The sequence below is a fragment of the Jonquetella sp. BV3C21 genome, from assembly GCF_000468895.1.
GTDB lineage: Bacteria > Synergistota > Synergistia > Synergistales > Dethiosulfovibrionaceae > Jonquetella > Jonquetella anthropi.
This window is the reverse complement of the sequence record NZ_AWWC01000001.1, coordinates 1-56,663: the sequence shown is the minus strand read 5'-3', so window position 1 is coordinate 56,663 and position 56,663 is coordinate 1. Positions and strand designations below refer to the sequence as shown.

The 56,663-nt window shown below is 59.4% G+C and carries 56 protein-coding genes, 2 tRNA genes and 1 other annotated feature (1 of these 59 running past the window's edge); of the genes, 6 read left to right on the top strand and 52 right to left on the bottom strand.

All coding sequences use genetic code 11. The features are described from left to right. The 8 genes in view from hflX to HMPREF1249_RS00255 are tightly spaced (at most 28 nt apart) and all read right to left on the bottom strand, a layout consistent with a single transcriptional unit that may run on beyond the window. On the bottom strand, positions 1–226 hold the 5' end (the start) of the coding sequence (hflX, locus tag HMPREF1249_RS00290; protein ID WP_039872966.1) for a GTPase HflX. It extends 896 nt beyond the left edge of the window; the window shows 226 of its 1,122 coding nt (coding positions 1–226); it begins with the start codon at positions 224–226; its stop codon lies beyond the left edge, outside the window. A 5-nt stretch (positions 227–231) separates the two neighbouring features. Beyond that, on the bottom strand, positions 232–867 hold the full coding sequence (locus HMPREF1249_RS00285; protein WP_008521438.1) for a lysophospholipid acyltransferase family protein: 636 nt from the start codon (positions 865–867) through the stop codon (positions 232–234). Continuing rightward, on the bottom strand, positions 857–1,525 hold the full coding sequence (cmk, locus tag HMPREF1249_RS00280) for a (d)CMP kinase (RefSeq protein ID WP_008523020.1): 669 nt from the start codon (positions 1,523–1,525) through the stop codon (positions 857–859). The genes HMPREF1249_RS00285 and cmk overlap by 11 nt, the downstream gene beginning before the upstream one ends. Positions 1,526–1,552: 27 nt before the next feature. Next, positions 1,553–2,278, bottom strand: a complete 726-nt coding sequence (locus HMPREF1249_RS00275; protein ID WP_008521440.1) for a pseudouridine synthase — start codon at positions 2,276–2,278, stop codon at positions 1,553–1,555. Next, the gene (scpB, locus tag HMPREF1249_RS00270; protein ID WP_008521441.1) at positions 2,259–2,861 is read right to left on the bottom strand and encodes an SMC-Scp complex subunit ScpB; all 603 of its coding nucleotides are present in this window, start codon (positions 2,859–2,861) and stop codon (positions 2,259–2,261) included. Before scpB ends, HMPREF1249_RS00275 begins: the two co-directional genes overlap by 20 nt. Next, positions 2,830–3,573 carry a segregation and condensation protein A gene (locus tag HMPREF1249_RS00265; RefSeq protein WP_008521442.1) on the bottom strand — a complete coding sequence of 248 codons (744 nt, stop codon included), beginning with the start codon at positions 3,571–3,573 and terminating at the stop codon, positions 2,830–2,832. The genes scpB and HMPREF1249_RS00265 overlap by 32 nt, the downstream gene beginning before the upstream one ends. Further along, the gene (gene trpS, locus HMPREF1249_RS00260) at positions 3,570–4,574 is read right to left on the bottom strand and encodes a tryptophan--tRNA ligase (RefSeq protein WP_021775614.1); all 1,005 of its coding nucleotides are present in this window, start codon (positions 4,572–4,574) and stop codon (positions 3,570–3,572) included. Before trpS ends, HMPREF1249_RS00265 begins: the two co-directional genes overlap by 4 nt. Positions 4,575–4,602: 28 nt before the next feature. Further along, entirely contained in the window at positions 4,603–5,403 is an 801-nt protein-coding gene (locus tag HMPREF1249_RS00255) for a Nif3-like dinuclear metal center hexameric protein (protein ID WP_008523022.1), read from the bottom strand. A gap of 325 nt (positions 5,404–5,728) precedes the next feature. Between HMPREF1249_RS00255 and HMPREF1249_RS00250 the strand changes: the two genes are divergently transcribed. Next, positions 5,729–6,499, top strand: a complete 771-nt coding sequence (locus tag HMPREF1249_RS00250) for an amino acid ABC transporter ATP-binding protein (protein ID WP_021775622.1) — start codon at positions 5,729–5,731, stop codon at positions 6,497–6,499. Further along, entirely contained in the window at positions 6,489–7,142 is a 654-nt protein-coding gene (locus tag HMPREF1249_RS00245) for an amino acid ABC transporter permease (RefSeq protein ID WP_008521446.1), read from the top strand. The genes HMPREF1249_RS00250 and HMPREF1249_RS00245 overlap by 11 nt, the downstream gene beginning before the upstream one ends. A 43-nt stretch (positions 7,143–7,185) precedes the next feature. Here the strand turns inward: HMPREF1249_RS00245 and dnaJ are convergent, their stop codons facing one another. From dnaJ to hrcA, 5 genes are read right to left on the bottom strand one after another with little or no spacing between them, the layout of a single operon-like run. Continuing rightward, positions 7,186–8,361 carry a molecular chaperone DnaJ gene (gene dnaJ / locus HMPREF1249_RS00240; protein WP_021775619.1) on the bottom strand — a complete coding sequence of 392 codons (1,176 nt, stop codon included), beginning with the start codon at positions 8,359–8,361 and terminating at the stop codon, positions 7,186–7,188. Between the two features lie 15 nt (positions 8,362–8,376). Beyond that, complete coding sequence (dnaK, locus tag HMPREF1249_RS00235) at positions 8,377–10,215, bottom strand: molecular chaperone DnaK (protein ID WP_008523025.1); 1,839 nt, start codon at positions 10,213–10,215, stop codon at positions 8,377–8,379. Positions 10,216–10,275: 60 nt separating this feature from the next. After that, positions 10,276–10,746 carry a nucleotide exchange factor GrpE gene (locus tag HMPREF1249_RS00230; protein WP_231366862.1) on the bottom strand — a complete coding sequence of 157 codons (471 nt, stop codon included), beginning with the start codon at positions 10,744–10,746 and terminating at the stop codon, positions 10,276–10,278. 5 nt (positions 10,747–10,751) lie between these two features. Then, positions 10,752–10,889, bottom strand: coding sequence for a hypothetical protein (locus HMPREF1249_RS08050; protein ID WP_021775615.1), 138 nt, complete (start codon positions 10,887–10,889; stop codon positions 10,752–10,754). A 5-nt stretch (positions 10,890–10,894) separates the two neighbouring features. Next, positions 10,895–11,917, bottom strand: a complete 1,023-nt coding sequence (gene hrcA, locus HMPREF1249_RS00225; protein WP_008521450.1) for a heat-inducible transcriptional repressor HrcA — start codon at positions 11,915–11,917, stop codon at positions 10,895–10,897. Between the two features lie 205 nt (positions 11,918–12,122). Between hrcA and HMPREF1249_RS00220 the strand changes: the two genes are divergently transcribed. Then, complete coding sequence (locus tag HMPREF1249_RS00220; protein WP_021775626.1) at positions 12,123–12,767, top strand: histidine phosphatase family protein; 645 nt, start codon at positions 12,123–12,125, stop codon at positions 12,765–12,767. A gap of 73 nt (positions 12,768–12,840) precedes the next feature. Here HMPREF1249_RS00220 and HMPREF1249_RS00215 read toward each other — a convergent pair whose 3' ends face one another. The 18 genes from HMPREF1249_RS00215 to HMPREF1249_RS00125 form a co-directional block, all read right to left on the bottom strand. Further along, positions 12,841–14,586: a carbon starvation CstA family protein gene (locus tag HMPREF1249_RS00215; RefSeq protein WP_039872960.1), complete on the bottom strand. Its 1,746-nt coding sequence runs from the start codon at positions 14,584–14,586 to the stop codon at positions 12,841–12,843. 163 nt (positions 14,587–14,749) lie between these two features. Beyond that, on the bottom strand, positions 14,750–15,250 hold the full coding sequence (locus tag HMPREF1249_RS00210) for a hypothetical protein (protein WP_021775623.1): 501 nt from the start codon (positions 15,248–15,250) through the stop codon (positions 14,750–14,752). A 1,263-nt stretch (positions 15,251–16,513) separates the two neighbouring features. Further along, positions 16,514–18,133, bottom strand: coding sequence for an amidohydrolase (locus tag HMPREF1249_RS00200; RefSeq protein ID WP_008523034.1), 1,620 nt, complete (start codon positions 18,131–18,133; stop codon positions 16,514–16,516). 32 nt (positions 18,134–18,165) lie between these two features. Beyond that, on the bottom strand, positions 18,166–19,482 hold the full coding sequence (locus HMPREF1249_RS00195) for a Na+/H+ antiporter NhaC family protein (RefSeq protein WP_021775621.1): 1,317 nt from the start codon (positions 19,480–19,482) through the stop codon (positions 18,166–18,168). 1,269 nt (positions 19,483–20,751) lie between these two features. Beyond that, positions 20,752–20,826 (bottom strand) — tRNA-Val (locus HMPREF1249_RS00190). Between the two features lie 60 nt (positions 20,827–20,886). Next, positions 20,887–22,179: an adenylosuccinate synthase gene (locus HMPREF1249_RS00185; protein WP_021775620.1), complete on the bottom strand. Its 1,293-nt coding sequence runs from the start codon at positions 22,177–22,179 to the stop codon at positions 20,887–20,889. A 5-nt stretch (positions 22,180–22,184) separates the two neighbouring features. Beyond that, positions 22,185–23,111 (bottom strand): divergent polysaccharide deacetylase family protein, encoded by a 927-nt coding sequence (locus HMPREF1249_RS00180; protein ID WP_021775628.1) that lies wholly within the window; start codon positions 23,109–23,111, stop codon positions 22,185–22,187. Then, positions 23,108–24,427 carry a S41 family peptidase gene (locus tag HMPREF1249_RS00175; RefSeq protein ID WP_231366859.1) on the bottom strand — a complete coding sequence of 440 codons (1,320 nt, stop codon included), beginning with the start codon at positions 24,425–24,427 and terminating at the stop codon, positions 23,108–23,110. Before HMPREF1249_RS00175 ends, HMPREF1249_RS00180 begins: the two co-directional genes overlap by 4 nt. A gap of 140 nt (positions 24,428–24,567) precedes the next feature. After that, complete coding sequence (locus tag HMPREF1249_RS00170) at positions 24,568–25,746, bottom strand: murein hydrolase activator EnvC family protein (protein ID WP_008521463.1); 1,179 nt, start codon at positions 25,744–25,746, stop codon at positions 24,568–24,570. A gap of 2 nt (positions 25,747–25,748) precedes the next feature. Next, positions 25,749–26,633 carry a cell division protein FtsX gene (locus tag HMPREF1249_RS00165; RefSeq protein ID WP_021775625.1) on the bottom strand — a complete coding sequence of 295 codons (885 nt, stop codon included), beginning with the start codon at positions 26,631–26,633 and terminating at the stop codon, positions 25,749–25,751. After that, positions 26,620–27,315: a cell division ATP-binding protein FtsE gene (locus HMPREF1249_RS00160; RefSeq protein ID WP_008521465.1), complete on the bottom strand. Its 696-nt coding sequence runs from the start codon at positions 27,313–27,315 to the stop codon at positions 26,620–26,622. The genes HMPREF1249_RS00165 and HMPREF1249_RS00160 overlap by 14 nt, the downstream gene beginning before the upstream one ends. Before the next feature lies 1 nt (position 27,316). Beyond that, positions 27,317–28,261: a transketolase family protein gene (locus HMPREF1249_RS00155; RefSeq protein WP_021775629.1), complete on the bottom strand. Its 945-nt coding sequence runs from the start codon at positions 28,259–28,261 to the stop codon at positions 27,317–27,319. After that, positions 28,249–29,046, bottom strand: coding sequence for a transketolase (locus HMPREF1249_RS00150; RefSeq protein ID WP_021775631.1), 798 nt, complete (start codon positions 29,044–29,046; stop codon positions 28,249–28,251). The genes HMPREF1249_RS00155 and HMPREF1249_RS00150 overlap by 13 nt, the downstream gene beginning before the upstream one ends. Next, positions 29,043–30,041, bottom strand: a complete 999-nt coding sequence (locus HMPREF1249_RS00145; protein WP_021775611.1) for a polysaccharide pyruvyl transferase family protein — start codon at positions 30,039–30,041, stop codon at positions 29,043–29,045. The genes HMPREF1249_RS00150 and HMPREF1249_RS00145 overlap by 4 nt, the downstream gene beginning before the upstream one ends. Then, positions 30,038–31,954 (bottom strand): DUF5693 family protein, encoded by a 1,917-nt coding sequence (locus HMPREF1249_RS00140; RefSeq protein WP_021775616.1) that lies wholly within the window; start codon positions 31,952–31,954, stop codon positions 30,038–30,040. Before HMPREF1249_RS00140 ends, HMPREF1249_RS00145 begins: the two co-directional genes overlap by 4 nt. Position 31,955: 1 nt before the next feature. After that, positions 31,956–32,546, bottom strand: coding sequence for a Maf family protein (locus HMPREF1249_RS00135; protein WP_008521470.1), 591 nt, complete (start codon positions 32,544–32,546; stop codon positions 31,956–31,958). Positions 32,547–32,549: 3 nt separating this feature from the next. Continuing rightward, positions 32,550–33,338, bottom strand: coding sequence for an undecaprenyl-diphosphate phosphatase (locus tag HMPREF1249_RS00130; RefSeq protein ID WP_021775630.1), 789 nt, complete (start codon positions 33,336–33,338; stop codon positions 32,550–32,552). A 31-nt stretch (positions 33,339–33,369) separates the two neighbouring features. After that, positions 33,370–35,112: a ribonuclease J gene (locus tag HMPREF1249_RS00125; RefSeq protein ID WP_008523046.1), complete on the bottom strand. Its 1,743-nt coding sequence runs from the start codon at positions 35,110–35,112 to the stop codon at positions 33,370–33,372. Positions 35,113–35,226: 114 nt separating this feature from the next. Here HMPREF1249_RS00125 and greA point away from each other — a divergent pair, with 114 nt between their 5' ends. Next, entirely contained in the window at positions 35,227–35,721 is a 495-nt protein-coding gene (gene greA, locus HMPREF1249_RS00120) for a transcription elongation factor GreA (protein WP_008523048.1), read from the top strand. A gap of 87 nt (positions 35,722–35,808) precedes the next feature. Here the strand turns inward: greA and HMPREF1249_RS00115 are convergent, their stop codons facing one another. The 11 genes from HMPREF1249_RS00115 to tmk all read right to left on the bottom strand — a co-directional run bounded on the left by HMPREF1249_RS00115 (position 35,809) and on the right by tmk (position 47,473). After that, positions 35,809–37,653, bottom strand: coding sequence for an LPS-assembly protein LptD (locus HMPREF1249_RS00115; protein WP_008523049.1), 1,845 nt, complete (start codon positions 37,651–37,653; stop codon positions 35,809–35,811). Further along, the gene (locus HMPREF1249_RS00110) at positions 37,650–38,381 is read right to left on the bottom strand and encodes a hypothetical protein (RefSeq protein ID WP_008523050.1); all 732 of its coding nucleotides are present in this window, start codon (positions 38,379–38,381) and stop codon (positions 37,650–37,652) included. Before HMPREF1249_RS00110 ends, HMPREF1249_RS00115 begins: the two co-directional genes overlap by 4 nt. 66 nt (positions 38,382–38,447) lie before the next feature. Then, positions 38,448–38,879: a hypothetical protein gene (locus HMPREF1249_RS00105; protein WP_008521476.1), complete on the bottom strand. Its 432-nt coding sequence runs from the start codon at positions 38,877–38,879 to the stop codon at positions 38,448–38,450. Continuing rightward, on the bottom strand, positions 38,876–39,940 hold the full coding sequence (locus HMPREF1249_RS00100) for a hypothetical protein (RefSeq protein ID WP_008523051.1): 1,065 nt from the start codon (positions 39,938–39,940) through the stop codon (positions 38,876–38,878). Before HMPREF1249_RS00100 ends, HMPREF1249_RS00105 begins: the two co-directional genes overlap by 4 nt. A 9-nt stretch (positions 39,941–39,949) precedes the next feature. Then, positions 39,950–41,428, bottom strand: coding sequence for a LysM peptidoglycan-binding domain-containing M23 family metallopeptidase (locus tag HMPREF1249_RS00095; RefSeq protein WP_008523052.1), 1,479 nt, complete (start codon positions 41,426–41,428; stop codon positions 39,950–39,952). A gap of 144 nt (positions 41,429–41,572) precedes the next feature. Continuing rightward, positions 41,573–42,595, bottom strand: a complete 1,023-nt coding sequence (glpX, locus tag HMPREF1249_RS00090) for a class II fructose-bisphosphatase (RefSeq protein ID WP_008521479.1) — start codon at positions 42,593–42,595, stop codon at positions 41,573–41,575. A 13-nt stretch (positions 42,596–42,608) separates the two neighbouring features. Then, positions 42,609–43,937, bottom strand: coding sequence for an adenylosuccinate lyase (purB, locus tag HMPREF1249_RS00085; RefSeq protein ID WP_008523053.1), 1,329 nt, complete (start codon positions 43,935–43,937; stop codon positions 42,609–42,611). Positions 43,938–43,953: 16 nt separating this feature from the next. Then, entirely contained in the window at positions 43,954–44,883 is a 930-nt protein-coding gene (gene ftsY / locus HMPREF1249_RS00080) for a signal recognition particle-docking protein FtsY (RefSeq protein ID WP_008521481.1), read from the bottom strand. A 4-nt stretch (positions 44,884–44,887) separates the two neighbouring features. Beyond that, the gene (locus HMPREF1249_RS08180) at positions 44,888–46,138 is read right to left on the bottom strand and encodes a PSP1 domain-containing protein (RefSeq protein ID WP_269207996.1); all 1,251 of its coding nucleotides are present in this window, start codon (positions 46,136–46,138) and stop codon (positions 44,888–44,890) included. Beyond that, on the bottom strand, positions 46,074–46,871 hold the full coding sequence (locus HMPREF1249_RS00070; protein WP_008521483.1) for a DNA polymerase III subunit delta': 798 nt from the start codon (positions 46,869–46,871) through the stop codon (positions 46,074–46,076). The genes HMPREF1249_RS08180 and HMPREF1249_RS00070 overlap by 65 nt, the downstream gene beginning before the upstream one ends. After that, positions 46,871–47,473 (bottom strand): dTMP kinase, encoded by a 603-nt coding sequence (gene tmk / locus HMPREF1249_RS00065; RefSeq protein ID WP_008521484.1) that lies wholly within the window; start codon positions 47,471–47,473, stop codon positions 46,871–46,873. The genes HMPREF1249_RS00070 and tmk overlap by 1 nt, the downstream gene beginning before the upstream one ends. A gap of 102 nt (positions 47,474–47,575) precedes the next feature. On the opposite strand from tmk, the gene HMPREF1249_RS00060 reads away from it, so the two are divergent. After that, entirely contained in the window at positions 47,576–48,958 is a 1,383-nt protein-coding gene (locus tag HMPREF1249_RS00060; protein ID WP_008521485.1) for an aminopeptidase 1, read from the top strand. Between the two features lie 40 nt (positions 48,959–48,998). Here HMPREF1249_RS00060 and HMPREF1249_RS00055 read toward each other — a convergent pair whose 3' ends face one another. Further along, positions 48,999–50,663 carry a SpoIVB peptidase S55 domain-containing protein gene (locus tag HMPREF1249_RS00055; RefSeq protein ID WP_008521486.1) on the bottom strand — a complete coding sequence of 555 codons (1,665 nt, stop codon included), beginning with the start codon at positions 50,661–50,663 and terminating at the stop codon, positions 48,999–49,001. A gap of 20 nt (positions 50,664–50,683) precedes the next feature. Next, positions 50,684–51,779, bottom strand: a protein-coding gene (gene prfB / locus HMPREF1249_RS00050; protein ID WP_008523055.1) for a peptide chain release factor 2 whose coding sequence is annotated in 2 segments (ribosomal slippage) — positions 50,684–51,706 and positions 51,708–51,779 — 1,095 coding nt in all. Because the reading frame shifts where the segments join, the coding sequence is not laid out codon by codon here. A 119-nt stretch (positions 51,780–51,898) separates the two neighbouring features. Here prfB and selD point away from each other — a divergent pair. Beyond that, complete coding sequence (selD, locus tag HMPREF1249_RS00045) at positions 51,899–52,936, top strand: selenide, water dikinase SelD (protein ID WP_021775618.1); 1,038 nt, start codon at positions 51,899–51,901, stop codon at positions 52,934–52,936. A gap of 73 nt (positions 52,937–53,009) precedes the next feature. On the opposite strand, the gene rplL is transcribed toward selD, so the two are convergent. The 8 genes from rplL to rpmG all read right to left on the bottom strand — a co-directional run bounded on the left by rplL (position 53,010) and on the right by rpmG (position 56,574). Next, the gene (gene rplL, locus HMPREF1249_RS00040; RefSeq protein ID WP_008521489.1) at positions 53,010–53,387 is read right to left on the bottom strand and encodes a 50S ribosomal protein L7/L12; all 378 of its coding nucleotides are present in this window, start codon (positions 53,385–53,387) and stop codon (positions 53,010–53,012) included. Between the two features lie 81 nt (positions 53,388–53,468). Beyond that, the gene (gene rplJ, locus HMPREF1249_RS00035) at positions 53,469–54,002 is read right to left on the bottom strand and encodes a 50S ribosomal protein L10 (RefSeq protein ID WP_008521490.1); all 534 of its coding nucleotides are present in this window, start codon (positions 54,000–54,002) and stop codon (positions 53,469–53,471) included. A 10-nt stretch (positions 54,003–54,012) separates the two neighbouring features. Next, positions 54,013–54,175 (bottom strand) — a sequence feature (ribosomal protein L10 leader region). A 49-nt stretch (positions 54,176–54,224) separates the two neighbouring features. Then, complete coding sequence (rplA, locus tag HMPREF1249_RS00030; RefSeq protein WP_008523061.1) at positions 54,225–54,914, bottom strand: 50S ribosomal protein L1; 690 nt, start codon at positions 54,912–54,914, stop codon at positions 54,225–54,227. A 55-nt stretch (positions 54,915–54,969) separates the two neighbouring features. Continuing rightward, positions 54,970–55,395 (bottom strand): 50S ribosomal protein L11, encoded by a 426-nt coding sequence (gene rplK, locus HMPREF1249_RS00025; RefSeq protein ID WP_008521492.1) that lies wholly within the window; start codon positions 55,393–55,395, stop codon positions 54,970–54,972. A gap of 77 nt (positions 55,396–55,472) precedes the next feature. Then, positions 55,473–56,030 carry a transcription termination/antitermination protein NusG gene (gene nusG / locus HMPREF1249_RS00020; protein ID WP_008521493.1) on the bottom strand — a complete coding sequence of 186 codons (558 nt, stop codon included), beginning with the start codon at positions 56,028–56,030 and terminating at the stop codon, positions 55,473–55,475. Positions 56,031–56,101: 71 nt separating this feature from the next. Beyond that, a complete protein-coding gene (gene secE / locus HMPREF1249_RS00015) occupies positions 56,102–56,281 on the bottom strand; it encodes a preprotein translocase subunit SecE (RefSeq protein WP_008521494.1) in 180 nt (59 codons plus the stop codon). Positions 56,282–56,326: 45 nt separating this feature from the next. Beyond that, positions 56,327–56,403, bottom strand: a tRNA-Trp gene (locus HMPREF1249_RS00010). A gap of 21 nt (positions 56,404–56,424) precedes the next feature. Continuing rightward, positions 56,425–56,574, bottom strand: coding sequence for a 50S ribosomal protein L33 (rpmG, locus tag HMPREF1249_RS00005; protein WP_008521495.1), 150 nt, complete (start codon positions 56,572–56,574; stop codon positions 56,425–56,427). Between the last annotated feature and the right edge of the window lie 89 nt (positions 56,575–56,663).

The following is a 56,663-nucleotide window of genomic DNA, read 5'->3' as shown; positions in this document are numbered from 1 at the left end:
CGGCGATAGCGCCTCTCAGCTCTGCGGCGCGACCTGACCCCAAGCAGGTGGCCGGGTCGGGCTGAAGCCGCTTCTGCACGACCGTCTGAACCGCCTCGACGCCGAGGTTTGCGAGCAGCAATCGAAGTTCTTCCAACTCTAGCGTCAGCTGGTCGCTTCCCGGAAGTTCGAGGCCAAAGACGAGGGCGCGTCGCCTCTGAGGGGAGTCTTTAAATTCCGGCGGCAGGTCGGCTAACCAATAGCCAGTTCCTGAAGCCGCTCGAGTTCCTTCTGCAGGGCGAGCCGTACCCGCTCACGCTCCTCTCGTCCCTTGCCGCCGGGCCAGATCATATGGCCTACGTACACTGTGATCGGGTGGCGTCCGATCGTCTCGGCGCCCACCGGCATGGCCTCGAACGTGCCGGCCACGTAAAGCGGGACGATCGGCACGCCCCGGCTGACCGACACGAGCGCCGCGCCGCCTTCGATCTCCATCAGCCGGCCGTCCAGCGACCGGGCGCCTTCGGGGAAGATCATCAGTTCCTCGCCCTCGTCCAGCAGACCCATGAAGTGCCGCAGCGCCTTGCTGGACGCGGCGTCGGTCTGTCGGCTCAGCGGCAGGGCGCCAAGCTTATCGAGAAGCCACGTGAAGGCCGGGTGAATCTGAAACAGCTCTTCTTTAGCCAGCGGCCTCAATCGCCGGGGAAACGCCAGAGCCACCACGACCGGGTCGAGATTGCTCGTGTGGTTGGCCGCGACGATGACCGGATAGTTGGAGGGAAGGTTTTCCTTTCCGACCACCCGAAAGCGGTTGTGAAGTTTCAGGTACGTCCAGCAAAGCCGCCGAACGACTCGATAAAGCACCCTTCGGCCGAAGCTACCCGGCATATTCGTCTCCTAAAAGCCGCCGCAGCACGGCTTCGACGACCTGCTCGACGGTCATATTCGAGCTGTCAAGCTCCCACGCTTCAGGGGCCGGGCGCAGGGGCGAAAGCTCCCGGTGCTCGTCCTGGTCGTCCCGACGGGCCAATGAGGCTTTCATCTCCTCAAGAGAAGGGGCGTCTCCCCGCTCCTTGAGCTCTTTCCATCGGCGGTTGGCCCTCTCGTCGCAGGAAGCGGTGAGGAATATCTTCAGCGGCGCCAGCGGGAACACGACCGTTCCCATGTCCCGGCCGTCGGCGACTAACGGGCCGGCCAGAGCCTGTTCGCGCTGAAGGGCCAAGAGCCTCTCGCGGACCGACGGTAGAGCCGAGTACGACGACGCCAGATCGGAAACCCGAGGCGTGCGGATTTTGTCCGTCACGTCCGCGTCGTTCACCTCAACGCGCCCGTTTTCAAGACGGACCGTCACGTCGTTCAGGGCCTTGCGCAGGGCCGGCGACTCGCAGGGCGGAACGCCCCGGCCGTCCAGCCACAGGGCGACAGCCCGGTAGATGGCCCCGGTGTCCAAGTACCGAATGCCAAGCCGTCGGGCCAGCTCTCGGGCCACTGTGCTTTTGCCGGCTCCCGCCGGACCGTCGATGGCAATCACGCCGATTCGCTTCATCTCTTTTCGCTCCTTGACCAAGAGGCCTTAGACCCGGCCGCCCTGGCGTATCATTTTCCAAAGATCTTTGAGCGTTACCTCAACAAATTCCCCGCTTTTGAGGGTTCGCAGCTCCATGCGGCCTATCGCCCGGCGGAACAGCACCTCAACGGTCATGCCGCAGCCTTCGGCCATCAGGCGGATTTCCCGCTTCACCCCTTCGCCAAGGACAAACGTCGCCCACTGGCCTTCCGGTCGGCGGTCGGGCAAAAGGTCCACCGACAGAGGAACGAGACGGCGCCCCTCAAAAACCGTCCCACCCCGGAGGTTTTCCAAGTCGGCGGCGGTCAGAACCCGGTTCATTCGTACCTCGTAGGTCTTCGTCACGCCGTTTGACGGGTGAATCAGGTCGTTGGCGAAGTCCCCGTCGTTGGTGAGAATGAGGATTCCCTCGCTCTGCAGGTCCAGCCGGCCGACAGGAAAGAGCCGCAACCGGTCGTAGCTTCGGGGAAGCAGGTCAAGCACCACCGGGTAATCGGGGTTTGTGACGGCGCAGATGTAGCCGCGAGGTTTTCTGATGACAATGTACGTCTTGGCCTCAACGTGAACTTCCACGTCGTCCACCGCCACGGCGTCCCCGTCCTCTACCTGATGGCCTAGGTCGGAGACCAAATACCCGTTCACCGTCACCCGGCCGGCGGTGATGAGCTGTTCCACCTTGCGCCGGGAGCCGACGCCGCAGGAAGCGAGATATTTATTCAGCCGAACCGTCATGCTCCTGCTCCTCCTCGCCGCTGGCGGTTATTCCCCGCTTGATCGCTTCAATTTCTGCCACGGTGGGCAGGTCGGACACGGCGGACAGGCCGAAGACCTTTAAAAATTGGTCAGACGTCCGATACAAGAGCGGTGAACCCGGGGCCTTGCGCCGTCCGGCAATCCGCACGAGCCCATGACCTAGCAGGGTTTCAAGCGCCCGATCGCTTCGAACGCCCCGAATTTCCTCCACGTCGCCGCGGGTCACCGGCTGACCGTACGCCACGACGGCCAGCGTCTCAAGGGCCGCCTTGGACAGCCGAATCTGGCTGGACGCGTCGCCGGTCCTGTAGCGATCGATCACGTCGCCCAGATCGGGCGGCGCGGCCATGTACCACCGGCCTGCCAGCTCAACCACTTCGACGCCTCGGCCCTGCGTGTCGGCCAGCGTCTCAAGGGCCGCCTTGACGGCCGACGGCGGCCGGTCAGCCGCGGCGGCCAGCTCGGAGACGGTACAGCCTTTGTCGCCGGCGACGAAAAGGACCGCTTCAACCCGCCTCAGCGTTTCCGGCTCAGGCGGCGCGGAGGGAGATTTGTACGTCACCGAACGTCACCTCCTGCGCCAGAGTGATCATGTTCCGCCGGGACAGTTCCAAAAGAGCCAATAAGGTCACCACCAGCGGCCCCCGCCCCGGATCGTCCGACAGCAGGGCCCGCAGGGACGTGGGCCCGACGACAGCAAGCCGCTCCATGACGCCGTCCATTCTCTGCTGAACCTGCTGTTCGTCGGGGATAGCCAGCGGGACGCCGCCGATTTCGTCTTCCCAGTGCTCGGGTTCCCAAGCGGCCTCGGCCGCCGCCCGACGCCGCTCGTAGAGGGAAAGCCAAGTGAGGGAAAGCCCCATCAGGTCGCCCAAGTCGAACGACGCGGGAAGCGGCGAAGCGTCTTTAAACGCGCGGCCGGCCGCCTTTTCGTACAGCTCTGCCAGCAGGCCGGCGGCCTTGCGGTACGGCCTGTACCCTTGGAGAAACTCCTCCAAGTTCATCTCCCCGTCGTCGTCCGGCTCGTCGCTTGCCGGCTCTTCCGGTCGAGGAAGCAGTTCTTTCGTCTTCTGGAGCACCAAGCGGGCCGCGCCGGCGATGAAACTGGCCAGCTCGTCCAAGTCCACCTTTCCGCACTCGGCAAGCCAGGCGCCGTACAGCGAGACCACCTGTGAAACCTTCACGTCGGCGGCCCGGATTTCCTGACTTTCAACCATATGGCACAGCAGGTCGAGCGGGCCGGAAAAGCCTTCGATTTCCAGCCGAAAGGTCACTTCCGGTACGGGTGAATGAAGCCGATCGCCTCGCGGGCTTCGGCCATCGTGCACTCAGCCACGGCGCTGGCCCGCGCGGCGCCGTCAGCCAGAATATCTTCCATCAGCCCCGGCTGGCTGGAGAAGCGGTCGCGCCGATCCCAAATCGGCGTCATCATCTCGTTCAGCCGATCCGACAGAACGCGCTTGCACTGAATGCAGCCGATCGCGCCAGCCCGGCAGTCAGCCGCCAGCTGGCATTTGCTCGCCTCGTCGCCATTGAAGACCTTGTGCAGGTCCCAGACCGGGCACTTGTTCGGATCGCCCGGGTCGGTCTTGCGGATTCGCGCCGGGTCGGTGACCATGGTGCGAATTTTCTCCCACAGCGCGTCGGCCCGATCGGAGATCATCAGGCTGTTGCCGTACGACTTGCTCATCTTCCGCCCGTCCGTGCCCGGAACCTTCGGCGTCGCCGTCAGCATGATCTGCGGCTCCGGGAACACGGGCCGGTAAAAGTTGTTAAACCGGTTCGCGATCGCCCGCGCCAGCTCCAGATGAGCCGTCTGGTCCTCGCCGACCGGCACGTCGGTCGCCTTGTAGATGAGAATGTCAGCGGCCATCAGCACCGGATATCCTAAAAAGCCATACGTGCCTAAGTCTTTATTCGACAGGTTGAGAATTTGTTCCTTGTAGGTCGGGCAGCGTTCCAGCCAACCCAGCGGCGTCAGCATGCCCAGCGCCAACGCCAGCTCCACGTGCTGGTGCACGTGCGACTGGAGAAAAATCGGCGACTTTTCAGGGTCAAGCCCCACAGCCAGCCAGTCGAGCAGGACTTCCTCGCAGTTGACCTTCAGGCTCGTCATGTCCGCGTAGTTGGACGTCATGGCGTGCCAGTCGACGATCCCGAAGAAGCACTCCACGTTCGGGTCGCGCTGCAATTTCAGCCAGTTGGTCAGCGCCCCCGCCATATGTCCAAGGTGCAGTTTGCCCGTCGGTCTCATTCCGCTGAAAATCCGTTTCATTTCATTTCCCTCTTTCTTCTCGTCGTGCTCAGTCTTTATGTCTTCCCGAGCCCCTCGCCGCCCACTGGTAGTGGGACGGCGTCTCGGGCAGGACGCGCACGTCAAAACCGAGCCCTTCAACTCGGCGAGCTAAATCGCTCATTGACGGCGCTTCCATTTCTCCGTGGTCACAAAGCATGAGGGCCAAACCAGAGGCCAGAGCCTCGACGATCTGATGGTGCTTCATCTCGCTCGTGGCGTACAGGTCAGCGCCTCCTTCAAGGGCGTCCTGCCACAGATCCCCGCCTGAACCGCCGCACAGCGCGACCCGCCGAACCTCTTTCGTTGGGTCGCCTGCCAGCCGGTATCCAGACAAGTCCCACGCGCCTGCCAACGCAGCGGCAGACGCGCAAGCCGGGCAGGACTCAGGCCATTCGCCCATGCCGCCCATGCCGAACCCACCCGGCATAGGCCTCAGCCCTCGAGCCGACAGAAGGCCGGCTCGGGCCAGCAGTCCCTCGTTTACCCCGCCTCGCGCCGAGTCCCACGGCGTGTGCCAGCCGACGACGGCGACGCCGAGGCGGAACGCCTCGCCGGCCGTCTGAGCGACGAATCGGCTCGTGTCCAAGTCCGCGAGGGGTAAAAAGCAGAGCGGATGATGAGCCACGAGGACGTCACAGCCCTCGCGGCTTGCCACTTGAACGCTCTCGACCGTCGCGTCGAGACAAAATCCGACGCGGCTACAGCGCCACGACGCGCCGCCCAACTGAAGGCCGGAGTGATCCCACGGCTCGCTCAGCGCCAGCGGAGCGATGCTGTCCAGCGCTTGAAGCAGGTCAGAAATTTTCACGGCGTTCACCTCCAGTCGGCCCGGCGCAGTCCGGAGACGACAAAAACGCCTGCCGCGACGACGCCGCGAGTCAGGGCTCGTCTGGCAGGCCTCCTATGTTGCCTATTATAGACAATTTCAGCTTGTCTGCCAACTAAGAGCCGCCCTTTCTCCGCTCTTCTTTATCAGCCCAACTGAAGATAGGCCCAACCAATTTGCTATTGGCCAAACGCGGCCAGCCGAGTGACCTAAAGTAAAACTTTAGTTTACTTTATGTTTTTTTATCTACCCTCTTTCAATTTCATGTTCCGTACCGTATAATGGCAGCTCGGTGGAGGTGAGGCCTTTGGCTCATGCAATAGTCGTCCAGGATCTGCACAAGTCTTTCGGCTCGTTGAACGTGCTGAGGGGCGTTTCCCTGTCGGTTGAAGAGGGGCAGGTCGTCACGGTGATCGGCCCGTCAGGATCGGGCAAAAGCACGTTGGCCCGATGCATTGCCCGGCTTGAGAAAGTTGACAGCGGTTCTATTGAGGTGTGCGGCAAGCGCCTGAACGAGTCGATGACCAACGCCCAGCAGTCCGAGCTGATGGGCATGATTTTTCAGCAGTTCAACCTGTTTCCTCACCTGACGGTGATGGAGAACTTGGTGCTGACCCAGTGCAAGGTGCGCCGCAAGAGCGCGCGGGACGCCAGAGAACTGGCCCTTCGTCTGCTGAGCAAGGTCGGCCTAGCCGACAAGGCGGACTGGCGGCCAGGCCAGCTGTCCGGCGGCCAACAGCAGCGCGTGGCGATCGCCCGGGCGCTGTGCATGGAACCTAAAGTAATGCTGTTTGACGAGCCGACGAGCGCTCTCGACCCCGAGCTGGTCGGCGACGTGCTGGACGTGATCGCGTCCCTTGCGGACTCGGGAATGACCATGCTGGTCATCACCCACGAGATGGCGTTCGCCCGGGAGGTCTCCGACCGGGTGGTCTTCATGGCGGACGGTCTGGTGGTCGAAGAAGGGGCGCCTGAACAGATCATGGCACACCCGACCAAGGAGCGGACTCGGCTGTTCTTGCAGCGAATGCTGTCCCATCACGGCGAAGTCACGGAGGGAACCCATCATGACGCTTGATTTCTCTGTCCTTCTGCCCTACTGGCACCTTTTCCTGAACGGCGCGCTGGTGACCGTGAAGGCGTCCCTGTTCGGCGTGCTGATCGGCACGGCCGGCGGCCTGTTCGTCGGGGCGTTCCGCGTTCTGCCATTCGCCCCACTTCGCTGGCTCGCTTGGCTGTACATCTCGGTCCTGCGGGGCACGCCGCTGATGGTTCAGCTCTTTTTAATCTACTTCGGCCTGCCTGAGCTGGGCGTCAACTTGGACGCCTTTTTGGCCGGCGTCTTGGGTATCGGCATCAACTCGTCGGCTTACGTGGGCGAGATCGTCCGGGGCGGCATCGAGTCGATTCCCCGAGGCCAGTGGGAAGCCGCCAAGGTTTTGGGACTGTCGTACTGGCAGAGCCTGTGGACCATCATCATGCCCCAAGCGGTCCGCAGCATGCTGCCGGCAATCGGCAACGAGTTCGTCGCGCTGATCAAGGAGTCGTCGCTGCTGTCGGTCCTGGCCATCAGCGACCTGACCCAAGCGGGACAGCAGGTGCGCAGCGTCACCTACGCGTCGTTTGAGAGCTTCATCGTCGTCGGGCTGGTCTACCTGTTCCTGACGAGCGCCGCCACCGGAGCGCTCTCGCTGCTGGAAAAGAAGTGGCACACCAACTAACGAAAAGCGCGTCCCCTCGCCGTGAGGGGACGCGCTTTTTTCGTCACTTCTTTTTGCTTCGGCGCTTTTTGGTCCCGCCGAAAATTTTTCCTAACAGGCTTTCGCCGTCACCCTTGTCCTTCGCCGACGGTTCTGCCTTCTCTTCCTGCTCCGAGGGTCCGTCAGGGGAAATTGCCTGCCGAAACGCCTTCAGCGCCTCCTGAGCTTGAGCCGACAGCTCCCTGCCGGCAGGGACTTCCAGTTCCACGTGAACGTACAGGTCGCCGCGGCCGAACGAGCGAAGACGGGGCATGCCCAGCCCCTTGAGGCGGACGACGCTCCCCGGCCCAGTGCCGGCTGGAATTTTCACGTCCGCCAAACCGTCGATCAGAGTTTCCACTTTCAGCGTCGTGCCGAACACCGCGTCCGGGTAGGAAACCCGCGCGGCGCAGTGAAGCTCGTCACCGTCCCGGGTAAACCGCGGGTCGTCAGCCACGTCCATCAGGATAAAGAGGTCTCCGGGCGGCGCGCCGCGTTCTCCCAGCTCGCCGGCACCGGCGACGCGAAGCCGTACGCCCCGGTCGACGCCGGGCTGAATCTTGATCTCCTGCTCTCTGGTCTTGCGGACTTTGCCGGTTCCGCCGCAGGAGCGGCACTTGTGGGCGATCAGCTTTCCCGTGCCGCCGCACCGCGGGCAGGTGAAGACCGACCAGCTCTGACCGAACAGGGTGTTGACCCGCGACCTGACTTGCCCTGTCCCGCCGCATTCCGGACACGGCTGGGGTGCCGTGCCCGCCTCCGCTCCCGTGCCGTCGCAGTCGCTGCAGGGCTCGAATCGTGGGATACGAACCGTTCGGGTCGTTCCCTTGGCCGCCTCTTCGAGGGTGATTCGCAGGGACATCTGAAGGTTCGCGCCCTGTCGGGGGCCGCTCTGCTGGGCTTCGCCAAACCCGCCAAACAGGTCAAACAGGTCGCCAAACAGGCCGCCGCCGGATCCGAAGCCGCCCGCGCCGGGCTCGGGAGTACCCCACTGGTCGTAGTTGGACCGCTTTTCCGGGTTGTTAAGGACCGAGTACGCCTCGTTGATTTCCTTGAATCGCCGTTCAGCGTCCGCGTCACCCGGGTTGGCGTCAGGATGACAGGAGCGGACCTTCTCCCGGAAGGCCCGCTTGATGTCCACCTGTGTTGCCGTCCTTTCAACGCCGAGGACGGCGTAATAGTCTATCTGAACCGCCGCCATAGCCGACCGGCGCGATTAGTCGCTGAACTCCGCGTCGACTGTGGTGTCTCCGTTTTTGCCGCCCTGATTGGAACCAGCCTGACCGCCCGCGGCACCGCCGGCGCCGGGCTGGCCGTTTGTGCCGTTCTGCTGGTACAGCCGGACGGACAGTTTCTGAACTTCCGCGTTCAGCGCCTCGCTGGCCTTCTTGATGGCGTCCAAGTCCTCGCCGCCGAGAACGCCCTTGAGGGCCTGGATCTTCGCGTCGACGGTGCCCCGCTCTTCTGCCGTGACCTTGTCGCCCAAGTCCTTGAGCAGCTTTTCGCTCTGGTAAACCTGGCTGTCCGCCAAGTTCCGAGCCTCGATGAGGTCCCGGCGCTTAGAGTCCTCGGCCTCGTGGGCTTCCGCTTCGGACTTCATCTTCTCGATGTCGGCCTTGGAGAGGTTGGACGATTGAATGGTGATCTTCTGGGCCTTGCCGGTGCCCTTGTCGGTGGCGCTCACGTTCAGAATGCCGTTGGCGTCGATGTCAAACGTCACTTCGATCTGAGGGATGCCCCGCGGCGCGGGCGGCAGGTCGGTCAGGCTGAACGTGCCGAGCAGCACGTTGTCGGCCGCCATGGACCGCTCGCCCTGAAGGACCTTGATTTCAACCGACGGCTGATTGTCCGCCGCGGTGGTGAAAATCTGGCTCTTGGACACCGGGATCGCCGTGTTGCGCTCGACGATGCGGGTGCAGACGCCGCCCAGCGTCTCGATTCCCAGTGACAGCGGCGCCACGTCGACGAGGACGATATTCTTGTCCGTCTGGCCGCCCAGAATAGCGCCCTGAATGGCCGCGCCGGCAGCGACGCACTCGTCCGGGTTGATGCTCTTGGTAGGCTCTTTCTGGAGCAGCTCTTTGATCTCCCGCTGAACGGCGGGCATACGGGTCGAACCGCCGACCAAGAGGACTTTTCCGATGTCGGCCGGGGACAGTTTGGCGTCCGCGAGGGCCTTTTTCACCGGCTCAACAACCCGGGCCAGCAGGTCGCTGGTGAGCTCCTCAAACTTAGCGCGGGTCAGCTTCATCTCCAAGTGTTTGGGGCCGTTGGCGTCAGCCGAGATGAACGGCAGGGAAATCGTGGTTTCCGGCAGGGACGACAGCTCGATCTTGGCCTTTTCCGCCGCCTCGCGGAGCCGCTGCATGGCCATCCGATCGGCCGACAGGTCAACGCCCTGGTCTTTTTTGAACTCGGCGGCCATCCAGTTGACGATTCTCATATCCCAGTCATCGCCGCCCAGCTTGTTGTCGCCGTGGGTAGCCAAAACCTCAAACACCCCGTCGCCCACGTCCAGCACCGACACGTCGAAGGTGCCGCCGCCAAGGTCAAACACCAGAATCTTGTGCTCGCCCGACTTGTTCTCGCCGTAAGCCAGAGCGGCAGCGGTCGGCTCGTTGATGATCCGCAGGACTTCAAGGCCGGCAATCGCGCCGGCGTCCTTAGTGGCCTGACGCTGGGCGTCGGTGAAGTACGCCGGAACGGTGATGACCGCCTGTTTTACTTCCGTTCCCAAGTACTCCTCGGCGTCGTGTTTCAGCTTTTGGAGAATCATCGCGGAAATCTCCTGCGGCGTGTACTTGCGGCCATCGACCGTCACGGTGTAGTCCGTGCCCATATGCCGCTTGATCGACATGATCGTCTTATCCGCGTTGACAATCGCCTGCCGCTTGGCCAGCTGACCGACGAGACGCTCTCCGTCCTTTGCAAAGGCCACAACCGACGGAGTAGTCCGAGCCCCTTCGGGGTTGGGGATAATCGTGACGTTCTCGCCTTCCATCACCGCAACGCAGCTGTTCGTCGTTCCCAAATCGATACCAACAACTTTAGCCATATCAATCACCTCTTGGATAAATATCGCGGCTGCCCGTTTCGGCGCCGCCGTCGAGTCGTTTTATTCCTGCGCGCCGGCTTCAGGAGCCGGCTCTGGAGTCTCTTTGAGCCGACCAACCCGCACCTGCGCGGGCCGAATTGCCGTGCCGTTCATGCTGTACCCCTTGCGGAACACGTCGATGACCTGTCCGTCCTGAGCCGGGTCATCGGTCTCCACCAGAGCGACCGCGTGATGAAGGAGCGGGGAAAACTCCTGTCCAGTCGGGTCGATAACCGTCACGCCCAAAGTTTCCAAGGCGCTCAGAAACTGATCCCGAACCATTCTCACGCCTTGGCAGATCCCTTGGCCGTCGCCGCCGGCCTCAAGCGCCCGCTCCAAGTTGTCCAGAACCGGCAAGAGGGCCGTGACAGCCCGCTCAGAACCTTGAGCCTTCAGACGCTTGAATTCCTTTTCGGCCCAGTTGCGATAGTTAATCCCGTCGGCCTGAGCCCGAGCCGCCAGCTCGCGGAACTGATCCCGCTCCGCCTGCAGACGCGTCAGCTCCTCAGAAAAATCAGGAGCCTTCGGCTCCCCCCAGCTTGAGCGGACGCTTCCTGCGCGTCCGTCCCGCCGGCGCCTTCCTGAGAGGCCTCTTCCTGCGGCGTTCCGCCGGCCTGCTTCTTCTCTTCGTCCATCCCTTTTACCTCCCGTCGTCGCCCGCCGGGTTCAGAGCCGACAAAACGGCGTCAAGAATCGCGATCGAGCGCTGATAGTTCATGCGAAGCGGGCCAATCAGCCCGAGAACGGCCTGCCGCCCCCGAGACGATGACGACGCCATGACGACCGAACAGTCCTTCATCGCGTCGGCCCGGTTTTCCGGCCCAATCGTCACCCGTATGCCCTCAGGAGCCGCGTAATCGGTGATCAGGCTTTCTACCGCGTCACCTTCTTCAAGAAGGCGTAGCAAGCCTTGAGGCTGTTCGAGCCGGCCGTCCTCCGCCGCCTGCAGCACCTGAACGGCGCCGCCGGCCGACACGGTCAGCCGCTCTCGGTCCATGATCTCCTCCAGCCGGTCCAGCGTGTCGTCCATCGCCGTCCGCTCGGGAACTGACCAGTGAGTCAAAAACTCGCCCAACGTCCGACGGGCCTCACGCCACGTCCGGCCGCGAAGCTGATGGTTTAGCGCTCCAGCCAGATCGTCCAGAGCCTCGTCGGTCAGCTCTGCCGGCATCGGCAGGCGAGCATGCCGTACCCGACCGCCGTCAAAAACGAGAATCACCAGCGTGGAAACGCTGGAAACCCGGACGAAATCAACCTTATGCACCCGCAGATCGTCCAAAACGCGAACCGCCGCCACGCTCAGGCACCGGGTCAGACGGCTCAGAAACCGCGACACCTCGCCGAGCCGCTCGTCCAGCCCCTTGAGCTGCAGGTCAAGTCCTGAAACCAGCTCGCCCATATCGCTCATTTGCGGAGCCGGCCGATGCAGGATCGCGTCCACGTACAGCCGGTACGCCCTCGACGTGGGCAGCCGTCCGGCCGAAGAGTGAGGCTTGCTGAAGTACCCAAGCTCCTCCAAGTCGGACATCTCGTTGCGAACCGTCGCCGGACTGTGGTCTGTCAGGTACTTTTTAGAAAGAGTCCTTGACCCTACCGGCTCGCCGGTCTGAATGTACTCGTAGACTAACGCCAGAATGATCTCCAGCTGACGCTCGGTGAGCAAGCCATCACCTCCTTATTAGCACTTGAGTATTATGAGTGCTAACGCTCGAAACACGCTAAGAATAGCAAGGTTCGACCATATTGTCAATACTGGTCAAATTCGTTTGACCGATCCGGCGGTCAGGAAAAAAGCTGGTTTCACGCCGCGTTTCGACAGATCGGGTACAATGGGACGGACACGATTTGACGCAGAAAGGACGACTCTTATGACTGATCAGACGAGAACCCTTATCTTCCTAATTCGGCACGGACAAAGCGACGGCAACCGAGAAGGCCGGTTCCGCGGACGGCACGACTTCCCGCTCGACGAGACAGGACTCCGGCAGGCGGAGGAGGCGGCGGCCGCCCTCAAAAACGCCCCCATTCAAGCGGTCTACTCCAGCCCGCTGGTCCGGGCCGTGAGCACGGCCGAGCCGATCGCCCGCGCCCTTGGGCTTGGCGTCGAGCTCGTCCCCGGACTGACAAATATCTCCCTCGGCAGCTGGGAGGGCGTCAAAAAAGACGAAATCGCCCGACGGTTCCCCGAACTGTGGCATTTATGGCTCACCGATCCGGAGTCACTGGCCGAGCCGGGAATGGAGACGCTTCAGCAGGCGGGGCGCCGGGCAAAAAAGGCCCTAGATGAACTGGTTCGGCGGCACGCCGGGGGAGCGTTTGCGGTCGTCTCTCACCGGTCGGTTATCAAGCCCATGCTGGCCGAATGCCTTGGCATCGGCCAGCCGTCCTTCTGGCGGCTGGCGGTGGACGCCGCGTCCATATCCCTCTTGGCCCATGAGCCGGACAGAGGCTACATGCTACTGTTCCTCAACCGAACGAATCACCTGACCAAAACGGAAATCGACTGGAACTGATGGAAAGAGGGCATACAAAAAGGCCTGGTGCATATGCACCAGGCCTTTTTGCGTGCAGGAAAGGGATGATATCTTATTTTTTCTCGGCCGGCATGTAATTGGCATTCTTGAAGCTGGTGATCAGTAGAGCCAGAGCGAGAATAACCAGAATGGTCGGCATGATGCCCAACAGGTAGTTGGGCTTGGCCGCGTCGATCAGGTTCGACTTGATCATCAGAACCAGCGCGCAGAACGTGGTGACGAACATGAACCAGAACGGGATCGTCAGGAACTTGTTGTCCTTCTTCAAGCCCTTGCGGACCCAAACAGAGATGCCCAGCAGCGACAGGGCGGCGACCAGCTGGTTGGCAGAACCGAACACGGGCCAAATAGCCTTCCACGCCGGGATAACGTTGCCCTTGACGTCGTGAGCCTGGACAACCACCAGAAGCAGAGCGGCAACCACGGCGAAGATCGTCGCCGCGTACTTGTTGATCTTCATGTTGGAGATTTCCTGAATCTCGTACCGGGTCAGACGGGTCGCGGTGTCAAGCGAGGTAAGCAGGAAGCTGTTGATGGCGATTGCGCCCAACCGCACACCCAGCTCGTAGTTGCAGCCGATCAGCTCAGCAAAGCGGCCGAACCCCTGAGAGAAAATGATGACCGGGTTCAGACCGACGGCCTTCTCCTTGCCGACGACCATCAGCGTGCCCAGAGCGATGACGGCGACAAGACCTTCGATTAACATGGCACCGTAGCCGACCAGCACGGAATCCTTTTCCTTAGCCAGCTGCTTCGCCGTCGTGCCGGAGCCGACCAGCGAGTGGAAGCCGGAAATAGCGCCGCAGGCCACGGTGATGAACAGCATCGGCCACATGCCCACGTTGGACAGGCCCATGAGAGGCTTCGACGCGTCGTAGCTCATAATCGTGTTGCTGTTCAGGTGCGACCCGAAGAGCATGCCGATGGCGCCGACGATAACCGCGAAATACAGGAAGTAAGACGCCAAGTAATCGCGAGGCTGAAGCAGAAGCCACACAGGCAGAATGGAAGCCAACAGGATGTAAATGGACAGCACCCAGTACCAAACCAGCGTGGACTTGGCCGCGTTGGCCTTGATAGCAGCCGTCAGAGCGTCCCCTTCAAGTCCAGTGGTGGGAAGATAGGAGACAAACGAGCTGAACGGATGCTTGAACGCCTCGGTCAGAGCCGGCGTGTTCTCGGGAGAGACGTGCACGCAGGCGTAGCCGATGATGGCCAGCATGACCACCGTGGTCACCCAGAGCGGAAGCTTGGTCCGGTACATCAAAAGCCCGGCGACGACCGCCAGACCGATGTACAAGCAGGAGACGAAGGCCACTGCCGCGTCGTTGACGAACGTGCCGACCGACAGGGCAAGAAACACGGCGACGACGAGGATCAGCGTCAGAATGGTGAAGCAAAGGAACAGGATCTTGCCGGTCCGCCCCATCCAGTGCTCAATAACCTCACCGATCGATTTGCCGTCGTGGCGCAGCGACGCGACCAGAGAGCCCATATCGTGCGGGCCGCCCAAGAACGTCGAACCAACCATGCACCAAATCAGCGTGGGGAACCAGCCCCAGACCATGGCAGCAGCGATAGGCCCAGTGATCGGGCCGGCGCCTGCGATGGACGAGAAGTGGTGTCCCAGAAGGACTGCCGGGTGCGCCGGACAGTAGTCAATCCCGTCATACAGCCTAACCGCCGGAGTTTCACAATCGTTTGAAAGGCCGTACGTCTCGGACATGAAGCGCCCGTAGAACTTAAAGCCAACGAGGAACACAGCGGCTGCACAGATGAACATCAACGCGAACGTCAATTCTCCCACCTCCAAGTAAGTCTTCAGACTTTCGTCTTCTGCCCTCCGCCCCTGCACAGACCGCCATCTCGGAGGGATTACGTATATTTTACCGCGTTATTGCCGTTCAGGGAAGTCCTCATCAAAGGAAAATTGAACTAACTTATCACGCATATTTCCAAATTCAGACGGAATCCCGCTCGTGAACCTCCTGACTCCTTGCCGCCACCTCTGCGGCAACGCTCTCGATATCCGGCTGAAGTCCGGCCGGAGTTCCGTCGGCGATGCCCACAGCTTGGTCGACCAGATAGGCCAAGTCCACGACGCCCTTCGCCGGAGAACCGCTCCCCAGAGCATACCCGTACGCCTCAACAAACCCGCCGAACCCCAGCCAGATGGACCGCTTCCTTTCAAAGTTCTGGCCCCCCGACGAGACGAACAGGTATCGGTGAGTCATGACTTCCGACTGGTGCTTCGTTCCCCGAAAGAGACGCTTCACGTCGCCGTCCTCGTACCGCCAGACGATGAAGTCGTTCACGTAGTACCGTCCGACTTCGCCCAAGATCCCCGCCTTGATAAACGTCACCTTCCGATATAATCCCTCGGCCGTGCCACTCTGCCACGGCTCAAACCGCCAATGGTCCCACAGCACCTTCGCTGCCCCGAGACGGCTTTGGTCAACCATGCCTGCGCCTCCTTTTCCCCGCTTCATCCTCAGCCGTTGAGAGCCGACACCGCCCCAACGACAAATCGGATCCCAGCAACTCGCCTTCGTCTCTTGTATTATACGAGTTACTCAAGCGTCAAGGAAAGGCCGTCTGATACCTCGGCAATCGGCTGGTTCGTCCATGAGTCTCCCGAGCGTTGTGGAAAAGCCAGTCCTTCCCGCCGCTCCGTTTGTCCAGTCCGTTTGTTCTGGCTGTGCAACCGCCGAAGCTGTTGAACCATAAAACAGCTGCCCTTGCCGCCGCGAGCCCCGCCGTCCAGCGGGCACAACCGCTGTTAAATTTGCTGAAGCGAATAAAAACTGCATATTTATCCTGACCTGCCAATTCGTGGTACTTTCGATGAAAAGGATAGCTTCCAGCTGTAGGATTCGTATGTCTTTTACAGGTTGCGCCGCAACAGCCTGCAAAAGCGCAGCGCAGCAAGACAGCTTCATCACGCGCCCTCCTTTGTGAACGCCGCTTCCGCCCAACCGGAAGCGGCGCTTCTTTTTTAATGATCTAATGATACAAGCTCTGTTAAGCTGATGCCGTAGACATGTCAAATCTCTACTCTTCTTTGAGGCTATATTCACCGAAATTTGATACCTCTTATCTCCGGGAAAACGTGGTGCCATTTGTTGTTATCAATTAAACAATTTCTGATCTTGCATTTTTTTGAAACTTGCTGTGACTGGGGGCAAATGGGAAGACATACTACCGACTGCAAGCATATTCGCTCAAAAACATCAGTATCTTCATAATTATTTCTTTTTCCGAATGAGCGTTCTCACTCTTCATCGCGGAAGGACATCTCAAGTTATTTGTTATTTGCTGTACACGGAAGAAACGCTTTAATCTCTGAATTGTTTATAAAAATATCCACTCGAAAATAATTCTGCAACGCCTCCGTTAAGATGATAAAGCCATGGCTTTGTCTTATTAATCCCGTTTTTAATTACTGAGTATAAAAGCGACCTTTTAGAAATCGACGAAGTAAGTTTTATATTATGAACTCGCGGTTTGGCTCATCAGCTGTGCTTGATGAAATCGTCAGGGGAAGAAGCGAAAAATGCCTCAGCAATGAATTGGAAAATTTTTCTCTCAATCAAGTCGGATCAATTATTCGTGTTATCCTCAAAGCCATGTATCGGCAACAAAAAACGAGAGATTCAGCACAAACGCTAAACCTCTCGTAGCTTAGGACCATATCCAGTGAGGACTATAATCTTTACGGATATATTCTAAGACTCAAAAACTATCCGACCGTTAGAGACTGTGAGACAAGGTTTCGTTTCAAGTATCTGCCATGGATCGTCAAGGGAGAATAGGTTTTTATCTAGGACGACGATATCAGCGTATTTGCCGCACTCTAATGTCCCCAACTTGTCTTCCATAAAAGCGCCATAGGCTGAACCATAGGTATAGGCTTTGAGCGTCTCACTCAGCCCTATTTTTTCGCTGGGATTCCAGCCTCCACTAGGCTTACCATCATTATAAAGCCGTGTGGTAGCGCGGAATACAGCTAGCATTGGGTTGAGTTCGTAAATTGGGAAATCCGTCCCAAACTGAACATGTGCGCCGGTTTCCATTATTGAACGTATAGGCCAAGTACCTGCGGCTCGGTCTTTACCAAGCCTGTCAAAATACGGGTTATCATCAAAGCTGTCGCACAATGAAATGTGGTTCGGCTGCATAGAGGCCACAACTCCGAGCTGCACAAATCTCGGAATATCCTCTTTCTTAATGATCTCAATGTGTTCTATCGTGTGCCTAGAGTCGCGTTTCCCATTTTCAATTTGTGCTTTTTCGTAACAGTCCAAGGCACGTCTGACAGAACCGTCGCCGCAGGCGTGCATTCGAACGCGGAATCCCTCCTTGTCGGCAGCGACAACCCTTTTTTCAAGCTCTTCTTTAGTAATACGGCTTGAGCCAATACTGTCCGGTTTGTCTGAATAAGGATCAACCATTAAAGCTGTCCAGCCCGTGGCTGTGCCGTCTACTATGTGTTTCAGCCCTGAGAACGAAAAAACATCCGAATGATACATCTCGCGCAGTTTCCGAGGACGCTTTAAGTCACCCGTCAGCCCCACAGCCACAAAGAAACGCGTCGTTAATTTTCCTTCGCGCTCAAACTCCCGAAGTATTTCCAGGTTGCCAATGTCAATATCAGATCCCTGGTAGCACTGGATATTGCTTATGGCTGTGACTCCAAGTTTTTTTGCTTTGTCTAAAAATTCTTGGAGGATTTCGCCCTGCACGCACATGGGCATATCAAAAGCTAAAGCAGCCACTACGAGCATAGACTCTTCAGAAATATACCCCGTCAGCTCGCCGTTTTTGTCCCGCTCTAAAAGCTCCGGCTTAAGCTCCTTGTGGTTTGCTATGCCGCTCTCTTTGATGGCAGCAGAGTTTATCCATGCTGAATGGCCCTCGAGGTTGATTAGATATACTGGCTTATCGGGGAGCTTCGCATCAAGTGAATGCTTGCTTGGGTTGTTCTGCGTTCCCCATGTAAGATTTGACCAGTCAGTACCCACAATCCAGTGCAGCTCAGGATGGGCATCAGCAAAGAGTTTCACTGTGTCAACGGCCTCAGCTTCACTCCTGCATTTGGAGAGGTCAACTGCTCGGGCAAAGATTCCACCAAGGAACGCATGCACATGCCCATCAAAAAAACCGGGCATGATCAACTGCTCTGGATACTCCTTCACAACTGTGGCAGCCCCCATATACTCACGGGCTTCTTCGGGCGAACACACGCTAATAATTTTGTTGCCTCTTATACAAACAGCTTTCCGAACAGGATAATCTTCAAGACCGGTAAAAACATGGTCGCCGGTGATAATCAAGTCAGCTTCCATAATACTGGCCCCTTTCAGAACGCTCGCCTGATTTAAAGGACAAAACCGCCAACTGCGTACAGCACGCACGCGACGCCGGCGCCGATAAGTGCGTAAGGAAGCGTCGTCATACCGTGATCTGCAGTAGTGATGTTAAGCGCTCCACTGTTCATGATCAGCGCATCGGAAAACAGACAAGTCTGAGAGCCAAATGCTGCTGCTGAGAACACGGCACCGACAGTTAAGAATACGTTAACGCCCATACCCTGCGCAAGAGGAATAACTATTGGCAACATAACAGCCGCCATGCTCCAGAAGCAGCTGGTAACGTAAGCATAAATCATGCAGACGATGAAGGTAACCACGGGAAGTAATCCGCCCTTCATGATAGGACTGACGACGCTGATAATATAGTTTGCAAGCCCCAACGTGTCGTTTGCATCTTTCAGAGTAAAAGCGACGATGAGCAGCGTATCAATAAACACCATATTCTTCATGCCCTGCATGAGGGTTTTGAAGAACTCGTCGTACGTCATGGTCTTCGTTGCCATAAAGACCACGAGACAGACAACGATCGCTGCCAGAATTCCGTAAAGCATCTCGTTTTCGCATAGAAGAGTGACAAGAACGAGCGTGATGACAGGCAGCAGGAAGTTGAGCAACATCGGCTTGTCTTGCTCTTCTTCAGTCTCCTCGTTGACCAAGACAGGAGATATTTTCTTCATGGCGCCAATAGCAGGAATGATGCCGATGGCAAAGAACAGGGAGACTAGCATTCCTAACCAGCAGTAGAACAGATATGGAATGATAGCCAGATACGCGTTATAGCCTGTTCCGTTAACAGTTAAACCGGAAGTTTCCAGAAGACCCGCAAAGAAAACGACCCATGAGGATATAGGAACTACACAGCAAAGGTTCGCTGCGTTGGCGTTAACAATATAGGCCAACTCCGTTCTCTTAATACCATGGGAGTCGGCAACCCCCATCATAGTCGGCCCGACGGTCAGGTTGTGAAGATAATCGTCGAGGAAGAATACACAACCCAAAAGCCACGTGATGACCAAAGACCTTTTGCGAGTATTTGTATATTTCAGCGCCACTTTTGTAAAGCCACGCAAGCCTCCTGATTTTTCCAGCAAGGCAATCAGGGCACCAAATAAGGTCACCACGAGGATAAGCCATATCATATGGGATGAACCCATAACTTTATATAGGGTTGCTACCCAACGGGTGATAAAAGATCCCTTATACAAAATAACATGTCCGACCAATGCCGCGACAAGCAAAGGCTCGAGAGACTTCTTCGTAGCAAAAGCCACAATAAACAGAACCGTTACCGGAACAACAGAAATCAATCCCCAGTTTTCCAAAATAGCCCCTCTATTCTTTTAATTTGCATACTTTGAGCGCCTGAAACAGTCCTCAAAAATTAATAACTAAATTGTCGGAAACACCCCTCCTTTTAGCGCAAATTTATTCATTTTTATTCCACTGCCAAAACATGACAAGAAAATACCGCCGAGAATGCGGCGTTAGCCTGAATCTCTATTGCACATGTTTCCGTCTCATGCATGAATTAGCCCATCTTCAACACTGACGCGAAGGTTTAACACAGTTACCCCAAAAAATATCTTGTGAGATATTCCTTTTTGTGTAACGACCGTTGTTCAGAAGAATTCCACAAACCACTTGCAATATTTACCCTTAACGGCAAGAGCATGAACACTGAGTGTAACCGTTCAGAGTTTTCTGAGCTTCAGTGCAACTCAGTTTCCCAGTAGATAAATACGCATGAAAGTACTCCGATACTTCATATTCATGCTCTTTTTCGCTGCCCATAATGAGTCCAAGTCACAGACTACAAGCGAGACTGCCGAAATATTCGCCTAGTTATCTGCCAGCAAAAATGCCACTCATTCGTATTCTTTCCGCCGTCGCGTTTGCAAGATTCTCTAGATTCCTGCTCGCGAAAGACCCTCTCTGGGAGCGTTACAGCTAAGTTGTCTTCAACCTTTTAGACGGCGTTTTCTGTTTCAGATATCGGAATTTTTCCGCTGTGGCTTTAGTCTCTTTCATCGTGCGACTCTTCCGCGCGGACTGAATTGAACGTTTCAGCCAAAGTCGATGCTGTCAGCAAAGCGTCTCACCTACAACAGTGGCCATGGCAAACGTCTCCATAGGTAGGACATAATATAATTTTGTAAAAATTACGCGTTGCCTTCTTGCTTTACTCAAATAAAGCTATAATCAGACCACTCAATGAATTAGCAATGAATAATCTTGTTAACTTATACCCCCCTCCGAAAAATGTCAAAGGGTAAGTTGAATTTTTTTATCAAAACCGTATTGAGATGCATAGCAGGCCCTTCGAGCCTTAGTCCAAAAATCGACCGTGGCTCGGCTCGAGTTAAGTGAGAAGTACTAAAGCTGCTGCGACAGTCATTACACCAGAAGCTTCATCATCACTTCCAGCAACAGCTTATGCGTTTCTAATCGAGAGACGGACTATTAAAATTCACCATACGCTCTGGGACTCTTCATATCGCGATACCGCGTGCGTTAACAATTAAAATGCACCCGTTTTGAGCGCCAATAAAAAAGCCCCGCCGGGAGCAACCCGGCGGGGCTTCTATTTTTGATGGTGGGCGATACAGGGTTCGAACCTGTGACCTCTTCCGTGTGAAGGAAGCGCTCTTCCACTGAGCTAATCGCCCGAACACAGGGCATTATATCGGTTCAGCGGGAAATGTGCAAGTTTTTATTTCAGGAATACGTTACTTCTTGACGGAGATGTACTGATCCCGCTCGCTGCCGACGCCGATCATGGTGACCGGAACGCCCGCTGCTTTTTCAATGAGGGCCACGTAGTCCCGCGCCGCTTGGGGCAGGTCGTTTAGTGTCCGAGCCGCAGAGATGTCCGTTTTCCAGCCCGGAACCTGGGAGTAGACGGGCTGAACTCGGGACAGGCCCGCTTCCGACGCGGGGAACTGAACTGGAGCCTCTCCGTCGCCGGCCGTATAGCCGTTGCAGTACCGGATTGTGTCAAAACTGCTCAGCACGTCGAGCTTGGTCAGGGCCAGTTCGGTGATTCCGTTAATACGGACGGCATACCGAAGGGCAACCAAGTCCAGCCAACCGCAACGGCGCGGCCGGCCGGTTGTCGCGCCGTACTCGCCGCCGCCGGCCCGAAGCGCGTCTCCGTCTTCGCCGGTGTCTTCTGTGGGGAACGGGCCGCTGCCCACTCGAGTGGCGTACGCTTTGACGACGCCGATGACCCGGCTCACGCTGGCTGGACTAATCCCAAGCGAGACGGGGCCGAATCCTGCAACTGTGTGGGAGCTGGTGACCATCGGATAGGTGCCGTAGTCGACGTCAAGCAGAGTGCCCTGCGCTCCTTCCAGCAGGACGGTCTGTCCGTCGTTCAGGGCTTCGTTGACTTCATAGGACGCGTCGGCGACGTACGCTTTTAAGCGCCGCCCCCAGCTCAGGGCTTTTTCGTACAGCTCGTCAAACGGCAGCGGGTGCTGGTCATACACCCGGGTGAGAAGAAGGTTCTTCTCGTCCAGCGCCGATTCCAGCTTGGTCCGGAGCAGATCGGGATCCAGAAGGTCTTCTACCCGAATGCCGGTGCGGGCGTACTTGTCCACGTAGCACGGGCCGATTCCCCGGCCAGTCGTGCCGATTTTGTGGCCGGTGGATTCGCGACGTTTTTCCTGAGCCTGGTCGAGCAGCTTGTGATACGGCATAACGACCTGGCAAGCCCGGCTGATGACAAGGCGCGCCCGATCCATGCCTTTTTTATTGAGAGCGGTGATTTCCTCTTCAAACGTGTCAGGGTCAAAGACGACGCCGCTGCCGATGACACAGGTTTTACCGGCGTAGAGCATGCCCGAGGGCAGCAGGTGAAAGACGTACTTTTCCTTGCCGACGATGACTGTGTGTCCAGCGTTGGCCCCGCCTTGGAAGCGAGCAAAGACGTCCACCCCCGCACCGAGAGAATCGACGATACGGCCCTTGCCTTCGTCGCCCCACTGGGCGCCGATTAACGCGATTACCGAACCTTTCATTCTTCTTACCTCCTAGCCCCCTCTTCGGGGAACCACAGCTGATGCAATGGGACAAACTGCACGCCGCCAAACTGTTGAGAACAGACCCACCGCAAAAACGGCAGCGTGCCGGTTCGGGCATGACAGATGGCTATTCCGACGCCACGGCTTCGAGCTATGCGAAGCGCTTTGGCGAATTGCCCTTTCATGTAGTCCAAGTTGCTGACCCCATCGATAAACGCCATATTTGCCAAGGCCGGGACGCCGTACTTGGCGACGGTGCTCCGGGCTACCGATTTGCCTGACGTCCGGCTGTCAAGGAAACCCCAGCCGTTCTGGTCGGCCATGGCGGCCCCGAAGGCTTCCATGGTGTTCTGGCTTGACGTGGCCTTGGATCCTCGGTGATTGTTCACCCCCAGAGCTCGGGGAAACAAACTGCGCATCCGTTCGACTTGACGCCGAACTTGCTCCGGTGAGCTGTCCGTCCCAATGAGGTAGTCCCGATGGCCGGCCGGATCAATGATCGCCTGCATGGGCAGGTGGACGATGTACGGCTGGCCGATTTTGTCGGCCAGATGGGCGCAGCTCAGGCTGGCCGAACAGTCCGGCATGATGGCCCATGTGAACGACCGGCTGGGGCCGCCAAGGGAAGCAATTTGTTGCGCAATCGTCAGGCTGGTCCCAAAGTCGTCGATCACGAGAGCCATCAGGGCTTTGCCGCTCCGTTCTCCCGGTTCCCTGCCCGCCTCCGGCTCAACGATCGTGGGCTCAGGGCTGGGAAGGGTCCCCAAATTTTGCGGGGCTTCGCCTGAAGGAGCTTCTGCACCGCCTGAAATGACCAGCACGGGCAGAGGCTGCTTTTGCGGCGCCGGCCGGGCCAGGGCCAAGGAAATGGAGACCAAGGCTATGACAGCAAGCAGGACAGCGCAGGCAATGAAGGTTGGACGCCTCATTTCTTCAGGGGCGCCGGCTCCTTCGCGTCAGGCTTTTTGACCGGTTGATTTTCTGAAGTTTTCTCGGAGGACTTGGGCGCTTCCTTCCCGGCGTCAACCTGCTCGCCTGCAGCCGGCTGGACCGGCTTCGCTGGGACAATCTGTTCCCTAGTTTCGCCGGCGACAAGCCGATCGAGGATTTCTTCCGCCTTTTTAAGCTGCTGGTCCTCGCCGAGGGCTTTCAGCCACTTCCTGTCGCTTTCGGCCTTTTTCTCTTCCGGGGTCATTTCTTCCCACGCCGCCTGTTCGCGCTTACTCTCTTTCTGTTCGGCGTCCATCTGAGAAGCGGTTTTCTCTTCCTCAGGCAGCTTATCCTCAATGTCCGGCGTCAGGCCCACGTGGTCGATCAGCTCGCCGCTTGGCGTGTAGTACCGGGCGATGGTGACGTAGAGTCCGGCGCCGTCAGCCAAGTTGAACAGGGTCTGGACTGAGCCCTTTCCAAAACTCTTCTCCCCCACAAGGATCGCCCGGCCGCGGTCCCGCAGGCAGCCGGAGACGATTTCCGAGGCGCTGGCGCTGCCCCCGTTGATCAGGATGACCAGCGGTTTGGACGTGAGAGTTCCGGGCGTCGCGCTGATGGAGTCGTTGGCTTTTTCAACCCGTCCTTTGGTGGAGACGATAGGGCCGTCGTCCAGGAAGAAGTCGCAGATGGCCGTCGCAGCGTCAAGCAGACCGCCGCCGTTGTTTCGCAGGTCCAGAACGTACCCTTTGACCTTTTTTCGCTCCAAGGCTTTGATGGCCTTTTTCAGGTCATCAGCCGACGTGGCGATAAACTGGCTGAGCCGCAGGTATCCCACGCGGTCGCCGACGACGGTGAATTTCACTGACGCCAGCTTGATGTTCTCGCGTATCATGCTCATTTCCAGCAGCTGGTCGACGCCTTTGCGGCGCACCCAAACTGTGACCTTTTTGCCCGCTTCACCGCGAAGCATTTTAACCACTTCGTCCAGTTTTTTGCCAACCACGTTCGTCTCGTCTACTTTGACGATCTCGTCGTTGGTCTTGAAGCCGGCTCGGAACGCCGGCGTATCGTCAATCGGGTTGATGGCGACGACCATGTTATCTTTTTGGGACACGACGAGTCCGATGCCGCCGTACTCGCCTTTGATGTTCATCTCTTCCTCTTCCAAGTCCTTCGGTGTGACAAAACGGGTGTACGGGTCGTTCCACGCCTGCACCATGCCGCGGATTGCGCCATAGACAGCGTCCTGGTCTTTGGCAGGCTTCTGGGCGCCGTCAACCTGATACGTTTCGATGATCGTGCGGACTTGTTTCATCAGCCATAGTTCCTCTGGGGTAAACGGAACTATCTGATCCCACGTGGCGCCCTGACAGGCCGCCGGGACGGCGGCCCCACAAAAGCACACAACACCCGTGATAAAAGAACGAAGCCATTTTGAACTCATATGTATCTCCTCTATTTAGGCAAATAGTCTACTGGATTTTTCGCCGTTCCGCCGATCCGAACTTCAAAGTGAAGGTGCGTCGCCGTGGCCACGCCGGAGCTTCCGACCCGGCCGACCGTGCTGCCGGCGCTCACTTTTGCGCCTTCCTGCACTGTGATGGCGCTCAGGTGGGCGTACACCGTCGACATTTGATTGCCGTGGTCAAGAATAACGATTTGGCCGTAGCCTCTGATCCAGCCGGCATAGAGCACAACTCCGTCGCCGGCGGCCTTAACCGGGGTGCCTTTGGGCGCCGGCAGGTCGATGCCGGTGTGCATGCTCCGGGTTTTGAACTTGGGATGAATGCGCGGGCCAAATGGGCTGCTGATCCTGTGCGAGTCTAACGGCCAAGCCAGCTTCCCTTTGTGGACGACCGTCGGCATGGCAGGCCTGCCTTCGGTTTGACGCCGTCGGGCCTCTTCAGCCTTTTGTGCCAAAAGCCGGTCAATGGTCCTCTGCAGGGCCAGCTGGTTGTTCTTGAGCTCTTCCAACGCGGCCTGATGGGCTTTCTCGTTCTGCTCCAGCTGTGCCATGACGGACTGTTTTGCTTGGGCGTCTTTCCTCGCCTGGCTTTCTTCAGTCGCCAAGGCCTTTCTCCGTCCTTCCAGCTGCGCGCGGTTCGTTTCCAGCGCCGTTTTGTCTTCGGAGAGCTTTTTTCTTTCCGACGCCAGTTCGGTGATCATCGCTTGGTCGCTCTGGGCGATCCGTCCCAGCATGTAGGTTATCGAGCCGAGCTCAACAGCGCTGCTGGCAGAAAGCAGCAGGTTGTAGTCCGCCACTGTCCCGTACTTGTAGATTGCCACGAGCCTTTCGTTGAGCAGCTTCTGAAGCTCTTCGATCCGCCCGGTGCGTTGCACGATTTCTTGGGAAAGCCGTTTGGTCTCCTCGTCGTTTTTGCGAATCTGCAGTGAAAGAAGGTTGATTTTCTGCCGGGAGACGGCCATTTTCTGATCCAGCTGTTCGAGCTGGCCAGAATACGTTTTTTGTTGCTGTCTGACCGTTTGAATTTCGGTCTGGTGGAACTGGGTCATTCGGCTTACCCGATCCAATTCATCCTGCTGAGCTTTGATCTGACTGTCCAAGTCGGGCTCCGCCCACGCGCTCCCGGAAAGGATGAGCGCCGCAGCGGCAAAAAGCAGGCAGCGCCGCATCGTCACAGCGGCTTCGCCGCCCGGCGGACGAACCGGTCGGCGACCAGCAGGCTGCAGAGCCAACCGAGCGCCAACCCGCCGCTCATGAGAAGGAGGACGACAGAACGAAGCCCGCTGTAATCGGGAACGAGCCCGAGAAACGGAAGGACTTCATTGATATCCGCCACAGCCGAACCGTACCCGGCAAAAAGCGCGCCGCTTGCCAGCAGACTCCCGCCGACGCCAAGCATCATGCCTTGAATGACAAAGGGAGCGACGGCGTAGGTTCGAGTCGCGCCGACAAGGAGCATGGCGGCAATTTCCCGCCGCCGTGAGTCAATAGCTATTCGGACCGTGTTGTAAAACACCAGCGCGCAGATCAGCGACGCCAACGCTACGATCGCGACGCCAACCCGAGTCGTCATGTACGACAGCCGACTGAGCCGGTCAGCTAGGCCGCCGGCGTAGATAAAGTCTGTTACTTCGCTCATCTGGGACAAACTACGGACCACGTCAGGCATCAGACCAGCTCGGGCGACGCGCAGCTCAACGGCCCAGGGGAGCGGGTTCGCCCCGGCCATCGCTATGGCCTGAGACTGGGCGCCCAGCTTTTCTTTCAGGCGAGCCAGCCCTTCGTCAGGCGACACGACCTGCCGGGAGACGACGGCTGGCACTGAACTCATCCTCTCGCTGACCGCCGCGGCGTCCGCTTCGGAAGCGCAGAACGCCTGAACGACCAGATCGCTCTCCACTCGGCGCGCCAGAGACCGCACTGAAAGAGAGAACACAGCGCTGCAGCCGACCAGCAAGAAGAGAGCCGTCGCCGTCAGCAACGTGAGCAGACTCACGCCCCAATGGCGGCCGGTAATTCGGAAGGCGTCGCGGACGACGTATCTAAAAGTTCCCATCGCTGCTGTACCTCCCTTTCCGCTCGTCGCGCACCAAGCGCCCCTGGTGAAGCTCAATGACCCGGTGGCGGTACGTGTCCACCATGTCGTGGTCGTGAGTGGCCACGATCACGGTCGTGCCGGCGGCGTGTATCGACAGCATGAGCTTCATCACGTATTGGGCGGTATGCGGGTCAAGGTTGCCCGTCGGCTCGTCAGCTAAAAACAGCCGGGGACTGTTGACGATTGCCCGGGCAATGGCCACGCGCTGACGCTCGCCGCCGGAAAGCTGGTCGGGCCGCATGTCCCGCCGGTTCCACAGGCCGACCCGGTCCACGATCTCATCGGTCCTGTCCCGGATCTCTCTGAGAGGGGCGCCGCAGACTTCCAACGCGAAGGCGACGTTCTCCCACGCGGTCAGCTGGGGCAAAAGCCGGAAGTCCTGAAAGACGACTCCCACGTCGCGGCGAAAATACGGCAGATCTGAGCGGCGAATCCGCCGCAGATCCACGCCGCCGACGCAGATTCTGCCGGACGACGGCAGAACTTCCCGGGTCATCATCCGCATGAACGTCGTCTTCCCCGAACCGGTCTCACCAATGAGGTAGACGAACTCCCCTTCGTCTATTTGAACGTTCAGTTCGGAAAGAGCCCGAATATTCGGGTCAAATACCTTGCTGAGCCCAATCGCTTCGACCTGCACTCTACCGCCTCCTCATGGCCCATACTTGAACAGCCGCTGTGACGATATCCCGGCTCGATAGGCCATAGTACTCCAACAGCTCATCGCACAGGCCGGATTGTCCAGCCCGATCGCGAATCGACAGGTTCTTGGCAGGAACCGGGTAGGCGCTGCAAAGCAGCTGAGCAACCGCCTCTCCCATGCCGCCGGCCTGCCGGCCTTCTTCCACCGTAACGACGCAGCCGGTCTTTCGGGCTGACGAAAGGATCGCGTCTTCCGGCAGGTGCGTCGGCGAGAAAACGTCCACCACGCTGGCGCCGATTCCCTGCCGCGCCAAAACTTGGGCAGCCTTCAGCGCTTCCCGGATCATCATACCACAAGCGCAAATCGTCACATCGCTCCCGTCGGTCAGGGCCATCCCGCGCCAGTTTTCCTCGTCCAACGGCAAGGGACGGGAAAGGTCCTGGGCCGGGAATGCCGACGGCAGGCGAATATATGAGGCGCCAGCGTCGCCGGACGCATGAGCCAGCAGGAAGCGGGCCGAGGGGCCGTCCGACGGCATCAGAACGGTCATGCCGGGAAGAGAGCGCATGAGCGGAATATCCTCAAGCATTTGAGACACCGCTCCTTCTGACGAGCCAGAAAGGCCGGCGACAGTTGAGACAAGCCGGACCGACAGCCCGTTAAACGCGGAAAGAACCCGAAGGGCGCTGTACGCTTCAGCGACGAGCTCCACCGACGGGCCGAGGCACCATACCTGCTTCCCCGCCCGGACAAGCCCAGCTGCCTGCGCGGCCAGAGCCTCAGAGGACGGAATCGCTTTCTCAGTATGAGCAGGAAGGTTCCGCTCCAGCCCGGCCGTCAGTTCCCGATCGAGGCCGCTGGAACAGAGGATCCTCATGTCCGGCGTCCGATTGGCCAGCTGAACCAGCGTCTGAGCGAGTCCCTGCCGAACTAAAACGTCCATGATATTTCCTCCTCCGGAGGCGAAGGCCGTTTTTCCAGTTCGCCGATCGCCTGCTCTCGGTCAAGCTGGGACATTGGCTTCTCAGAAAAACGGCCGGGCTGTTCGAGAAACGACACGCCTTTGCCTGAGCGGCAGCGGCAGAACAGGACTTCGGACTGAGCGGAAGAGCTGAACGCGCGCCCCATCGCCTCGAAGTCGTGGCCGTCGATTTCCCGCGTCGCCCAGCCAATCTGAGCCAGCTCGTCCGCCGTCCGGCGCGGTGCACCGTTTTCTGTGACAGTAAGGATTTTAGGCGTTTTTTCAGCGCCGCCTAAGGCCTGACACGTCTTCCAGAAGGTTTCAACCTGAAACTCTTCCGCTTTCACGAGACAGAACACCTTCACAGGCCGGACGTTTCCGCGGAGCATGCCGTATGCCAGGGCCAAACTCAGGGAAGAGGCTCCTCCCGGCCCGTCAATTCCCGGCGTGTGCCGATCGTCCGGCAGTCCTTGAAGCAGGCTGCCGAGCTTTCCCCATGACCACAGGTTCTGCCGGCCGAAAAAGCCTCGGCGAGCCAGAACAGCGTAATAGGCCGGAACGAGCCGGTCATCGGCCATGATCAGCCGATCCCGGTCCAAAGCGCCTAAATGGACTGGATCGACGTTCAGCACTCCCCAGTACAGGGCGACAAAAAGGTCAACCGCCGAAAGGGCTGACGCTATCCGCGCTGGCGGAAGTCCAGCGGTCATTCTCACCACGTCGCCGCGCACATCCGACGCAATTCGCTCCAGCTCAGAGGAAGTCATCGTCCAGCTTCCTTTGTCAGCGCCTCCTGAAGGACCCGTCGCAGCGTCTCCGCCGCGCCGGCCAAAGCAGGCCGATTCTTCCACGGAACGCACTTGGCGGGACCGCCGGACCAGACGGCCCCGCCCCACTGGCGGACAAAGCCGGCGACTTTCGGGTCGTACGAAACGGCCTGATAGTCCCGACCGGTCAGCAGCGCCAGAGCGCCAAAGTGAAGCCTCATGCCGAAGGCCGCCTTCGCGCGGGCGAAAATCCCCGTTGGGTCGTCAACCGACGGCTGAACTACTTCAGCTAATTGGACGTCGGCGACCAGACAGGCCTGCTCCAAGGCCCGCTTGTCTTCAGGCGCCATTGCCACGCCAATTAGGGGAAGTCCCGCTTGCTGAGCTGCCTGACCGGCCGCCGCGGCGGCACTTGCCGCCAGATCGTCGTGGCCGGGACGGACGTTTAAAAGCATCGCGCCGCCGCTGGGTTCGTCCGAGACGAGTCCAGTCAGAGCCAAGGAAAGGTCAGGGACAAGACGGCAGGCCAAGCCGAGCTGGTGACAGACTTCCACTGACTCGCTGTCCCGCACCGTCAGCAGACTGCACCGTTTAAGCGCCCAGCGGGTCAGGGAACGGGCCAGCCCGCCTTCCAGAGGGCCGACCGACTGACCGATCGCCCAAACGCGGCAGCCGGCCAGCCGGGCCAGCGCCACAAGTCCAGCGTAGTAGAAAACCGACCGGAGACTCGTCCGATCCTGAAAAATGCCGCCGCCGGCAAAAACGAGACGCCGCGCTCCGCGCAGGGCCTTGAACAGCGACAGGACATTCCAGCGATCAACCGTTCGAAGCCCGTACGTTTCCGCCGTTTTCTGAGGGGACGCGGACGCCGCAATCAGCTCGCTTCGACTCACGCCCGCCTGTTCAAACAGGCTGACGGTCCCAAGTAGCAGCAGCTCATCGCCTAAGTTGTCGAAGCCAAAGTACCCCGCCAGCACGGCTTCCGACTTCTTCACGCCCCACGCCCCCGTTCAAGTAGCCGGCGTCCCCATGTCACGCCCCAGAAAGCAGCGGCCAGCAAGACCGCTCCCAACAGGAGCCCAAGCCACCAGCCGTTGAGGTCCCGAAGGACTGTCATGAACAGCGGCGTGTGGAAGTGACAGAAGCTGTTGATCGCCGACGAAAAGGCAAGCGTGACGGCCAGCCGAAGGATCTCCCGATAGTGCCCCCACAGGCCGTTCCGCTTGAGGAAGTACCAGAACACCAGCGCCGGATACCCGACAAGGAGCTCTTTGCTCCGAGGACGGGCCACTAAAACCGACTCAAGCCACTGACGAGCTGTCCGCTCAAAGCCGGGGACGAACGTCGTGTTGCCGCTCCTGACGACGACGACCGCCATGGCGGCCAAGACCACCACGCCCAAAAGGATCTCACCCCACAGCGGCGGACGGTTCAGGACTTCCTGCAGCGACTCGGGGTGCTCTCTGCTCTGCAGGTCAAGCAGGAGAACGAGAGCCAGCGGGAGCAGCAAGGTGAGCTTTACGCCGGAAAACGTCACCAGCCGGGAGGTGTAGGCCGACGTGGAAAAAAAGCTCGCCACAACGAGCCCGCCGACTAGGACCATGGCAAGCGCCACCAGCACGCCCCTCAGGGGAGCGCGCCACAACTCCATCGCCGTCAGGCTCGCCTCGGCGGCTAAAAGTCCTGTGACGAGGCCTCCGGCCAGCCGGGCCGTTATCGGGACAAAGTAAAAGACTGCGCCCAAAAGAACCCCGGCCGCAGCCGTTTTGGCTAGGTTCAAAGGGGTTGGAACCCACTGGACGTCCACCCACCGCATGCCGTGACGCAGGACAAGGGCAACCGACAGGAGCCCCAGACCGAGCGCCGACCAGATCATCTTTCCAAAGAGCGGGAACCCCTCAGGCCATCCCCTGCCGATGCCGGCCCTCGTCAGCATCTGTCCAAGGCGCCTGATGTCTGCCGCATAGTCGTCAACTGACTGATTCAGCCCTTTCAGCGGGTCGGGGCGCAGAACCAACAGGCGAACGGACCGCTCGACGGCAGCGCGGACCATGCGTTCGAGCATGGTCTGCCGGTCTATTCCTCTGGTAAGGACCTCTTCGTCGGTGACGCTGTGCAAACTCACCACGTTCGGCCACGCTGAGTTTACCCCAAGGGTCTCGCCTACTTGGGTTGAAAATTCAATTTGGGCGACGAGGATCCCATACTGGCGGACAATCTTTCCCCAGTTTACGCTGGGGTAACCGGCGGCGACGTCGCCGGCTGGGGCGAGAACTCTAATGTTCTTGTATAAGCCTAAGAGAAACGACGTGCTTTCGACGAGCGACGAACTGCTCTCGCCGCCTTGAGCCGGGCGATAGATGACCGGCACGCCTTGATTGTTCAGCCAGTTCAGCATGGATAGGTCAGGAAGCACGCCAAGGGTCTGAACGGCGCTCGGCTGAAACGGCAGGACAAAATAGCTTTCCTGCCCCGCCACGACTCCCAGCCCGGAGGGAAAACGGCGTTTCAGGTAGTTCAGGCTTTCGGTCACGTCGCACGGGGCCTTCAGCCTGATGACCGTTCCGGAGTTGTGCGCCCAAGCGGCCGCGACGGGCTCCGGCGCGGACATCAGCGAAAGCAAAGAAACGCCTTCCACCGCACCCTGAGCCAGCGCCTCCCCTGTGGCCTCTGAGGCCATAATCCCGGAAGCGCCGGCGCTCAGCAGATCGACGACCTTTTGAAACCGATCGGGCGTCCCGGCCAACCCATCCAGATGAGAGCCGTCAACGACAATAGCTGCAGATCTGACGCTTCGCTCCCAAGAGACGCGCCGCCACAGCGACGGAACGGAAAGAATTAAGGCCGCACAACAGATTACGCCGAACCAGCCAAATCTTTTCAACAAATCTTTGACGTTAGTATTCACTCTATACCTCCCACAGCTTGGACAGGCTGCCGCCCTGAAGGACGAAAAAATCAGCCAACAGAGCCATCGGCAGTCCGACAACTGTTGAGTAGTTTCCGTCTATCCTGTCAACCATCAGGGAGCCTCGGCCCTGAATGGCGTACCCGCCCGCTTTGCCTTTCGGCTCGCCGGAAGCCACGTACGCCGCGATGTCAGCCTCGGCCAGCGGCTTGACGTGGACTCTTGTTCGGTCAAGGCCGACCTGCGCCTCTCCGCGTGGGGAGATGAGCGCCAGGCCGGAGCAGACTTCGTGCCACCGGCCGGACAACCGGGAGAGCATCGCAGCGGCCTCGTCGTCGCTGTGGGGCTTTCCAAAAATTTCCCCGTCGCAGACGACTACCGTATCGCTGCCAATAATCCAGCAGCCCGGCCAACAGGGCGCAACGCTTCGCGCCTTAGCCGCCGCCAGTCGCTGAACCAGCTGTTCAGGCGTCTCGCCTGGCAGCCGAGTCTCGTCGGCACTGGGCACGACGGCTTCGAAACTCCACCCTAACGCCCCCAGCAGTTCCCGGCGGCGCGGGCTGGACGACGCCAATACGACAGGCGTTTTCACGGCTCACCACGGCCAGACGATTGCCGTAACCCCGATGATCAGACAGTACAGGGAAAAGCCGATCCACTTCTCGCTCGTGACAAGCCGTCGAACCACAGCTAAGGCGAACAGGCCGAACAGAAACGCCGCGGCAAACCCGAGAACCCAGCCCGAAGGCAGCAGAGAGAGAGAGACGTCGCGGAGCTCCAGCAGCGCCGCGCCGAGAATCGCGGGAAGAGAGAGCAGAAACGAGAAGCGAAATGCCTCGTCCTTCGCCAAACCGCAGAACAGGGCCACGACGATCGTGGCGCCTGACCGGGATATCCCCGGCAGGACGGCGATTCCCTGAGCGATGCCGACGATCAGGCCGATCTTCCAGTTCAATGAGTTCCGTCCGCTGGAAAGGACCATCGGCAGGGCTGTCAGCCCGGCCGTAATGAGGAGCATGACGCCGACCAGACGAGGCGAATCCCCGACAGCTTCGGCAACCGGCTTCAGCGGCAGTCCTATACAGGCCGTCACAATCGTCCCAATGACGACGGCCCAACCGAACCGCCAACCGTCGGAGCGGCGCCCGTTCTGGGAAATGAATCCCGAGGCGAACTCTCCGGTCAGGCCGACGATATCCCGAGCGAAGAAACAAATCGTCGCCAACATTGTCGCCACATGAAGCACCAGATCGAACGCCAGCGCAGGCCCCTGAAAACCGAACGCGTGCTGAAAAAGGGCCAAGTGCCCGGAACTGCTGACCGGCAAGTACTCAGTCAGCCCTTGAAGCACCCCTTGACCCAGAGAAACTCCCCAACTGCCCATGACCTAACAGCTCCCTTCGCGGACTGCCGCGCTACTTTTCGAGTCTGGATATTACAGGGATCACACAGGACGACGAGTGAATGTATTTGCGCAGCAGCTCCTTGCACCGGAGCACAACCTGCCGCCGTATCAAGCTTTCGTCGTTACCGCACCGTTTCACGGCCCGACGGACCGCGTCGACAAATTCCTGACGGATAGCCGCCGCGTCGTCCAGATGGATCTGGCCGTAGCTTTCGAACTGAGGATCCCTGACAAGGCCGCCGGAAGCGTCCGTGACGATGGAGACGACCATCACGCCGTTTTCGGCCAGGTCCTGCCGTTCGCCCACGAGAGAGCTTTCCTTTTCACCCAAAGCGAGTCCGTCAACCATCACGTCGCCAGCAGGAACCTGCTTGTCCGCCGACGCGCCGGACGACGTGACCGTCAGGACGTCGCCGTTGTGCAGCAAAAAGACGTTTCCCTCCGGGACCCCGGTCTCCTGAGCCAGCCTGCCGTGACGGACCAACATGCGGTATTCGCCGTGGACAGGAACGAAGTACTTCGGCCGGGTCAGGTTGAGCATGATCTTCAGCTCTTCCCGGGACGCGTGGCCCGACACGTGAAGCTGCTGCTCTTTCTCGTAAAGGACCTCGCAGCCCAGCTCAAACAGCCGGTTGATCGTCCGGCTCACAGTTCGCTCATTGCCCGGAATCGGCGTGGCAAATAGGGCGACCACGTCGCCGGCGGTCAGCTTCACCTTGTGGTGCTGGCCAGTACTCATCAGGACAAGGCCAGAAAATGGCTCGCCCTGACTGCCTGTCGTCATGACGACCAGCTCGGAAGGGTCATATCGGTCAATCTCCTGAAGAGGGACAACGACGCCCGGCTCGGACGTTAAGTACCCCAGCTTGGTCGCCATGTCGACGTTGTTGACCATGCTCCGGCCGGCGAAAGCCACGTGGCGACCGAATCGAGCCGCAGCGTCCAGCACCAGCTGCACCCGATTCAGGTTACTTGCAAACGACGAAATAATGATACGCTGTTTGGGGTAATCCCGAAGCAGTCGATTCAGGGATGGGATGAGGGTTTGCTCCGATGGGGTAAAGCCTGGGCGCTCAACGTTCGTTGAGTCGGCCGCCAAGAGGAGCACGCCCTTTGCCCCCAACGACGCGAGGGTCGCGTAGTCAGTCCCCCGGCCGTCCACTGGCGTCGGATCCAGCTTGAAATCGCCGGTCAAAATGGCCGTTCCAAGCGGCGTGTCGACGGCGACGGCGACGGCGTCAGGAATGGAGTGACAGACGGCGATAAACCGAACCGTAAAGCACCCGAGCTTCACTTCCTCCCCGGCAGCCAGCTCATTCAGCTGGGGCTTAAACCGGGGGGATGACTCGGTCAGTTTGTGCTCTATCAGGCCCAGTGTGAGGCGGGTGGCGTACAGCGGCACGTCGTACTTAGGCAGTACAAACGGCAGCGCGCCGATGTGGTCTTCGTGCCCGTGAGTCACGACGATTCCCCGGATTTTATCCTTGTTTTCGTCCAAATAGGACGTATCGGGAATGACAAAGTCAATTCCCAGCATCTCTTCGTCGGGGAACATCATGCCGCAGTCGACGATCAAGATGTCGTCGCCGCAGCGCAGAACGTACATGTTCTTTCCTATTTCTCCCAGCCCGCCCAGCGGAATAAACTCCAGCGTCTGCCGAGACGTTCTCTTGTGTCCGGCAGCGGACCGGCGGGGGGCGCGTTTCACCGCCGGTTTAAGCGGCGCCGAAACTTTTACCTCGTCTTTTTTCAATCAAATACCTTCTTTGGACTGATGTATTTTTCTCCTCCGGAAAAGCGACCTCTCACAGCCGCTCGCCATGCGGTATAATAGCTGTTACTTCTTCACGAAAGCGGAGGGACCACCGTGACTGAAACGAAAAAGAACGACGAATCAATTCAAATGACCCGCCAGGGCTATGACGCCCTGATGGCCGAGCTCATTCACCTGAGAAGCGAGGAGCGGTACCGCATCGCCAAGCGCATTGAGGAGGCCCGGTCGTTCGGTGACCTGAGCGAAAATGCCGAGTACGCGGCAGCCAAGGACGAGCAGAGCAAACTGGAAGGGAAAATCCAGTCTCTCGAGTACCAGCTCAACCGCGCGGAGGTCGTTGACTCGTCGAGTCTGGACGGCTCTCTGATCGCCGTGGGAACCCAAGTGACCCTGATGGATCAGACTTACAGGAAACAGTTCGTCTACTCTATCGTCAACTCGAAGGAAGCTAACCCCAAAGAGGGGCGAATTTCCTCGGCAAGCCCGGTCGGGCGGGCGATCCTCAATCGACACAAAGGCGACGAAGTGATCGTCAAGACGCCCAAGGGCATACGAAAACTGAAGGTCCTCAAAATAGACGTCATTTAATAACGACGAACGCGATTTAATTTTGTCACAGAAAGAACCCAGCGGCCGGACCTCGCCCCTTCGGTGAGGCCCGGCCGCTTTTTATGTTCATTTTGCTGTTTTTTCCTTCGTGGCGTCCGTTCCCTTTTCCCCTGACGATAGGCCGACGTACACGCCGTCTTCTTCAGAAGTTTTCTCCGTTTCCAACGTTGGCGGCAGAACGTGCTTCGTCGAGCTGGCCTGCTTTCGGGCCGGCACACCAGGCCTAGAGAACGCGTTGGAGATCCCCGCCAGGCCCAAGGCCTGCCGGGACTCGGGGAACGCAGTCACCTCAAACGCGATGCCGTACTTATCGTCATCCTTGTCTGTCAGGTCATCATGGACGAAGAACCACCATCGGCTGCAGCAGTGATTGTCGTATATCAGCTGGTAATCAACCGACTTGAGCTCCCGATGCCAGTGACCGTCACTTGCTCTCGAATCCCGCAGGTCAACCAGTCCCTGCACGTCCAAGTGCCAGTGGCTGGTCACGTCAAATCCGATCCGCGGGTACAGCTGATCCGCGTCGCTGAACCGATCCCACGAGAACGGAGACCTTCCACTGACCCGCTGGCGCAGGTATGCCAACCCCAAAGAGAACCCCCGATGGCGGAGAAGAACGCCGACCTTCGCGGTCGTCACGTCCTGAGTCGGGCTGCCGGTCACGTCGTAGTGATACTGGTGGTACGACGCGTCAACAAACGGCGTGACGGTCCACTCGCGCCCCAAACTAAAAACGTAATCTGTGAAGTACCGGCCTCCCCAGCCCCACCGGGTTCTCCACGCCGGATCCCGATAAAGTCCAGCTTCCTGATAGCGCCCCCAGACGCCATCGAACTGACAGTACTGGCCCCAGTTGCCTATATACAGACCAACCCACGGGGAGCTGACTTTAAACTCGGGCTTGCGCCACAGCGTCGTCTCATACGCCTCTTCACCAGGGCGCCGGTAAACCGAAAGGGTCTGTCGCTCAGCCCAGTACAGTTCCGCATTCCAGCCCGAATGGCCCAAAAGGAATCCCCACCGTGGACGGAGCTTTTTCTGGTCAAGCTCTTTGTTCCACTGGTAACTGTCCTCCGCGTAGGCAGAAAGCCACGGCGTGATGCTCTGGTCCACTCGAACCTTGCCTTCAAAACCAACGTGAGACCATAGATACATGTCGATTGAAAGCTGTCCCCCAGTCCAGAAGAACGCTCCCTTGCTGACGATTCCGAACTGCCGATTGCTGTCGTACGTCAGACTGGGAGCAAAGGGCTTTCGGCGACCGCCCGTGCCGCTGATAACGAGATCAAACGGGTAAATAAAAACCAGGTGACCTTTGAGATATACCCGTGGGCTCTTGGCGATCACCCACCGGCCGGGGACAATCACCATTTGGCGGGTTCTCAGGTGATAGTGAGGATGAACCTGTTTGCAGGTCGTGACGATCACATCGTGCATTTTAACCGCTACGTCGTCTTGAGTGGTTTCTTGAGCGTAACGGGACTTAAACCACCCCTGAGAAAGGGCATCTTGAACCGGAGCTAACTCAGCCTCAGGGCTTTTCAGGTAAGCTGTTCCTAACCCTGCAGGCATCTGCCCTGTCGCTTCGATCAGCTGCCCTTTTTTCTCGTCCAACTGATAGACGGCGTATTTTCCTCGAACGATCTGCGGGCCTGACGAGAAGACGATTGGCTCTCCGACAGAATCACTCCAAGCCTCTACGAGCTGAGTTTTCGTGTTCATCCGTATCCGGCTGGCGCGAAGCTTCATCCCCGAGTACATCAGAACCGCGTTCCCTTCCGCCGTCGCAAGCCCTGATTTCTGGTCGTATTCCACTTGGTCGGCGTTCAGAGTTGTGGGCACGGGAGCAGCTGCCCAGCAGGCCGAAGATAGCAGATAGGCGGCGACAATCAGAATAACACAACGCTTCATCGGTCGAACCTCCACATGATGATCCCATTTTCCAAATGAACGAACTGCCCATCCCGAACTGTTCCTCTGTCTCCGACCAACCCGTATCCCAACGCCGCGATCAAAACGCCATCCGGAAAGCTCCACTGGTCTTCATTTTGGGCCCAAGTCGCGGCCGGCGACGCCATGTCCACCGGTGAATCGGGCCTTTCCCAATTTCCTGCGAGATTTTGAAGGGCCAACGTTTTGGCTGCCCCGTTCCACTGCCCCTCGGGGCAGAACAGCCGAACCAGAGTCCCGTCAGACCGATGATCTTCCAATTTCACGCCCTGAGAAAAGCTCCATGTGTCAGCGCTGTTTTTCCATTCCACCAAGCCGCTCTGCCACTCCAGATGGCCTTCAGGCCTTTCCCAGCTCCCTGATGGGGTCTGAAATACCGCCAATCCATTTTTATCCGAGTAGGTTCCGCTGGGAGCATGGAGCGTCTTTTTGCTTTTTTCCGCTCTCGCCTCGACGCCCTCGAACTCGTCGTGATCCGCCAGCCTGGCGGCTTGGGAAACGGTAACCGTCCAGACGTCGTTCCCGCTGGGGCGGGAGAAACTCAAGTTAGAGAAGGTAATCTTTGAATCTTCAACCTTTACCGCCCCTACAAAAATATTCAGCCGAAGATCCCGGTACAAAAGGACTCCAGCACCTGCGAGGGCTCCCAAACCAACGCAGCAGAATAGGACTAGCCGAATGTGCTTCATGCCGCGTTCTCCTCCCGGCGCTTTTGAGTAAACGAGCCTCCCTTTCTGCAGGGAGGCTCGTGGTAATCACAGACGAACGTCGATAATTGCCGAAACCCCAACACCATGAACCCGTTTAAAGCCTTTGGTCACGTTGATCTGGTCAATAGGCACGAGGATTTTAGCCCGAACCTTGTCCTTAAAGTCCGCTTCCAGCTGAACGACTGCCTTGCAGCGCTGCACCCCGTCAGCCTTAGGACCTGAGACTTGAGCTGCTCCGATGCGGGCTCCGCTTCCAAGGGAGAGGATCGGCACAACTTTGGTGTATTTTTCAGATTCGAGCCCCTTGTTGAACGTCACGGTGTTGATGAACTTGTTGATCTGGTCGGAAAACTTTTCAACCGCGTAGCCGCCGACAATCCCGCCCAGAATGCCCCCCAAGCTAACCGCTTGAGCCGGTACCTGAGCTGTCGTCGAAAAAAGGCAGGCCGCCCCGATAAAGGCCAAGAATCGCTTCATAGGCTGTCCACCTCACGATCGGCGTTTTTAGACGCCGGCTTTTTCGGCGCGTCGCCGGACTTCACCGCTGGAGACTTCCCTGCATTTCCGGCGCTTTCGTCGATAAACTTGGTCTGAAGCATCGAGTTTAAGCTCGCCGGGACGACGTATGCCTGAACGCTCTGCTCCTGAACCGTCTGGGCGTAGAACACCGTTCCCGCGGGAATGGTCTTGGCGTTGCCGCGGACGAACAGCCCGCCGACGAGCCCAACCGGACCGAGGACCGCTGCGCCTAAAATGCTCGCCCCAGCCGCGGAAGCGTAACTGAACTCAAATTGAGCGGCTTTTTTCGACGCTTCACCTTGGGCGAGCGGGATCGGATCAGGCCCCAGCGGAAGAAGTTTATCGACGTTAAACCGAATTTCCGACGGCTGGCCGAAAATTCCCGGTTTTTTCACCTTCGTCACAACGCCCTGAAGCAGGCTGCCACGGGGGGCAACCAGCAAGTTGGGCTCAATCACCACGTCATGGGTTAAAACTGCCTGAATGACGTCTCCCTTTTTCGTCGTCGCCGGTTTCAGGTCTTGAAGCAGCTCGGCCCGCACGACCGTATCAGTCGGCAGCGTCGCGGACTGTACCGCTAAGGGTTCAGAGACAACCTTGGAAAGAAGCCGCTCAACCCGCATCGCTAAGGGCTTTTCGCTCATCGCTTCCCCTTCAAGGCTAGCTTCAAGCTCCGGGACCCGCTTGGTCAAAGGAGCCAGCCGATCCCCGCCCTTTGAGGCAGCGGCCCATTCGATCACGCCGAGCTTGAACAGCAACGACGGCTGGTCGCCTGAGCCCTGCTCTATGAAGTTAGCGAGGGCATTGCTCCGCTCTGCCAAGCTCCCCGGCAGCTCTCTGCCAAACAGGTCTTTTTCCACCGCTCCAAGCCGAGCATCCAATCCGCCCAGTCTGGCCTGACCGTACACGACTTCTTCCAATCGGCTCATCTGGCTCGCAAGCTGGCCTTCGTCGGAAGCGGCCAGCGCAAGAGAAACGCCCACGCAGATCAGTATGACTGCCAGTAAAATTTTCTTCATAGCTGCCTCCTATCGCAGATAACTCATAGGATTCGTCGGCTTGTTGTTCAACCGAATTTCAAAGTGAAGGTGCGGCCCGGTTGACCGTCCGCTGGTGCCAACTGTGGCGATAACCTGCCCAGCGGAAACCTGCTGCCCCTTGCACACCTTCAGCGTTTGGGCGTGAGCGTACAGCGTGGAGCTGACGCTGTCATGACGGGTGACGACGACCCGGCCGTATCCGTTCATCCAGCCAGCAAAAATGACCTGCCCTGCTCGGGCAGCCCGAATCGGCGTGTGCCGCGCGCCCTGAATGTCAATGCCGGTGTGGAACCACCGACGCTTTGCAATAGGATGAATTCGCCAGCCGAACGGGCTGTTGATCCGCCCCCGCAGAGGCCACGCAAACTTTCCCTTTCCGACTGAAGCAACCGCAGCCGCTGTCGCGGCCTGTGGGGCCTTAGTGATGAACCCGCCCGAAGCTGAAGCGGCCTTGCAGGCCGCCACCGTCGCGCTGGCGCCGGGGATGAAGAGCTCAGCTCCAACCGTGAGTTTGCCGTTTGCCGGAATGTTGTTGGCCATCCTCATGGCCGTCTCCGAGACGTCGTACTTTTTAGCCAGCGCCGGCAGCGTCGTGCCCTTTTGGACCTTCACGACCAATCCGTCCTGATTGGGGATCCTGAGGGCCATGCCGGGACGGAGCATATCCGGCTTTTTCATCGTGTTGGCGCCAAGAATCGAGTCCACGCTCAGGTTGAACTTCGCGGCAATGGACCACAAACTGTCGCCGGCAGCAACTGTATAGTTGGTCCAAGCGATAGGATCGGCCTTCTGTTTTTCCGATGCCTTTTGAGCGGCCCGGAACTTTACCTCGGCCAAAGCGTCATCGATCGCGTCGCTTCCCTTTGGAACGATGAGAACCTGCCCGCAGGTGAGGCGATTGGCGTTCTTAATCCCGTTAACCGTCATGATGGCAGAAACGGGCACGCCGTACTTTTGGGCGATATCGCCCAAGCTCTCGCCTTTGGCGACTTGATGCTCGACCCACGGGGCCTCGGAACACAGCGACGGCACTTCCACGCCCTCAACGCTCGTCGCGCTGTTCACCTCCGAGAGGACTACCGGCGACCCGGCTGCCGGAGCGTCCGGATCTGGCGGCAGGAATTCCGGCCGATCCAGACCAAGCCGATCCCGTCGGTCCAGATCGTTGCCCTCGTCGTTGGGGTTCACCTCTTCCAACGCGAGGCCTTCTTCTTCGTACGACGCAGAAGGCCTGACGACCAGCGAGTTGCGGCCGTTCGTCAAAAGGGACTGAGACACGTCGTCAATAGTTCCAGCTTCAGCTTTGCTGGCTTTCAAGATGTCAACGACAGACGAGGATCCTGTCTGACCGGTCTTCGGCACTTGGCAGTGCCAAACAGAGGCTGTGAGCGCAGCCGCGCCGGCAACCATCAGAGCCAAGCACGACCAAAAGGCGATCCGTTCGTGCAGGCTTCGTGATTTTGGCAACAGAACACCAACTCCTTTGGACGCTGAAGAGAATCAACGCCGGGATTGTTATGGCTGTTGAGGGAATAAAAATATCATCTCATTATAGCATTCCTCTTGGCTGGCCGATCTCAACTCTCCTTGCAGAGCCGAAAATCCATTTCCCTACCTACTTGACGCTGTGTACTTCATGCCGGAGAGCATGTCCAGCTTCCGCGGCTGGTGCTCGGCTGTCAGAAAGCGAACCGTGCCGCTCTTTGACCTCATGACCAGCGAGCTGGTGACGATTCTCGCGCCGTCATAGCGGACGCCGGACAAAAAGTCGCCGTCGGTAATGCCCGTGGCGGCAAAAAACACGTCGTCGCTCGACACCAAGTCGTCCAGCCTGATGATCCGATCCATATCAAAGCCGTCCTTGAGGGCCGACGCAAGCTGCCCTTCGTTCTTCGCCCAGAGGCGGCACTCCATGGCACCGCCCAGCGCCTTGACCGCGCAGGCGGTAATGACGGCTTCCGGCGTGCCGCCAATTCCCATGAGCAGGTCGGCGCCGCGCTCGGTCTTGCAGGTCAGAAGCGCTCCGCCGATGTCGCCGTCCGGAATCAGCTTGATTCGCGCGCCGACGGACCGGATTTCTTCGATGAGTTTCTCGTGCCGCGGACGGTCCAAAACTACGACGGTCACGTCGCCGACCGCTTTGTGCTTGGCTTCGGCCACGCGGCGCACGTTCTCAGCCGGGCCGACGGTGATGTCGATGGCGTCCTTGGCCTCGGGGCCAGTCACCAGTTTGTCCATGTAGAAAACGCTTTTCGGGTTGAACATCGTCCCTCTCGGAGCCCCGGCAACCACGCTGATAGCGCCGCTGAGCCCCATGGCCGTCAGACGGGTGCCGTCGATCGGGTCAACGGCGATGTCAATCGGTACGCCCTTGCCCGTGCCGAGCTTCTCGCCGTTGAACAGCATCGGTGCCTCGTCCTTTTCGCCTTCGCCGATGACGACTATGCCGTCCATATCGACTGTGTTCAGCATGTACCGCATGGCCGAAACGGCCGCGCCGTCGGCGGCGTTCTTGTCGCCCCGGCCCATCCAGCGGCCAGCCAACATGGCAGCCGCTTCCGTCCCGCGGCAAAACTCAAGTGCTAAGTTTCTATCCGGCGCAGAACCGTTTCCAACCCCAAAAAGGCTTTCCATCCCAGTTCCTCCTTCAGCAGAGCCGTCCCGCGGCGGGAAGGCTTTCCGGCGCGGCGAACCGGCCGAAAATTTCGTCCACGTACCTAAAGTAATAGTCGTCCGTAAAGAGCTCGGCCAGTTCGTCCCGGCTGATACGCCCGGCCAGCAGCTCGTCGGAAGCCAGCAGGTCAAGGAAGTGCCCCTCCCCCTCCCAAACGGCCATGGCGTTGCGCTGAACCGCTTTGTAGGCGTCCTCCCGCCGAATCCCGAACCGCTCGACCAGCTCAAGAAGCACCCGCTGGCTGTAAACCAAGCCGCCGGTGAGTTTGAGGTTACGCTCCATCCGCTCTGGGAAAACGTTCAGTCCGTTCAGCACGCCGGTCAGAGTTTTCAGCATGTAGTGGCACAGGTGGAAGCCGTCCGGCCAGATAATCCGCTCGTTGGATGAGTGGCTGATATCCCGTTCGTGCCACAGGGCGACGTTCTCTTCTGACGTCAGGACGAACGCCCGAAGCAGCCGGGCCATGCCGCAGATCCGCTCCGACAGGATGGGATTTTTCTTGTGAGGCATAGCCGACGAACCTTTCTGCCCCTTTTTAAACGGCTCTGTCGCCTCAAGAACCTCGGTGCGCTGCAGGTGACGCAGCTCTGTGGCGATCCGCTCCATGGTCGCCCCCAGCTGAGACAACGCGAACATCACGGTGCAGTGCCGATCTCGCTGGACGATCTGAGTCGACACCGGATCGGGGGTCAGTCCCAGCTCGGCGCAGACCCGCTCTTCGATGACCGGCGGACAATGGGCGTACGTCCCCACGGCGCCGGATATCTTGCCCACGGAAATTTCTTCCCTGGCAAAGGCCAGCCGCCGCCTGTCCCGAAGCAGCTGGGAGTACCAGGTGAGGACTTTCAGGCCGAAGGTGATGGGCTCGGCGTGAACCCCGTGGCTTCGCCCCACCTCGGGCGTGTACTTGTGAGCCTGAGCCAGTTTCCATACCGCTTCCAACAACTTCAGCAACGCTTGGTCGATCACGTCCAGCGCCTCGCGAAGCCGAAGCGACGACGCGGTGTCCACCACGTCGCTGCTGGTGAGTCCCAGATGGACGAAACGGCCGGCCGGACCGATTCTCTCGGCAACGCACGACACGAACGCGATCACGTCGTGATGGACCTCCGCCTCAATCTCCAGAACCCGCGCCACGTCAAAGCCGCTTTTCTCCTCGATGGTTTTCAGGTCCTCGGGCGGCAGAAGCCCCTGCTTTGCCCAAGCCCGACAGGCTGCCAGCTCAACGCGGAGCCAGCTGCGATATTGGTTCTCCAGCGACCAGATGGACGACATTTCCGGCGTTTCATACCGTGGAATCATTGTGCGCCTCCAGAATTTACTCTTTTTCTCCCGCTAAACCCAACAGCCCGCGAACAAAAGACTCCGGCTCGAAGAGCGCCAGATCGGCCACCCCTTCGCCCACCCCGACGTACCTGACCGGGACGCCCAACTTCTCGGTGATCGACAGGACGACGCCGCCTTTGGCGGTGTTGTCGTATTTTGCCAGAACTGCGCCGGTCAGCGGTGCGACCTGACCGAACAGGTCGGCTTGGACGAACGCGTTCTGGCCGATCATCGCGTCAAGGACGATGAGCGTTTCCACGTGGTCCTTCCCGACTGCCCGCTCGACGACACGCCAGATTTTGCCCAGCTCAGCCATCAGGTTCTGCCGAGACTGGAGCCGCCCGGCCGTGTCGACGATGAGAAGCCGAGCGCCGGCGGCCTGAGCGGCGGTAATCCCGTCGAACGCCACGGACGCGGGATCGCTTCCGGGCTTCTGGGCCACCACTCTGACGCCGCACCTTTCTCCCCAGACTTGAAGCTGTTCGCTCGCTCCGGCGCGGAACGTGTCTGACGCGGCCATCATCACTTTGTGACCGGCCTTGACGAACTGACAGGCCAGTTTCCCAGCAGTCGTCGTCTTGCCGCTGCCGTTGACCCCCACCATGACGCAGACGTTCAAACCGCTGGCCAGCCGCAGCGGCTGACCTGTCCCGTCGGCGGCAGAAAGGCGGGCTACCAGAAGGCGGGCAAACGCCTCTAAAAGCTCATCAGCCCGTTTGATGCCCTCCCGCCGGCCCGTTTCCTTCAGGCTGGCTACCAGCTCCTCTGCGGTATCGACGCCCGCGTCGCCCACGATGAGAGTTTCTTCCAAATCATCCCAAAACTGGGGCGTGATGTCGCTGCGGGTGAAAAGACGGGTCAGTGACCCGCTCCAACGCCGTCTCACGTCGCTGAGCCGGTCAAAAAATCCTCCAAAAACCACTTGGTTACCGCCCTTCCCCAGCCGGCTTGCCGGCTGGACGAGGTCTTGGCCGACGGCGGCGCTGAGAGCCGCCTGAGGGCGTCTGCATTCCCCCGACGCTCACGCCAGAGCGAGCCCCTCCGTCAGGCCGGCGGTTTCCTGCTGCCTTTTGTTCCGGCTGACTGTCTGAGCTTCCTCCCAACGGCTTACGGCGCCGGCGGTCCGAAGCTCTTCTTGGGTCATCTTCTTTGAACTGCGACGGCTCGGGCTTTTTCAGGGGCGCAGATTCCGGCTCGCCGCAACTTTGCTCAGGCGCGGCCCCGACCTTGAGCGGGCAGCTGCAGCCGCAGCACCGAGAGGGCTGGCTTTCGAGGGCTTTGCCGTCGACGTCCAAGCCGTGAGCTTCGTTGTCCCAAACTTGGCCGGACTGAACGGCGGCCTTAAAGTCGGGGAAGATCTTGACAGGTATTGAGAAAAAGCCCGTCGGGCCTTTTATTTGGCACGTCAGCCGGGCCACGTCGATGCTTGAAAGCACGTACGTGGCTTCGGCGTTTTTCACCTTGCTGCCCGGCGCGGGCAGGTGACTCCAAACTTCGTGATACGTGCTCTGCTCGTAGGACATGCAGCACATGAGCCGGCCGCACAGGCCGGAGATCTTCGTCGGGTTCAGGCTCAGGTTCTGCTCTTTCACCATGCGGATGCCGATGGGCATAAAGGTATGAAGCCAGTAGCTGCAGCAACAAGGCCGACCGCAGGGGCCAAGCCCTCCGGCCACTTTTGCCTCGTCACGGGCGCCGATCTGCCGAAGCTCTATCCGGGTGCGGAACTCCCGGGCCAAGTCGCGGACGTACGCCCGAAAGTCGATCCGGCCTTCGGACGTAAAGTACAGGTACAGTTTTTTTCGTTCGGTCAGGTACTCCACGTCCACCAGCTTCATTTCCAGCTGGTGACCTTCTAAGAGCCTGCGGGACGTGACGAGAGCGCTTTCCTCTTCCCGGCGGAGTTCTTCCTGTTCGGCCATCTGCTCGACTGTTGGTATGCCTAAAAAGCTCACTTCGTGAAGCTGACTGTCGCTCGTGCCCTTTTCGCCGCTTTCGGCCTGTTGGCGGTAGGCTTCCGCCTGGCTTTCCGACAGCGGCCCTACGACGGTGCCTATTTCCGTTCCCCTGGGCGTCTCGATGAAAACCGGCGACTGCCTGACTAGAGAGACGTCATCTTCCACGACGAGACGGCCTAAAAATCGAGGCTTGCCGTAAATCGTCAAAAACGTATTCACACGGGTAATCCTCCCTCATGATGAGAACCAGCAGATCGGCCCACTGGGATGACGACAGATGGGCGTTTCGAGCCGTCTGGGATATCTGAGACAACACGGACGCGCGGCGCAGGTCCCCTCGGGCCTGACACCAAGCCGCCCAGCCGGCCGTTTCCCGCTGCCATTCCTCAGCCGCCTTCGCTGCCGACTGGACAAGCCACTCGGCCCACTGGGCGTCGCTTGACGGCGGCTCAGCAGGCTCGGATACGTCCTGTCCCTGTAATGATAACATCCAGGCCCGACTGTGCAAGGTGTCCGACAAATTCGGCGTGGAAGAAACAAAACACAGCCGCCCGCGGGGCGGCGGTTCCTCGGTTATTTTCAGCAGGCTGTTTGCCGCCGGCGGGAGCAGCTCATCGGCCCGCCAGACCGTCAACAGCCGATACGGAGCCGCCACCGGAGCCAACCCGAGAGCCAGAGCCCCTTGGCGGCATTCGTCAATCGTCATGGCTTTGGCGGCATCCTGCTGGACGATCCAGTCCGGGTGAGTACTCCCGTCCCAGCACCGACAGCTGGGACAGCGGCCGCAGTTCGTCCCTTCAAGGCAAAGGACCCGTCGGGCATAGTCCTCGGCGGCCCGTTCGGCTAGGCCCTCGGACGCCAAAAGCCACAGGGCCTGAGGAACCCGTCCGCCCCTGATCAGCTCGGCCAGCTTTTGCCACCTGACGCTTGCCTCAAGCTCCCGAAGGGCCATCAGAACTGAACGCCCCTCTGCCGAAGGGCGTTAACCATTTGCTCGGTCACGTCGGCTTCGCTCTGAGCGCCGTCGATCCTGACGATTCGCCCAGTCTCGCGGGACAACTCGGCAAACCCTTGGGCGATCCGTCGGTGAAACGCCAGCTCCTGCGCCTCAAAACGGTCGCAGCCGCCTCGGCTCGCCCGACGACTTAGAGCCAGCTCCACCGGCAGGTCGAACCAAAGCGTCACTTCGGGCTGAGGAAGGCCGCACCAGTCGATCAGGGCCTCGACCTTCTCCCGATCAAGTCCTCGCCCCCAGCACTGATACGCGAGAGTTGAGTCGTTGTACCGCTCACAGATGACCGTCTCCCCTCGGCGGAGCGCCGGCAGGATGACTTTCGAGGCGTGTTCGCACCGATCGGCCACGAACAGCAGAACTTCGGTCCAGCTGCCGCAAAGGCCGCCGTGAAGCAGCAGCTCGCGCAGCGCCCCGCCTTCGGGCCAGCCGCCGGGCTCACGGGTGCGCACAACGTCTCTCCGCTCGGCCAGCAGATTCGCCAGCAGGGCGGCCTGAGTGGATTTCCCGCAGCCGTCTATTCCTTCAAGGGTGATAAACATGAACTCGCCTCCGGTTTACGGACTGGAACGGCCTCCTCTGAAGGCGTATACTCGTCTGTGGCAAGCCTTCTGTGAACAAACGCTGAGGAGGTCAGAAACGACATGGGAGAAGAGAAAAAGAAAGATCTGATGAAAGGCTGGGCCCGCTACGACGGCTCGGAGAAACTCGAACCTCGGGCTAAGGGGCTGATGGACTTCGTGGGCCGGTGCAAGACCGAGCGGGAAGTCGTCAGGTATTTGGAGGAAAAGGCAAAGTCGCTGGGCGCTGCCGCCTTGGAAGAGGGCGCCCCCGCCAGCCCCGGCTCCGCGCTGTACATGAACTGGAAGGGCCGGGCCTTCGCTTTGGTCCGCGTCGGCCGTCTTCCGGTCAGCTTGGGGCTCAACTTTATTATCTCACACGCCGACGCGCCGCGGGTGGACGTCAAACAGCGGCCGCTGTACGAAAAGGACAACATCGCCATGTTCGACTGCCACTATTACGGCGGAATCAAGAAGTACCAGTGGACCAACGTGCCTCTGGCCCTGCACGGTGAAATTCACCGCCACGGGGAAACGCTTCCCGTCGTCGTCGGCGAGGACGCTGCGGACCCGGTTTTCATTTTCCCCGACCTGGAGCCCCACATCGATCGGAACATGAACGACCGTAAGGCGTCTGAGACGGTTGACGCGGAAAATTTGGACGCCATCGTGGCGCACCGGCCGAACGACGGCGAGATCTCAGCCGCCCTGTCGGCAGTCCTCAAAGACCGGTTTGGCCTTGACGACAGCTCGTTCGCTTCCGCCGACTTAGCGCTCGTTCCCGCCGGGCCGGCCCGGGAAGTGGGATTTGACCGGGGGCTGGTTGGCGCCTACGGCTTGGACGACCGAATCTGCGCCTGCGCCACCCTCGAAGCCTGGCAGGCCATGACCGAAACGCCCGATCGGACCGCCGTCCTGATGGTGATGGACAAAGAGGAGATCGGCAGCCAGAGCATCGGCGGCGCCGAAGGCGCGTTCGTCGAACAGCTGGCGCTGGAGCTGCTCCACGCGGCTAAAGAGCCGGCCGACAGCCTGTCGCTCCGCCGCTGTCTCAGCAAGAGCGTCGCGCTGAGCGCCGACGTCACGTCGGGCCGCAACCCGCTGTACGACAGCTACTACGTGAGAGATCAGCAGGCTCTGATGGGGAACGGCGTGGGCATCATCAAGTTCTCCGGCTCCGGCGGCAAGGTATCGGCCAACGAGGCGCGTGGCGAGATCGCCGCTGAGTTTATCGAAATTCTTGACCGCCGGAATATCCCATGGCAGTGCGGCAGCTTCGGCCGGATCGACAAGGCAGGCGGCGGCACGCTGGCCCGGTACTTGGCCCAAAAGGGAATCGACACGGTCGACTGCGGCCCGGCGCTGCTTTCCATGCACTCGCCGTTTGAGCTGGCCAGCAAGGCGGACTACGCCGCGCTGTGCGACGCCTACCTGGCGTTCTTCCAAGAGATGACCGCCCCCAAATAAGCGGACAAAACAAGCCGAGGAGCTTTCGCTCCTCGGTTTTTTATTTGCCCTTTGGCCCAATAACTAGCGGAACAGAGAGTGACCCGTCCACGCTGTACTCGGAACGAAAGACCCGCATGGTTCCCTCGCTCATCTTCGTGCGGCGGATCTCCTGAGCCGACTTGTCGCTGGGCGTCTCGTCGCCTTCCAGCGAAACGATGACCTCGCATGACCGCTCGGCGTCGGTCAGGTCGGCCAGAAATTCCTTCAGGGACGACGGCCGGCTGCTTCCCTCGCTGCCGGAGTCGGCGGCTTCGTTGTCCAGCTGGCCGCCTCGAGCCAGAACAGTGCAGGAGCCTTCCCAGTCTTCCGGCACGACGAAGTCAAACTTCTTCACCGTCGGCTTGCCGCGCCGAGGTCGCATGGTTACAGACACGGTCACCCGTTCGCCTGGAGCTGCCGTTTCGGGCTTCACCTCGACCTTTTCCAAGTACAGGACGTTCGTCTCCGGCGTCACGTCCACGTCAAGAGTTACCCCCAGCGGGTGCAGGTCTGAAAACGGGTTCTGGCTCACAGCGTCCACCAACGCCGTCACTCTGGACGCCAGAAGATCCGACATGCTCTGGGAGTCGGCGATCACGTCGTCCCATTTCCAGCCGGGATAGAAATTCTTGCCATTCAACGACAGGGTGATCTTGGCCGTCCCCGGCCCAACCCGGTTCAGCTCCGAGTCGATCACGCCAGCCAGCACGTCGGGCAGTAGAGTCAGCAAAAGGGCCGGAATCGGTGCCATCTGAAAGCGGCGGAAAACGTTCAGGTTTTGGCTCTTGTCTTTCAATCGAATTGAAACAGACATCGCCGGTGAAAAACGGCCAAACCACCCGCCGACGCCCTCAATACGGTCCTGCGTCGCCGTCCCGATCAGCTGCCCTGGGGACGCGAGCTTGAACGGCACGTCCATGCTGGGGATAATATGGTGAATCTTCGCCGTGCTGACCGGCAGCCGAACCGCCCCGAAGTTCTTCACCTCGTGGCCGAACGCCAGAAAACGTCCATCCCGGCTCACCGCCGAAACGGTGCCAGTCTCTTCCACGTCCACGTCGCCCCACGCCAACAGGACGCTGATCGGGTCCCCAGGACGCAGGCGAACGTTCGTCGCCGCGCCCTTCACCTCAGATCCCGACAGGCCGGCCTGAACCGACACGCCGAGCCGGGAGCTTAACCTCTGCAGGGCGCGGGAGCTCAGCCCCGAAACCGTCAGAGGCCCGGCCAAGGGCTTTTTCCCCAAGGGGCCGGCCATATCGGACTCAGGATAATCGAAAACGCTCATCATCTCTTCGATGGGCGTCATCTCGGTCAGATCGTGGTCGCTGAACGACCAGTTATATCCGATCGCGCCGGCCAGCTTGCCGCCGAAATACACCGGCGAGCCACTCATGCCCGCCGCGATGCCGCCCAGCTTTTTAATGACGTCGCCGCTGGCCCGCAGCAGGACAAGATGACGGGGCCGGGTCGGCGACGTCACCACGTCCAAAACTTCCACTGGAAACGAGACGATCTTGTTTCCCGGGACAGCGGTCTTGGCGTACCCCTTCATTCCCCGCTTGAGCTGGGAAACTTTAATGATCGGCTCGTCCGGGATAAACGGAGAAGCCCAAGCCGCAGCCGACAGGGTCAAGCACAGGACGGCGGCCAGAACTGCAGCGATTTTTCTCAACAAAGTCATACTTGAAATACGCCCTTTCTCTATTTTCGCCAGCGCAGGTACGCCAGAATAAACCGGTCCAGATCCCCATCCAAGACGGCTGCCACGTTGCCCGTCTCCTCGCCGGTCCGATGGTCCTTGACAAGCGTGTAGGGCTGAAGGACATACGACCGAATCTGGTGTCCCCAGCTGCTCTCTTTCTTCTCGCCTGCCAAGTCGTCCAGCTCCTGCCGGCGGTTTTGGACCTGAAGGTCGTACAGCTTGGAGCGTAGCACCTGCATGGCCGTGGCCTTGTTCATGTGCTGGGACCGTTCGTTCTGACAGCTCACGACGATTCCCGTGGGCAGGTGGGTTATCCGAACAGCCGAGTCGGTCATGTTGACGTGCTGCCCGCCGGCCCCGCTGGAGCGATAGGTGTCAATTCTCAGGTCCTCGTCCCGAATGGCCACCTCGACGTCGTCGGGCAGCTGAGGAGAGACGACGACGCCTGAAAAGCTCGTGTGCCGCCGCTTGTTGGTGTCAAACGGGGAAATTCGCACCAGCCGGTGCACCCCCGTCTCGGACTTCAGGTACCCGTAAGCGCAGGACCCGGACACGGTGAACGTGACGCTCTTGAGCCCCGCTTCTTCGTCCTGCTGCAGGTCCAGCAGGCGGGTCTTGTAGCCGTTTTCCTCGCACCAGCGAAGGTACATGCGGTACAGCATCTCCGCCCAGTCCTGGGAGTCCAGCCCGCCCGAGCCGGCGTGAATCGTCACGATCGCGTCCCGGCTGTCGTAGGCTTCGGACAGAAGCAGGTCCATCTGCCGGTGTTCAACTTCCCGCGAGTACTCGCCGCTTTTCGCGTCAAACTCGGCCGCCAGCTCCGGGTCGTCGTCAATTTCCAAAAGCTCGGCCATCGTCTCTAGGTCCGAAAACATCCGCTCCAGATGATCCCAGTGTTCCAGCGAGCTCTCGAGCCTCGACAGCTGGGACGAAACTTCCTTCGCGTCGCCGGTCGACCAGAACGCCGGATCGGAACTCCGAAGCCTCAGCTCATCTGCCTGTCTTCTAAGCCCTTCCGGGTCAAAGGCTGTCCTGCAAGTCCGCACGCTGCGAACGCAGTCCCTCCAAAATCGTCGTGATTGGCAAAGTTCCCATACGTATCCTCCTTCATGCCGCGCTCTTGACACGCGGCTCAAACAAAACCTATTATACCTGAAGACGTCGCCGGCCACCGCCGGCAGGCGCGCGACCTTATGCGAAAGGAGACAGGCCGAATGACTGAAAAACGACTGACCCAACTGTCGCACACCAGCGGCTGAGCGGCCAAGATAGGTCCGGAGGACCTGGCGAAAATTCTGGCAGGCCTGCCTCACCCTCACGACGATCGGCTTCTCTGCAGTTGGGAGGGCGGCGAGGACGCCGCGCTCTGGAAAATAACCGAAGAGCGGGTCGGGATCCTGACAGTGGACTTCATTACCCCTGTGGTGGACGACCCGTACCAGTGGGGACGCATCGCGGCAGCCAACTCAATCAGCGACGTCTTTGCCATGGGCGGCGCACCGCTGGTCTGCCTGAACGTGGTGGCGTTCCCGATCAACTGTCTGCCTTTGGAGTCTCTCGCGGCGGTGATGCGCGGCGGGAGCGACGCGGTGACTGAGTCAGGCGCGTTCCTCATGGGCGGCCACAGCGTGGAGGACCCGGAGCCGAAGTACGGCCTTTGCGTCTTCGGCGAAGCCGAACGGTCTTGCCTTTGGAGGACGACCGGCGCGAAGCCGGGCGACGCGGTGATCCTCACCAAACCTGTCGGAACAGGCGTCGCCGCCACGGCCATCAAGGGAGGCATGACCGACCTGATCGACCCGGCCGAAGCGGTCCGCTGGATGGGGACGCTGAATGATCTGCCCAGGCACCTTTCGCCGGAGCTCAAGCGGGCGATTCACGCCGCCACTGACGTCACCGGCTTCGGCTTGGCAGGGCACGCGCTCGATATGCTCTCGGACGGGACGGTGGACTTCCACTTCGAGCTGGAAAAAATTCCTCTGCTGACCGGCGTCACGGAGGCCGCCTCGATGGGACTTCTGCCGGCCGGAGCCTACCGCAATCAAAAACTCTACGCGCCCCACGTTGCAGGCGCCTGCGGACGGCCAGAAGAGGACTTTCTTTACGATCCCCAAACGAGCGGCGGGCTCATGTTGGCCTGCGATCCCCGATACGCCGACCAAATCCTCAACGCGGCGCTGGCAAACGGCTTTACCCGCTCCCAGATCATCGGGACCTGCTCCGAAGGAAATGGGACGCTTCATGTCGAATAACAGGGCAATTTCAACTGCCCACAAAAAGGCCGTCCGGCACTTTCGTGCCGGACGGCCAATTTTTGCGTTCGTGTTATGCCAGCTCGACGGTGGCGCCGACTTCAGCCATCTGCTTCTTGATGTTCTCGGCTTCTTCCTTGGAGACGCCTTCCTTAAGAGCCTTGCCCGGGTTGTCGACAAAGTCCTTGGCATCCTTCAGGCCCAGGCCGGTGATCTCGCGCACGACCTTGATAACCTTGATCTTCTCGGCGCCAACGTCCTTCAGGATGACGTTGAACTCGGTCTTCTCCTCGGCGGCAGGAGCAGCGGCGCCGGCAGCAGCCGGGGCGGCCATCATCATGGCAGGAGCGGCGGCGCTGACGCCGAACTTCTCCTCCATCGCCTTGACGAGCTCGGACAGCTCAAGAACGGTCATTGATTCGATTGCGCTCAGAATTTCTTCGTGGGTCATTGGGAGTTCCTCCTCAAAAAATTTTTCAGATTAGGTCAAACCGCTATGCGGCTTGGATGTGAGCTTTGAAAGACGTACCGGTTACGCTGCTTCTTTTTCTTTCTTCTCGGCCAGCTGGGACAGGCAAGTGACCAGTCCGCGCATTGTCCCAGACAGAACTGTGACAAGTCCGCGGAGAGGCGCGACCATCGTTCCCACGACTTGGGCGCGAAGCTGTTCCTTGGACGGCAGCTTGGCCAGAGCCGCAACGGCCTTGCTGTCCAACACGCTCTCACCCATGACGCCGCCTTTAATCACCAGAGCGGCGTTCTCCTTCTTGGCCGCAAAGTCCTCGAGGGCCTTGGCGACCGCAGGGCTTTCGCCGTAGGAGATGATATAGGCGTTCGGTCCGGTCATCATCTCGTCAGGATGAGCCAGTCCGTGCTCCTTCAGAGCGATGCTCATCAGGGTGTTGCGGGCAACGCGCACGTGACCGCCGGCGTCGCGCACAGCTTTGCGCAGCTCAGTGCTCTTCTCCACGGAAAGGCCGCGGTACTCGGTAATGAACACCGCGTCGGCGCCTTCCAACGCTTCGCGCAGCAGAGCTACTTCGTCGATCTTATATTGTGCAGGCATATGTTTCACCTCCTCAAACAAAAAACTCTCCCGTCCGGAGGCGGGAGAGCGTTAGTCAACGCGTCAAATGCCGCACCTGACGGCGCGACGTTTTTCTCCTGAACCTCGGTGGGCGGCTGGGCCTTTGTGCTCTCACGAGCACCCACTGTCTCAAGCTCACTTGATTATTATATCGTCGCGGACAAAAAAAGACAACCCTCTGCGGGTTGTCTTTAAAGGGACTTATTCAGCCTGAGACTCGTCAAGCCGGATGCCGGGGCCCATCGTCGAAGCGATTGTCATGCTCTTGATGTAGGTCCCCTTCACGGCTGCCGGACGAGCCTTGACGATGGCCGCGTGGTAGGCTCTCAGGTTCTCCAGTAGCTGCTCGTTGGAGAAGCTGATCTTGCCGATGACGTTATGGGTGATGGCGAACTTGTCGACCCGGAACTCCACCCGGCCCGCCTTGATCTCGCGGACAGCGTCGCCGACGTTTGCCGTCACGGTGCCGGCCTTAGCGCTGGGCATGAGGCCGCGGGGGCCAAGAACTTTGCCCAAGGGGCCGATGAAGCGCATCATGTCAGGCGTCGCGATGACCGCGTCGAAGTCGAGCCAGCCGCCCTTGATCTTTTCGACCATGTCGGCACCGCCGATGAAGTCGGCGCCAGCCTCCTTAGCTGCGGACGTGTCGCCGGCAGTAAGGACCAGGACCGTCTTGGTTTTGCCGGTCCCGTGAGGCAGCACCAGCGTGCTGCGAACCTGCTGGTCCGCGTGGCGGGGATCGACGTTCAGCTTGACGTGAACTTCGACCGACTCGTCAAACTTGGCCATGGCGGCTTTCTTCATCAGCTCGACGCCCTCGGCGAACGAGTACAGCTTGCCCGGTTCGATCAGCTTGTGCTGTTCGGACTGTTTCTTGCTCAGTTTTGCCATTGTTGTATCCTCCTTGTGGTCGTAGCGGCCATGCGGCCTGCCACGGGATGGAACGTTACTCCTTAATGGTGACGCCCATGGAACGGGCGGTTCCGGCAACCATCTGGTAGGCAGCGTCAAGGTCGTTGGCGTTCATGTCGACGATCTTGAGCTTGGCGATCTCCTTCACCTGCTCGGCGGTCAGAGAGCCAACCTTGTTCTTGTTGGGCTCGCCGGATCCCTTCTCAAGGCCCGCGGCCTTGCGAATCAGGACGCTGGCAGGCGGGGTCTTCAGGATGAACGTGAAGCTTCTGTCCGCGAAAACGGTCAGGACGACCGGGATGATCATCCCAGCCTGATCAGCGGTCTTCGCGTTGAACTGCTTGACGAACTCCATGATATTCACGCCGTGCTGCCCCAGCGCCGGCCCAACCGGCGGCGCCGGCGTGGCTTTACCGGCGGGCAGCTGCAGCTTAATCTGCCCGATGACTTTCTTTGCCATGCAAAAGGACTCCTCTCGAATTTATCGTTGTCCTGCTGACGCTCCAAGGGAGCGCCCCTGCAGGATCAGGAGCGCGCTCAGACGCGCTCGAGCTCCGTGTGATTCACTTCGGCCTCGGTCTCGCGGCCGAATACCGAAAGGACGAACTTCACCTTGCCGGTGGACGTGTTGACATCTGAGACGACGCCGACCGCACCGACAAACGGCCCGGACTTGACCCGCACCGAATCGCCGACTTGGCATTCTACCACGATCTGGGGCGTCTCGGCTTCCAGCTCCCCGACCTTGACGAGCACGTCGCGGACCTCTTCGTCGGACAGCGGCAACGGATGCGCGCCGGCCCCGACAAATCCCGTCACGCCGGGCGTATGCCTGACGACGTACCAAGACTGATCGTCCATGATCATCTCGACGAGAACATAGCTGGGGAACAGCTTGCGGGACATCTGCTTAGACTTCCCGTCCTTGACAACGACAACATCCTCCATGGGAACGAGGACTCGGAAGATCTTGTCCTCGGCATTCATGGAAGCGATTCGCTGCTCCAGGTTGTTTTTGACCTTGTTCTCGTACCCTGAGTAGGTCTGTACGGCAAACCACTGGACGTTAGCTTGCTCTTTGCGTTCGATCATCATAAAAAAGGGACCCGATGCAAATCGGCCCCCGTACCTCCCTACAGTAAGAAGTGGATACAGGGGCAAGACCCCTATCCAAGGATCTTCGAGAACACACCTGTCAGGATCAAGTCAAGGATGCCGAGATACGCGCTCAAAAGGAGCGTCACGGCAATGACCACCAGCGTGGAATACCACACTTGTTTTCTGGTCGGCCAGGTGATCTTTTTGAATTCTGCACGGGATTCGCGGATGAAGGGCTTAAGATCCAACAGACATCCCCCTCTGTGTTTTCGTCAAAAGTCAAGACGTGAAAATGGCAGGCCCGGAAGGATTCGAACCTTCAACCCTCGGTTTTGGAGACCGATGCTCTACCAATTCGAGCTACGGACCTGCGACAGTAGGTTATTCTACACTATTTGCTTTCTTTGTGCAAGGTGTGCTTGTGGCACTTGGGGCAGAACTTGTTCAGCTGAAGCTTCCCGCCGAGGTTCTTCTTGTTGACTGTGGTCACATAGTTGCGGTTTTTGCACTCCGTGCAGGTCAGTCCGATCTGGTCGGCCATTTGGCGTCCTCCTCTCCAGTGTTCCGGTACGTCACCCCCCGCCGTCGGCGGGGGGTGACGGTTCAATGCTGTTTATTTTAAAGCTGTTC

Coding starts and splice junctions, on each gene's coding strand:
- HMPREF1249_RS00245 (WP_008521446.1), top strand. CDS start 6,489: ATGACGCTTGATTTCTCTGTCCTTCTGCCCTACTGGCACCTTTTCCTG.
- HMPREF1249_RS00115 (WP_008523049.1), bottom strand. CDS start 37,653: ATGAAGCGTTGTGTTATTCTGATTGTCGCCGCCTATCTGCTATCTTCG.
- HMPREF1249_RS00180 (WP_021775628.1), bottom strand. CDS start 23,111: ATGAGGCGTCCAACCTTCATTGCCTGCGCTGTCCTGCTTGCTGTCATA.
- HMPREF1249_RS00175 (WP_231366859.1), bottom strand. CDS start 24,427: ATGAAACAAGTCCGCACGATCATCGAAACGTATCAGGTTGACGGCGCC.
- HMPREF1249_RS00100 (WP_008523051.1), bottom strand. CDS start 39,940: ATGAAGAAAATTTTACTGGCAGTCATACTGATCTGCGTGGGCGTTTCT.
- HMPREF1249_RS00150 (WP_021775631.1), bottom strand. CDS start 29,046: ATGACTTCCTCTGAGCTGGAGCGAATTGCGTCGGATGTGCGCGGCGAC.
- HMPREF1249_RS00285 (WP_008521438.1), bottom strand. CDS start 867: ATGCCGGGTAGCTTCGGCCGAAGGGTGCTTTATCGAGTCGTTCGGCGG.
- purB (WP_008523053.1), bottom strand. CDS start 43,937: ATGATTCCACGGTATGAAACGCCGGAAATGTCGTCCATCTGGTCGCTG.
- HMPREF1249_RS00210 (WP_021775623.1), bottom strand. CDS start 15,250: ATGGTTGACCAAAGCCGTCTCGGGGCAGCGAAGGTGCTGTGGGACCAT.
- HMPREF1249_RS00220 (WP_021775626.1), top strand. CDS start 12,123: ATGACTGATCAGACGAGAACCCTTATCTTCCTAATTCGGCACGGACAA.
- HMPREF1249_RS00110 (WP_008523050.1), bottom strand. CDS start 38,381: ATGAAGCACATTCGGCTAGTCCTATTCTGCTGCGTTGGTTTGGGAGCC.
- HMPREF1249_RS00185 (WP_021775620.1), bottom strand. CDS start 22,179: ATGAAAGGTTCGGTAATCGCGTTAATCGGCGCCCAGTGGGGCGACGAA.
- HMPREF1249_RS00200 (WP_008523034.1), bottom strand. CDS start 18,133: ATGGAAGCTGACTTGATTATCACCGGCGACCATGTTTTTACCGGTCTT.
- dnaK (WP_008523025.1), bottom strand. CDS start 10,215: ATGGCTAAAGTTGTTGGTATCGATTTGGGAACGACGAACAGCTGCGTT.
- rplL (WP_008521489.1), bottom strand. CDS start 53,387: ATGACCCACGAAGAAATTCTGAGCGCAATCGAATCAATGACCGTTCTT.
- HMPREF1249_RS00155 (WP_021775629.1), bottom strand. CDS start 28,261: ATGGACGTTTTAGTTCGGCAGGGACTCGCTCAGACGCTGGTTCAGCTG.
- rplK (WP_008521492.1), bottom strand. CDS start 55,395: ATGGCAAAGAAAGTCATCGGGCAGATTAAGCTGCAGCTGCCCGCCGGT.
- HMPREF1249_RS00130 (WP_021775630.1), bottom strand. CDS start 33,338: ATGGGCAGTTGGGGAGTTTCTCTGGGTCAAGGGGTGCTTCAAGGGCTG.
- rplA (WP_008523061.1), bottom strand. CDS start 54,914: ATGGCAAAACTGAGCAAGAAACAGTCCGAACAGCACAAGCTGATCGAA.
- cmk (WP_008523020.1), bottom strand. CDS start 1,525: ATGAAGCGAATCGGCGTGATTGCCATCGACGGTCCGGCGGGAGCCGGC.
- HMPREF1249_RS00170 (WP_008521463.1), bottom strand. CDS start 25,746: ATGCGGCGCTGCCTGCTTTTTGCCGCTGCGGCGCTCATCCTTTCCGGG.
- rplJ (WP_008521490.1), bottom strand. CDS start 54,002: ATGCCTGCACAATATAAGATCGACGAAGTAGCTCTGCTGCGCGAAGCG.
- tmk (WP_008521484.1), bottom strand. CDS start 47,473: ATGTTTATCACCCTTGAAGGAATAGACGGCTGCGGGAAATCCACTCAG.
- trpS (WP_021775614.1), bottom strand. CDS start 4,574: ATGAAACGGATTTTCAGCGGAATGAGACCGACGGGCAAACTGCACCTT.
- HMPREF1249_RS08050 (WP_021775615.1), bottom strand. CDS start 10,889: ATGGACGAAGAGAAGAAGCAGGCCGGCGGAACGCCGCAGGAAGAGGCC.
- HMPREF1249_RS00060 (WP_008521485.1), top strand. CDS start 47,576: ATGGGAGAAGAGAAAAAGAAAGATCTGATGAAAGGCTGGGCCCGCTAC.
- nusG (WP_008521493.1), bottom strand. CDS start 56,030: ATGATGATCGAACGCAAAGAGCAAGCTAACGTCCAGTGGTTTGCCGTA.
- dnaJ (WP_021775619.1), bottom strand. CDS start 8,361: ATGGCGGCGGTTCAGATAGACTATTACGCCGTCCTCGGCGTTGAAAGG.
- rpmG (WP_008521495.1), bottom strand. CDS start 56,574: ATGGCCGACCAGATCGGACTGACCTGCACGGAGTGCAAAAACCGCAAC.
- HMPREF1249_RS00165 (WP_021775625.1), bottom strand. CDS start 26,633: ATGGGAACTTTTAGATACGTCGTCCGCGACGCCTTCCGAATTACCGGC.
- HMPREF1249_RS00070 (WP_008521483.1), bottom strand. CDS start 46,871: ATGGCCCTTCGGGAGCTTGAGGCAAGCGTCAGGTGGCAAAAGCTGGCC.
- HMPREF1249_RS00275 (WP_008521440.1), bottom strand. CDS start 2,278: ATGACGGTTCGGCTGAATAAATATCTCGCTTCCTGCGGCGTCGGCTCC.
- glpX (WP_008521479.1), bottom strand. CDS start 42,595: ATGGAAAGCCTTTTTGGGGTTGGAAACGGTTCTGCGCCGGATAGAAAC.
- HMPREF1249_RS00105 (WP_008521476.1), bottom strand. CDS start 38,879: ATGAAGCGATTCTTGGCCTTTATCGGGGCGGCCTGCCTTTTTTCGACG.
- HMPREF1249_RS00055 (WP_008521486.1), bottom strand. CDS start 50,663: ATGACTTTGTTGAGAAAAATCGCTGCAGTTCTGGCCGCCGTCCTGTGC.